This window comes from Allobosea sp. 01N443 (assembly GCF_056399325.1).
Genome location: NZ_JBFTRC010000001.1, coordinates 112,098 through 168,076 on the forward strand (window position 1 = coordinate 112,098; position 55,979 = coordinate 168,076).

Below are 55,979 nucleotides of genomic sequence, written 5' to 3' on the forward strand. Positions count from 1 at the left end.
TCCGCGAGCTGCATCGAACCCGAAAGCGACGCCGCAAAGGCGCGCAGGTTCGGGATTTCCTTGATCAGGCCGTCCTTGAACTCAGGGGCGCTCATCACTTGCTTCCTCAGCGGATGAACGGCTTTCCTTGGCTTCCAGCTGCGCCAGCAGAACCAGGAATTTGTCGGGGATGGGTGCGTTGATCAGATCGTCGTAATGCGCCTTGAGCGACCGGCCGATCGACTCCTGAACCCTGGGGTCCAGAATGGCTTCGAAATCCGTCTCTTCGCCCCCGTTCGGCTCTGGCATCTCGATCTTCATAGCACTCATCATACCCTCGCGCCGACGCCGCTCCGCTCTTGCTGCAGGGGCGGCCGGATTGCCCTGTTCAACCGTCTTCCACATCCCGGCCGATCATGATCCGCCGGGAGCATCATTGACACGTATGCTGCCAGATAACGGTCTAGTTTCAGAAAAGTTCCGGGCAAATCGTAAAATAAATTGCTTGTCAGAAACACGTTGCGGGTGCTCACTTTCGGCAGGTTGAAGAAGGACCAATCAATGTCGATTGCGAAGGAAATTGCCCCGCATCTGCCCTATCTGCGCCGCTTCGCGCGAGCTCTGAACGGCACGCAGGCGAGTGGCGATGCCTATGTCGTTGAAATGCTGGAAGCGCTCGTCGTCGATCCAAATTCCTTTCCGCGGGACGTCGATGCCCGCACCGGACTGTACAGGACTTTCCTGAAGCTCTGGTCGTCGGTCGGCATCAACAACCAGTCTTCGGGCGGTGTGGAGCGCTCGTCGGCCGAGCGCAATCTCAGTGCGCTGACGCCGCGTCCACGGCAGGCCTTCCTGCTGCGCACCGTCGAGGGCTTTTCGCTCGATGAGGTCGCGGTGATCATGGAGGTCTCGGCGGCGGAGGTGGCAAATCTCGTCCAGGTCGCGGGACAGGAAATCGCCGATCAGGTCGCCACCGACGTGCTGATCATCGAAGACGAGCCCATCATCGCGCTCGATATCGAAACGATGGTCGAAGAGCTGGGACATACGGTGACCGGTGTCGCCCGGACCCATCGCGAGGCGATTGCATCTGTCGCGAAAAAGCGGCCGGGCCTGGTGCTGGCCGACATCCAGCTTGCTGACGGCAGTTCCGGCCTCGAAGCCGTCAATGAGATCCTGAGCGCGATCGACGTCCCGGTGATCTTCATAACGGCCTATCCGGAACGCCTGCTGACCGGAGACCGGCCCGAGCCTGCCTTCCTGATCACCAAGCCATTCCAGCCGGAAGCGGTGAAGGCGGCGATCAGTCAGGCGCTGTTCTTTGACCGGCGCGCCGGTCGCAAGGCCGCCTGATACAGCTCAGTATGACAGCGGGGTCCGTGGCGTCATGGCGCAACGGACCCTTTTTCGTGCGTCTTACCAGCCCAGAAAACAGACGACCAGAAGTGCCGGAAACGGCAAGGCGACGATCATCGGCGCAATCCATTTCATGACATCTCTCCTGGCGCGTGGCCGCCTCACGACCGCCGCCCCTTGGTTATTGCAATCAGGCCGGTGATGGCCGCTCCGGCGAGCGCAGCGAAGAAAACGATCCTTGCGGCCATTGTCGCCAGCCCCGGCACACCGCCAAAAGCCAGCATCGCCGCAACAAGCGCTGCGATCAGGAATGTCACGGCCCACCCGGACATCGAGAAACCTCAGAATTCAACATGCATCGTTGAAGCAACGGTTCTGCCGCCGCAAAAGTTCCGCCTTGGTGGCCCGGGGCGGACGAGTGGTGAAGGGAACAAGTTTTACACACCCCGCGTTGCCTCAGGTGCGTTCCGAAATTTGAAGGAAGCCGAGAACGACAAGGATGATTCTGCTCGATATCTTTCCGGTTACGACGGACGCATCCATTTTATTTGGCAGTTACGTGGAAACCAGCGCGCTGATCACTCTGGCTGTCCTTCTCGTCGTTGCACCGCTTGCGCCTCTCCCTGCTGAAATCGTGACGGGGCCTGATTGAAGGAGGGAATGCTGCGATGACGTCCAGGGGCATGGGGCTGGTAGTGCGGGTGTGCTGCATTGGCGCGGTGGCCGCCATGTTGCCCCTTGGCACGCCTTCCAAGGCCGAGCCGGCCCCACGAACTCAGACGGAGCGCTCTGCGCCCATTGGCGTGCCGCCACCGCGCCCTCGGGATTTGGCTATACCTTCGCCTGCGCTGCCCTCCGTGTCGGCTCCCGCGGAACAGTCGCCCGCGAAGCCGGTCGAACCGCAGTCACCCGTCACCTCTACTCCTACTCCGCCCGGAGACGGCGCCTGCATGCGGGCATTGGCAGCCATCGCGGGCAATCGCATTCGTCAACCCGATGCGAAGCAGTACCGGGCAACGGACCCGGCCTGCCGGGTGCAGGAGCCGGTCGTCGTGGAGGCGCTTGCCTACCGTGCGAGCGACGGGCCGGGGACGGTTGTCTTCGCGCCGCCGGTCACGATCAGCTGTGCCATGGCGACGACGGTTTCGCAGTGGCTTGACGATACCGTCCAGCCCCTCGCCCGAGGGCATTTTGGGCGGGATCTCTCGCGTCTTCAGGTTGGAGGTGGCTATGAGTGCCGTCGGCGCAACCGCTCGACGGCCGGCCCGGTCAGTGAGCATGCGACGGGTCAGGCGCTCGATATCTTCGCTTTTGTCATGGGCGAGGAACGGTCGGGCGGTGTTCGTGTCATGGTCGAGAAGCCGGCAGGATTGGCTCAGGACCGTTTTTTGAAGTCGGTGAGGCAATCGGCGTGCGGGGCTTTCGCGACCAGCCTAGGCCCGGGCTCGGACGCCGCCCATGCCAATCATCTGCATGTCGATATTCAGCCGCGCCGCTCAGCCGCGGCGCGCTTCTGCCAATGACGGTGTGTGCCGTCGCTCAAGCGACGTTGTCGGAGATTTCGTCGAGTTCGACGCGGGTGAGCCGCCAGGGGTCGCTTGGGCGAAACAGGGCCACAGGAACCCGGCCGGTCTCGGCCTGCGCGCGGCGGATCGCGAGAATATCGAGCGCCGTGGTTTGGTCGAATCCCGACGCAATCAAATCCTCAAGTTCCCAAAAGGGAGGGAGCCGATCCGGCTCGCTGCCTGTCKGGATCAGCGTCGCTTGCAGAGGAGGGCTAATACGAGTGAACATCTCACGTTTCCGTCCAGGGGCGGAATTGGAACGCAACGCTCCTGCCTAGGTTCCAGACTGATTGGGAACTGTGGAGCTATTGCGGCATTTTTTGGTAACCATGTTGTCAGGAGATTCGTCATGATCCATCGGCCTGCCAAAATTGTCGCCGCAACCGCGTTCTGCGTTGCCGCTTTGAGCGCTCTTAMAACCACGGCTGCGAACGCACAGAGCGGGGCCCCGGCAGGTCGGCTGAGTTGCCATGTCGGCGGCGCACTCAACCTTATCGTGACATCGCAGAAGCCCATGGAGTGCCGCTTTACGCCGCGCCGCGGGCCCGTGCAGCGCTATACCGGCGTTGTGCGCGGTTTCGGGCTCGATGTCGGCTCGTTCAAGCGCAGCAGCATGGGCTGGCGTGTCTTTGGTCCCTATGCGCGAGCCCCTCTGGGGGCGTTGGCGGGCACTTATGTTGGCGCAAGCGCCGGCGCTTCGGCGGGGACGGGAGGATCGGTGAACATGCTCATCGGCGGCGTCGAGAAGGATGTCACGCTGCAGCCTCTCTCACTGCAGACCCTGCGCGGCTTCAATGTCGCCGTCGGCGTTACCGGTCTCGAGCTTACGCTCGCGCCGTCGTCTTCTCCGTCGCGTGGGCGCCGCTGATGTCTCGCAACTTGCTCAAGACGGAGAGGCTTCTGCAAAGGGTTACGCTTCGATAACCTTCTTGCCGCATGTTTAGCTCAATTTGGAGCTTTCCGTCGCGGTGCGTCCCGCGTGCCGGAACAACGCCATGCTTCGCCGCGTTCTTCACCCAGAGGCGAAAGTTCCATGGCAGGTCGAGAAAGGACGCGGGATTGATGAGCCAGATCCGCATCCTGATCGTCGAGGACGACCCGTTCATCGCGATGGATATCGAGTATGCCGTGATGGACAAGCTCGGCGAGGATGCCGAGCTCATCATTGTCGGTTCCGTCGAGGAGGCTCGGCGCGCCATCGGCTCGCCGGTTTCCTGCGCATTGCTGGACATCGACGTTGTCGGCGGCAAGACGTTCGACGTTGCCAAGAGCCTGCTCAGCAAGGGGACGCCGATCGCGTTCGTGTCCGGTGCGACACCGGGCGATGTGCCGGACGCGTTGCGCCAGGTGCGTTTTCTGCGCAAGCCATTCTCGACGCGCGAGATTGCAAGCTTCGTATCTCGGGCGTTGAAGGCGAACTGACGGCACCCGGCGGCTCCGTTCCGGGCAGCTCCCGCGGTCGGTTCARCTCACGTTGCGCTCAGTCTCTCTTAGGGAATATCAACGTGACCCGGGTTCCAGGGCGCTCTGTGCCCGGGGTGCGGGCGGCGACATCCATGGTTGCCCGCATGCTGCGTAGCAGGCTCGCAATGACCGTCTGACCCAGCCCCTTGGCCTCGGCCTGGGGCGGCATTCCAACGCCGTCATCTTCGATCGTCAGGACGAGTGTCGGGGCTTCGGTGCCGTCACCTCTGCCGAAGCGAATGACGACCCGCCCGGTCATGTTCCCGGGAAAGGCATGTTTGATCGCGTTGGTGACGAGCTCGTTGACGATCACCACGAAGGAGACCGCGTCGCGCCCGGGCAGCCGGATCGAATCCATATCGAGATCTATCGAGATGGGGCGGCCCTCCGCCGCCTTGCCGATCTCGTCCAGCAGGTCCTCCATATAGGGCCGGGCGTCGATCTCGTCGGTCTCGATGTCGAGACGCAGCCGGCGCTGTCCGGCGGCGATCGCCTGGATGCGCGATTGCGCCTGGGCGAGGGCCGCCTTCACCGCTGGCTCGCGCGTCTGCCGGCTCTGAACATTGAGCAGCGCGGAAACCATGGCGAGGTTGTTGCCAACGCGGTGGTTGACGTCACGCAGAAGCGCCTCGATGCGCAATCGCTCCGCTTCGAGCTGCTGCGTGCGCTCACTGACGATCTGTTCGAGTTCCGCATTGGTCATCGCGAGCGCTGCAGAGCGGCGCTGGCGCGTACGGACCTGCAGCCATGCCGCGAATGCGAGCCCTGCCAGCGCCACCACGATTCCGATGCTTGCCCAGAGCCGGCGGCGCTCCTCACGGCTGCTTAAGGCGACCAGCTTGATATTCTCGGCGAGCTGGATCTGCTGGATTGTCCCGCGGAGTTCGTCCATCGCCGCAATGCCGTGCCCGTCGCGGATTTGCGCCAGCGCCTCAGCCTGCCGGCCTTCGCGAGCAAGCGCTATCGCTGCCTCGAGTTCCTCGAATTTGCGGGCCATCTGGGCGCGCACCAAGGCCACCCGCTCGCTCTGCTGCTTGTCGTCGGAGACGAGGCGCTCAAGCGCTTCGAGGTCGGACGGAGCGGCCGCGCGGCCAGAGGTATAGGGGGCAAGGTAAGGTGTCGTACCAGTCAGCATATAGCCGCGCTGCCCGGTTTCAGCATCCCGCATGTGCCCGAGCAGGCGTTCGGCCTGTTCGCGAATCTCGACCGAATGAGCCACCTCGCGCGATGTTTCGATCGCTTGCGAATTGATCCAGGCCGCCAGGATGATCGCAACCCCGACGACGGTGATAGCAGCAATGGTCGTGGTCGCGGAGCGCAGCCGCCGGGCCAGCGTCGGCAATGGCGATAGAAAGATCGGGCCTTGCGGCCTTGCTTGGGCGGACATGGGCACCGTGATAGCCGACCGAAGTCACAATCCCTATGTAAAAAGACAGGATCGTCCATCCTCAGGGCCGCGCTACGCCTATGAGGACGCCGCGACGGGGCTCCGAAGCGAGGTTCTCAGCTCTCTCCCTCGGCGCCATCGTCCCCCTTGAAAAGCTGACGTCCGAGGATCGCGCCCAGGATCACCACGCCGCCGACGAGAACGGTGCTCCACTTCTTGCGGGAGCTCAGCAGCGAGGCCGCGACCGGAGCGGCGGCCAGGGCGGTTGCAGCGAAGGGCGGGGGCGGCCGGCGACGGCTGTTGATGAGAGCCGCGATCGCGAAGACCAGCAGACCGGCAATAACCAGCCCGCCGGCGATGATCAGGCTCGCCTGGACCTTGCCATAATGCAGCTCCAGCACCGCATGCAGGGCGCCGAGCGCGAAGCCGACGGCGCAGATCATCAGCAGGACCGCCAACCCGTACAGGCCGTAGACGACGATATTGCGCTTCACCCTGCCGCGGATTTCCGACGCCAGCAGTGCTCCCAGCCCCCCGATCATGATCTCAGCGTGCCGAAAGGAAGCCGACGAACAGACCGACCGCTGCGGCCACGCCAAGCGCGCGCAACGGGCGTTCCTGAATTTCCGCGACGATCAGGCGCTGCAATTCGGTCGCCTGCTCCTTGGCGACGTCGACCATCTTGTCGGTATCGACCCCGACGGCCCTGAGCTTTTCGCTCACCGTCGCCGCGAGGTCTTCGGCGCTGCGAGACAGGCTCTCCTCGACATTCTCGGCTTCGCCGCGAACGCGGCGCCCGGCTGTAGTCGCGCGCTTGGCGATGTCGTCGGCGCCGGCTGCGATCTCATCCCCGGCGCTCTTGACGGAGGTCTCCGCCTGACGCTTCGCGGAAGTGGCGGTCTTGGCCATGTCTGTCGTTCCCTATGTCTGGAAAACCGGTTCCGTCGAGAAATCGACGCGTCATGGTGGCAACGCGCCATCCTCGCTCCGGTTCCGCGAACTGCTCGGTGATCAGCCCGGCCGTTAAGCCGGTTTGGTCTCCTCGCCAGCGTCGTCAAGCTGCGTCTTGCGATACCGCGCGAACGCCTCTTGCGCCACCATGGCAACGAGGAGGATCGGAGTCGAGAGCACTGCGCCTGCCGGCCCCCAGAGCCAGAGCCAGAAGATGAAGCCGATGAAGACCAGGAAGGGCGACACCGTCAGCGTGCGGCCAACGAAGACGGGGGTGATCGCGTTCCCCTCGAGAAGGTGGAGTATGAAATAGGTGGCCGCCGGCCAGGCCGCGCTGAGGAGCGAAGGCGCATCGAGCAGGGCGCCGGCAAACAGCATCACTGTGACGATGATCGGGCCAATGAAGGCGAGATAGTTGAGGAGGAAGGCGAGCGCACCCCAGAATACCGGAAAGGGGAGTCCAGCGAGCCAGGCGATCGCCATCGAGGCCAGGCCCATGCCGAGATTGATCAGCGTGACGAGGCCGAAATAGCGGGCGACCCGCACTTCGATCTCCTCGAAGAAGGATCCGGCGGACCGGCGTGCGCCATGGCCGAGGCAGAGCCTGAGGACGCGCGCCTTGAAAATCCGGCGGGTCGCCAGCCAGAAATACACTGTCGCCACGAAGATCAGCAGCCCGCCGGCGGCAGTGGAGGAGCCGAGCGCGATATCGAAAAGCGGATTGCCTTGCGAGACGTTCAGTTCCACGCCGCTCTTGCCAGAGAGGCTGGCTGCCATCTTCTTGAATTCGTCCATGAAGATAAGGACGCCGGCCAGTTTCGAGCGCAGCGCGGCCAGCATGGCCGGGAACTGATCGCTCCAGGTCGCGATCGGCACTGCCAGCACCGTCAGGGAACCGATCAGGAGCAACACGCCGACAAGGACCACGATAAAGGCAGCCAGGAGCTGCGGCACGCCATGGCGCACCAGCCAGTCGACGACCGGGCCGAGCACGAGGCCGAAGATCACCCCCGCGGTGACAGGCAGGGCAATGACCTTGGTGACGGAGAGTGCCGCAGTGGCCAGGATCACGAAAATGCCGACGATGGCATAACGCAGGATCAGGTCATGCTCGTAAGGCGTGACGGTGCTGCCGCTCTCCTCCTCAACGACCTCAGGCTCCACCATATAGCGCGGAAAAGGCCTCCAGGCCGACGTGTTGAGCATGATGCGTTACCCCCGCGCGCGCCGAGGCACGACGGAACGATAACGTCAGTGCGGCCGCTCTGGTTCCCGCCCGGTCTGGCTCGCGGTCAGTGCGCCTCGTCCCAATTGCCGGCCGCGCGCGCATCGACCTGGAGCGGCACTCGCAGCTGTACCGCCGGGTGCGGCGCCTCAACCATCACCTTGGTGATCACCGGCAAGGTTGCCTCGACCTGCGCGTCTGGCACTTCGAAAACGAGTTCGTCATGCACCTGCAGCAGCATGCGGGCATCGAGCCTGGCCTCAGTCAGGGCTCCTTCCATCCGGATCATGGCACGGCGGATGATGTCGGCCGCCGAGCCCTGGATCGGTGCGTTGATCGCCTGACGCTCGACAAAGGCGCGCTCGGACGGGTTCTTCGAGGCGACGGCCGGGAAATGGCAGACGCGGCCGAAGATCGTGGTGACATGACCGTTCGCCCTGACCGCCGTCTTGGTCTGATCCATATAGTCGCGGATGCCGGGGAAGCGCTCGAAATACTTGCGGATATAGGCGCCCGCTTCCTCGCGCCCGATGCCGAGCTGATTGGCGAGGCCGAAGGCCGAGATGCCATAGATGATGCCGAAATTGATCGCCTTGGCGCGCCTGCGCACCTCGCTCGGCATGCCCGCGACCGGCACGCCAAACATTTCCGACGCAGTCATGGCGTGGATGTCGATGCCGTCGGCAAAGGCCTGCCGGAGCTGCGGTATGTCCGCGATATGGGCGAGAAGGCGCAGCTCGATCTGGCTGTAGTCGGCCGAGATCAGTTTGTGACCCTTCTCCGGAATGAAGGCCGTGCGGATCTTGCGACCTGCTTCGGTGCGGATCGGGATGTTCTGGAGATTGGGCTCAGAGGAGGAGAGCCGCCCCGTCGTCGTCGCGGCCAGGGCATAGGACGTGTGCACCCGGTTGGTCGCCGGGTTCACGTAGGCCGGCAGTGAATCGGTATAGGTCGACTTCAGCTTGGCGAGCTGGCGCCATTCCAGGATCTTCGACGGCAGCGGGTGGYCCTGCTCTGCGAGATCTTCGAGCACGCCGGCGCCGGTCGCCCATTGTCCGGTCGCGGTCTTCTTGGCGCCAGCGAGCCCCATCTTGCCGAACAGGATGTCACCGAGCTGCTTGGGACTGCCGATCGTGAACTTCTCGCCGGCGATCTCGTAGATCTCATCCTCGAGCCGCGCGAGCCCCTGCGCGAAGTCGCCCGAGAGCCGCGACAGGATCTGCCGGTCGATGGCGATGCCGCGGCTTTCCATGCGCGCGAGAACGGCAACCAGGGGCCGCTCGAGCGTCTCATAGACGGTGGTCTTGCTTTCGGCTGTCAGGCGGGGCCGGAGCGCGCGCCAGAGCCGCAAGGTGACGTCGGCATCCTCTGTCGCATAGGCGGTCGCCTTTTCCAGATCGATCTTGTCGAAGGTCACCTGTGCCTTGCCGGTGCCCGCGACCTGCGAATAGGGGATGGTCTCGTGGCCAAGATGCAGCTCCGAGAGCTTGTCCATGCCGTGGCTGTTATTGCCGGCATCGAGCGCATAGGAGATCAGCATCGTGTCCTCGATCGGGGACACGGCGAGTCCGTGACGCTGCAGGACGAGCAGGTCGTATTTCAGGTTCTGGCCGATCTTCAGCACGCCGCTATCGGCAAGCAGCGGTTTCAGCGCCGCGACTGCGTCGGCGACGGGAATCTGGCCCTCCAGCATACCACCGCCGAACAGGTCGGTGCCGCCACGATGCTGCAACGGGATATAGCAGGCGCGGCCTGGCGCGACGGCGAGCGAGATGCCGATGAGATCGGCCTGCATCGCATCAAGCGAGTTCGTCTCGGTGTCGAGCGCGACCTGGCCGGCCTCATAGGACCACGCGATCCAGCGCTGGAGATCGGCGAGCGTGCGCACGCATTCATAGGTCGAGCGGTCGATCGGCAGCTTCGCGACCTCGTCGCGCCGCTGTGCCACGAGATCGGCCGGCTTCATCCAGCCATCTGTCGCGGAGGCTGCCGCGATGGGCGCTTGCGCCGAGCCTGGAGCCGCGACCGTTCCGTTGGTCGTGGCGGCGATCGCGTCACCGGCCGGTCCGTCCGTGCCGGCATAGAGCGCCTTGAGCTCGGCTGCACGCGATCCGCCGGGTGCGAGCGCCGGGTCGGGGTCGACTGCCGCGACATCGACCTCGTAGGCCTCGGCAACGCGCTTGGTGATGGTGGTGAACTCCATCGCCTTGAGGAAGGCGACCAGCCTGGCCGGATCGGGCTGGTTCAGTGTCAGGTCGGCAAGCGGTGTCTCGACCGCGACATCGTCGACCAGGGTGACGAGCTTGTGCGAGATCCGGACCTTCTCGACCACCTCGGGATTGGTCAGCGTCTCCCGGCGCTTCGGCTGCTTGATCTCGCCGGCGCGCGCCAGCAACGTCTCCAGATCGCCGAACTCGCCGATGAGCTGGGCAGCGGTCTTGATGCCGATCCCGGGCGCGCCCGGCACATTGTCGGTGGCATCGCCGGCAAGCGCCTGCACGTCGACGACCTTGTCGGGCGTCACGCCAAAATACTCGACCACCTCGGGCTCGCCGATCTTGCGCTCGGCACGAAAGCCCTTGCCCTTCGATGCGTCGCCGGAGGCAGGGTCGTACATGGCGACGCCCGGCCGCACGAGTTGCATCAGGTCCTTGTCGGCCGAGACGATCAGCACGTCGGCCCCAGCCTCGCGCGCCTGCCTGGCATAGGTCGCGATCAGGTCGTCGGCCTCGTAGACATCCTGCTCGACCGGGATCAGGCCGAAGGCACGGACCGCCTCTCGCATCAGCGGGAACTGCGGAATCAGGTCGGCCGGGGGCTCGGAGCGATTGCCCTTATAGGCCGGGTAGAGAGCCTTGCGGAACGAGTTCTCCGTCTTGTCGAAGACGATGGCGAGGTGGGTCGGCTTCACGCCGAGCACGCCCTCGCGCACGAACTGGAAGAGCTTGGTCGCAAACAGCCTCACTGCGCCGGAGGGCAGTCCATCCGAGCGCGAAAGATACTTCCGGTCCTGATTGATCGACTGGAAATAGGCGCGGAAGATGAAGTTCGAGCCGTCGACGAGAAAGAGATGGTCGCCGGGCTTGAGGTCTGGTGCGGTCGTGCTCATGGCGCGGACCTTATGCGGGCGGCGCGGCCGGGTCCATTGCATCCGGGGCGCGATTCGCAGCAAGCTGCGCCAAAACACGTCAGGAGCGAAACGTCATGAGTCCCTACGTCACCATGCCTCTGGTTTTCGAGGGGGTTCCCGAGGATCAGATGCAGGGGCGCGCCGAGGCCTTCCTTGCCCGCATGCGCAAGCGCCGCACGGTGCGCGACTATTCGCAGCGGCCGGTTCCGCGCGAACTGATCGAGACGGCGGTTCGGGCCGCCGGAACCGCTCCGTCCGGTGCGAACCAGCAGCCCTGGACCTTCGTCTGCATCTCCGATCCGGAGCGCAAGAAGCTGATCCGAGAGGGGGCGGAAGAGGAGGAGCGTGCCTTCTATGCCGGTCGGGCCGGCGAGGAATGGCTCGGTGCGCTTGCCCATCTCGGCACCGACGACAGCAAGCCCTTCCTCGAAGAGGCACCCTGGCTGATCGCAATCTTTGCGCAACGCTGGGGTTATGATGCGCAGGGCCGCAAGGTGAAGCACTATTACGTACCGGAATCGGTCGGCATCGCGACCGGCTTCCTGATTGCGGCGCTGCACGATGCCGGGCTCGCGACCCTGACCCATACGCCGGCGCCGATGAATTTCCTGAACGAGATCTGCGGGCGGCCGGACAATGAGAAGGCGTTGATCCTGCTCGTCGTCGGCTATCCCGCCGATGACTGCCTCGTTCCGGCGATCGGCAAGAAGCCGCTGGAGGAGATCGCGAGTTTCCTTTGACTGGGTCGGAGCCTGATGCTCGCCGCTGCGGCGAGCATCAGGCTCCTGAACACGAGCCTCGATTGGCGAGGGGCGCGCATGGTCGGAGCGGACTTGGCCATGACGGACCCTATCTGGGCTCAGGGGCCCCGCCGGCTTACGCGGTGATCGCGTCGATCTCAGCCAGTTCATCGGCATTGAGCGTCCAGCTCGCGGCCTTCACATTGGCTTCGATCTGCTCGGGCCTGGTGGCGCCCGCGATGACGCTGGAAACGACGGGCTGAGCCGCCAGCCAGGAGAAGGCCAACTCGACCATCGTCTTGCCGTGCTTCTCGCAGAAGGCGGAGAGCTTCTCGGTCTTCTGCCAGTTCGCCTCGGTCAGGACCTCGTTGGCGCGCTGGGCCTCACGCGTCATGCGCGCGCCGTCCGGCATCGGCTGATTGCGCTTGTATTTGCCGGTGAGCATGCCGTTCGCGAGCGGGAAATACGGCAGGAGCCCCATGCCAAAATGGCGGGCAGCCGGAATCAGCTCCTTTTCCGCGCCGCGCACCAACAGGCTGTACTCGTCCTGGCAGGAGGCAAAGCCCTCGATGCCATGGTTGCGCGCCGTCCAGTAGGCATCGGCGACCTGCCAGCTCGGCAGGTTCGAGCAGCCGATATAGCGCACCTTGCCCTGGCGGATCAGGTCCTCGAGCGTGCGCAGCGTTTCCTCGATGGGGGTCAGCGGGTCCGGCCGGTGGATCTGGTAGAGGTCGATCCAGTCCGTCTTCAGCCGCTTCAGCGAAGCCTCTACGGCCTCCACGATATAGCGCCGCGAGCCGCCCTTCTTGATGCCCTCGGCATCCATGTCCATGCCGAACTTGGTCGCCAGCACGATGTCCTTGCGGCGTGCGCCCAGGAGTTCGCCGAGAGCCGTCTCCGAGCCGCCGCGCGCGCCATAGATGTCGGCGGTGTCGAACAGGGTGATGCCGCACTCGATCGCCTTGTCGACGACCTTGCGGGCCGCCTCGAGATCGATCCGGCCGCCGAAATTGTTGCAGCCGAGGCCGACGAGCGAAACGCGCAGGCCGGTACGGCCGAGATTGCGGGTAAGCATGATGTGATCCTCCCAGAGTGTGCGGCAGAGGATCAGAGCCAAGGCGACGTGGCAATCGCCGCTATCGTCATTCGCGGGCTGCGCGAGGCGCAGGTTCGCAGAAGCCCGCAGATGCCAGGTCGTTCACAACGAAAAATGGCCGGGCGAGGGGCCCGGCCATCCTGCAGTAGCCGTTACGCCACCGCTTCCTTCTGCTTCTGCGAGCGCTTGCGCTCGTTGGGGTCGAGCACGCCCTTGCGCAGGCGGATCGACTTCGGCGTCACTTCGACCAGCTCGTCGTCGTCGATCCAGGCGAGCGAACGCTCCAGCGTCATCCGGATCGGCGGCGTCAGGCGCACGGCCTCGTCCTTCGAGGTGGTGCGGATGTTGGTGAGCTTCTTGCCCTTGAGCACGTTCACCTCGAGATCGTTCTCGCGGGTGTGCTCGCCGACGATCATGCCCTGATAGACCTTCCAGCCGGGCTCGATCATCATCGGGCCGCGATCCTCGAGGTTCCACAGTGCATAGGCCACGGCCTCGCCGGTTTCCATCGCGATCAGCACGCCGTTGCGGCGCCCGCCGATCTCGCCCTTGTAGGGCAGGTAGGCATGAAACAGCCGGTTCATGATGGCGGTGCCGCGCGTGTCGGTGAGCAGCTCGCCCTGGTAGCCGATCAGGCCGCGGGTCGGAGCGTGGAAGACCAGACGCAGGCGATTGCCGCCCGAAGGCCGCATCTCAAGCATATCGGCCTTGCGCTCCGACATCTTCTGCACGACGACGCCGGAATGCTCCTCGTCGACGTCGATCACGACCTCTTCGATCGGMTCGAGCAGCTGGCCGTCCTCGCCGCGCTTCAGCACGACGCGGGGGCGCGAGACGCCGAGCTCGAAGCCCTCGCGCCGCATCTGCTCGATCAGGATGGCAAGCTGCAATTCGCCGCGGCCGGAGACGATGTAGCTGTCCTTGTCGGCGGCTTCCTCGACCTTGAGCGCGACATTGCCCTCGGCCTCCTTCAGGAGCCGGTCGCGGATGACGCGGGTGGTGACCTTGTCGCCCTCGGTGCCGGCCAGCGGGGAATCGTTGACCATGAAGGTCATCGACACGGTCGGCGGATCGATCGGCTGCGCCTTGATCGCGGTCTCGACCGACGGGTCGCAGAAGGTGTCGGCGACCGAACCCTTCACCAGGCCGGCGATCGAGACGATGTCGCCGGGAATGGCTTCTTCGATCGGCGTGCGCTCGAGCCCGCGGAAGGCCAGGATCTTGCTGATACGGCCGGTCTCGACGACGGTACCGTCGCCCGACAGCACCTTGATGGTCTGGTTCGGCTTGGCCGTGCCGGAGACGACGCGGCCGGTGATGATGCGGCCGAGATAGGGGTTGGCCTCGAGCAGCGTGCCGAGCATCCGGAACGGGCCTTCCTCGATGCGGGGCTCGGGCACATGGCTGAGGATCAGGTCGTACATCGGGGCAAGGCCCTGGTCCTGCGGACCGGCCGGATCATGCGCCATCCAGCCCTGCTTGCCCGAACCGTAGAGGATCGGGAAATCGAGCTGCTCGTCATTGGCGTCGAGCGCGGCGAAGAGATCGAAGACCTCGTTGATGACTTCCTGGACGCGAGCGTCGGGCTTGTCGACCTTGTTGATCGCCACGATCGGGCGCAGGCCAAGCTTCAGTGCCTTGGAGACGACGAACTTGGTCTGGGGCATCGGGCCTTCGGCCGCGTCGACCAGCACGATGGCGGAGTCGACCATGTTCAGGATGCGCTCGACCTCGCCGCCGAAATCGGCGTGGCCCGGAGTGTCGACGATGTTGATGCGCGTATCCTTCCAGACCACGGAAGTGGCCTTGGCCAGGATGGTGATGCCGCGCTCTTTCTCGAGCTCGTTGGAATCCATCACGCGCTCGATCACGCGCTGGTTTTCGCGATAGGTACCCGACTGCTGGAGCAGCTTGTCGACCAGAGTCGTCTTGCCATGATCGACGTGGGCGATGATGGCGATATTTCGCATGGACATGCGTGGGGTACCTTTTCAGGACCGCGAGCCGGCGCGGAAAGCCCGGCCGGCGCAGTTCACTTTCGTATGGGATTCTGGAATTCGTTGCGCTGCACATAAACGCTAGAGGGCGTTTGGGCAACCTTGATCGACAGCTGCCCGGCAACAGGGGCAGCGCTGGCGCATGAAACTCAGCGGGCGGTGGTCTGCAATTGCCGCCAGACCCAATAGGAATAGCTGAAGGTTGCGGCCATCAGGGCGGCCAGCCCGAGCAGCGTGGCCGTGGCCAGGACGAGGGGTGCCGCGGCGCCCAGCGCGAGGCCGAAGAGGGCAAGGCCGAGGCAGACGGAGCCCCAGCCATAGAGCCTGTGGGTCCTCTGCCAGACCCGCTCGTCCGAAAGCGTCCATGGCGTCCTGACGCCAAATAGCTGCATCGAGCGCGTCTTGGCTGCGACATTGCCGGTGACGACCAGGAAGAGGCCGAGCATCGCGGTCACCAGGCGTGGAACATCGGCCGCATACCCAAGTGCGTGCGCAATCAGAAGCGCGTGGCACGCCGCGATCATGAGCATAACGGCGCTCCATGTTGCGGTGTAGGCCTTGCCGGAGCGGGCAAGATTGTCGGCGCGGGGCTCCATGCGCGGCAGCAGCGCGAACAGTGCCGTGACGAACCCCGCGATGACGGGCAGGCTGAGGAACGCCACCCAGGGCCCGGCGAAGCCGTCTGGCTGGCCGTCGATCCCGAAATGAATGGCGATCCGGGCATCGGGCGACACATGCATCAACGCATAGGTCGAAGCGACGAGCATGCTGCCGAGGACGGCAAGGCTCAGGGTCATGGTGGAGCGGATCATGATTGAGCGTCCTTTGGTTTGGCCGCGCGAGGCCTCGGTTCGAGAGCGAGCCCGAAATGGTCGAGGAACAGACACATTGCCTCTTCGAGCACGGACAGGTTCAGGCGGTAGGTGATGGTGGTGCCGAGCTTGTCGCTCTGGATCAGGTCCGCCTCGCGCAAGACGGCGAAATGGCCGGACAAGGTGGGTTTGGCGAGGTTGAAACGGGCCGCGATCTCTCCGGCTGTCATGTCCCGTTCGCGCAGCAGCCGCAGGATTTCACGGCGTGTCGGGTCGGAGAGCGCTTTGAAGACCATGTTCATCTTCGTTATTTAGGAAATTACCGAAATAAAAGCAAACTGCCATGCTCATGCATGCCCCAAGTGGCGGGGCTGGAAGCTGCCGGATCACGCGGCCGGCGTGCCCTCGGCGTCGAGAAGGGTCTGCCTGCGCTCGGCTACGGCGCGCCCGACCTGATCCATGGCGAGCCGGTATGCGGCGAGGCCGCTGGCGTCGACATCGCCGCTCGAAAAATTCGAGAGCACCTCGGCCAGGATCGCATCGGCCGTGCGTTCGAAATTCTGGAGGGCGGTCTCGTCCTGTTCGGAGCGGATGGCGGAGAGCATCGCGACAAGCCGGTCTAGCCCCGCCATGGCTTTGCGTCGGCGGAGCGTGCTGTCATGGCTGAGCAGGCCGGCGAAACCGGTGCCTAGCAGCGAAAGCGCCATCACGCCCAGATAGAACCAGTCGCCATAGCGCTCGAAGAAGGTTTCCTGCTCGCCGTCGATGAAGGCTGCCGCGCCGGGATGAACCGGCAGCGGTGTGTCCTTGTCGGTCGAGGGTGTCTCCAGTCCCTGGATCGACGGGAGCTCGGCCGCCAGCGTCAGCCTGAGGGCCAGCAGGTCCTTGACGAGATCCCCGACGACGGCGTCGTCGAGGCTTTGGGCCGCAACCAGCCGTGAGGTCACGGAGATCGTCGTCAGGCTCTCGGAGGGGCGCGGCGGGTCTCCGCCGAGCGCGCCGCGCACGATCTCTCCGGTTTCGATCGATCTGTGCCGCGCGGTGATCGCATCCGCCGCGCTGATCGGAATGAGGACCGGGTCGTCGCCCCAGGCCAATTTGAGCTTGCTCAGGCCGTCATTGTTAATGCGCGAACCGACGGCGTTGATCGAAAAGAACGCATCGATCCTGCGTTCGCGCGCGGCGGGTACGATCTCTTCGGAGTTCAGCCCGACGATCTCGACCTCCTCCGGCTTGACCTCGTATTGCGCCAGCACGCGCTTGACCAGCGCGATATTGCCTGCCGGATTACGCACCACGCCGATCCTGCGCCCGCGCAGATCGGCGATACGCCCGATTGCGGTTTCCTTGTTGGTGATCAGGAAGGGGAAGGTGCGGCGGGTGATCAGGGCGGTGTCGGCATTCTCCGGCAGCGCGATATCGGGACGGATGATGGCGAGATCGGCCTGGCCGCTGTCGACGCGCTTGGCGCTCTCCTCGGAGCCCTCCGTGAGGATCAGGCGAAGCCGGATCGAGGATTTTTCGCGGCTGAGCCCCTGTACGAAGCCTGCGGCCATGCGCGCATCCTCCGATCCGAGCGGGCCGACGGCGAGTCTGAGCGTCCGGGGTTGGTTCAGGACGTAGAAGACCGACGCGGCGATACCGAAGATCGCCAGCAGGCCCGCCAGAGCCATGAAACCGCGCCGCCCCATGCCGGACCAATCCTGACCGCTTTGCCGTCGCCCCCGCGACGCGCTTGGCTTCGCTCGTGATCATGTCGCAAGTGGGGCGCGCCGCAAGAGGGCATGGCGCACGGGGACATGGAGGTTGCCGGGCCCGCGGCAGATGTCCTATTGCCGGGGAATGTCGCAAAGCTCCGATGCCTTCACCGTCAAGATTTGCGGTCTCTCCACGCGTGAGACGATGGCGGCGGCGCTCGCCGCCGGTGCCGACATGGTCGGGCTGGTCTTCCACCCGAAGAGTCCGCGCTTCATCGATATGGCTCGCGCGATGGCGCTCGCCGAGATGGCGCGCGGCCGCGCCGAGATCGTGGCCCTGATCGTGGATTTCGATGTGGCGCGGGCAAGGGAACTCGTGGACGCGCTCAGGCCGGACTGGCTTCAGCTGCATGGCCGCGAGACGCCGGAGCAGGCGCTGGCGCTCAAGGCCGCGACCGGTCTTCGCGTGATGAAGGCGCTGGGTGTCGCTGCCCCGTCCGATCTTGCCGCCATGTCCTCTTATGTCGCGGTGACGGACCGCATCCTGCTCGATGCCAAGCCGCCGAAGGATGCGGCCTATCCCGGTGGCCACGGCCGGCCCTTCGACTGGACGATCCTCTCCGGCCTCGACCCGGCTTTGCGCTTCATGCTATCGGGCGGCCTCGATCCGGCGAATGTTGCCGATGCCATCCGCATTGCCCGGCCTGCCGGGGTAGATGTGTCGTCCGGCGTCGAAAGCGCGCCCGGCGTCAAGGATATCCGCCGGATCAGGGATTTCATCGCCGCCGCACGTCAGGCGGCGCAGGATTTGAAGAAGGCAGGCCCGACATGAACGCGCCCCGCAATCCGAATACTTATCGTTCCGGGCCCGACGAGAACGGCCGGTTCGGCATGTTCGGTGGTCGTTTCGTTGCCGAAACGTTGATGCCCCTGATCCTGGAACTGGAACAGGCCTATGATGCCGCCAAGGCCGATCCGGCCTATCACGCCGAGATGGCTGGTGGCCTCAAGCACTATGTCGGCCGGCCGTCGCCGCTCTATCTGGCCGAGCGCCTGACGGATCATTTCGGGGGCGCAAAGATCTATCTCAAGCGTGAAGAGCTGAATCACACCGGCTCGCATAAGGTCAATAATGTGCTCGGCCAGATCCTGCTGGCGCGGCGCATGGGCAAGAAGCGCATCATCGCCGAGACCGGCGCCGGTCAGCACGGCGTCGCCACCGCAACGCTTTGCGCGCGCTACGGCCTCGAATGCATCGTCTATATGGGCGCGGTCGACGTCGCCCGTCAGGCGCCGAACGTCTTTCGCATGCAGATGCTGGGCGCCACCGTGGTGCCGGTCGAATCCGGAACCAAGACGCTCAAGGACGCGATGAACGAGGCCCTGCGCGACTGGGTGACCAATGTCGCGACGACCTTCTACTGCATCGGCACGGTGGCCGGCCCGCATCCCTATCCCGCCATGGTCCGCGACTTCCAGTCGATCATCGGCAGGGAAACGCGCGAGCAGATGCAGGAGCTCGAGGGGCGCCTGCCGGATTCGCTGATCGCCTGCATCGGCGGCGGCTCGAACGCCATGGGGCTGTTCCACCCCTTCCTCGACGATCCCACGGTCGAAATCTATGGCGTCGAGGCGGCCGGGCACGGCATCCCGAGCGGCCTGCATGCCGCCTCGCTGACGGGCGGGCGTCCCGGCGTGCTGCATGGCAACCGCACCTATCTGCTGATGGATGATGACGGGCAGATCAAGGATGCGCACTCGATCTCGGCCGGTCTCGACTATCCMGGCATCGGCCCTGAGCATTCCTGGCTCAACGATGTCGGCCGGGTCAAATATCTGTCCGCCACTGACGAGGAGGCGCTGGAGGCCTTCCAGCTCATCTCCAAGCTCGAAGGCATCATTCCTGCCTTGGAATCGGCACATGCGCTTGCTCGTGTAGCCGAGCTTGCGCCGCAAAAGCCGAAGGACCACCTGATGGTGGTCAATCTTTCCGGTCGTGGCGACAAGGATATTCCGCAAGTGGCGGAGATTCTGGCGGGACGGTGATGCCGGCCCCGTCCGATAGTCTGAGGATAAAACGATGAAGAAGACGATTCTGCTCGCCGCCATGCTGGTTCTGTCTGGCCCCGTCATGGCCCAGACCGCGAACACGGTGGCTCCCGCCGAGGGAATCGTCATCCGGACCGAGGGCGAGGTCAGGGTCAGGCCCGATATCGCGATCCTGCAGGCCGGCATTGTCAGCGAGGGCAAGACGGCCGCCGAGGCTCTCGCCCAGAACACGCCGGCGCTGGCCAGGCTGGTCGAAGCCGTCAAGGCGGCGGGCATCGCCCCAGCCGATCTGATGACCTCGCAGGTCTCGCTGATGCCGCGCATGACGCAGCCTTCCATGTCTCCCGGTCCGAAGCCGCCGCGCGCCGCCACGATCGACGGCTACGAGGCCCGCACCGGCTTGACCGTCACCGTGCGCGATCTCGCCAAGGCCGGTCCGCTGATCGACGCGCTGGCAAAGGCCGGCGTGAACGAGATGTCCGGCATAAGCTTCGGGCTTGCGGACGAGAGCAGGGCCAAGGATGCCGCGCGCCTGAAGGCGGCGGAGGCGGCGCGTGCGCGGGCCGAACTCCATGCCACGGCACTCGGCGTCAAGGTCGGCGAGCTGGTCTCGATCGTCGAGGCTGAAGCCGAAGTCCCAGGCCGCGCCGCGGGCGATGTTCGTGCCTTCCGCATGGCGGCTGGTGCTGCACCGATTTCGGTCGAACCCGGCGAGATCACGGTGACGAGTTCGCTGCGTACGGTTTGGCGCATCGCGCCCTGAGCCCTCGCCAGCCCGCCCCCTTCATGCTAACCGCACGCTCATGACAGAGACCGGCCAGACCCGCATCCAGTCCCGCTTCGCCGCTTGCGCTGCCCAAGGTCGGGCAGCGCTGGTGACCTTCGTCACCGCTGGCGACCCGGATTTCGAGACCGCAAGCGCGATCCTCAATGCCCTGCCTGAGGCAGGCGCGGATGTGATCGAGCTCGGCGTGCCCTTCACCGATCCGATGGCCGACGGCGTCCCGATCCAGCTCGCGGGCCAGCGGGCCTTGAAGGCGGGGCAGACGCTGAAGAAGACGCTGGCCATGGTCGAGTCCTTCCGCAAGGCCGGCCATGACACGCCGATCGTGCTGATGGGATACTACAATCCGATCTGGGCCTATGGCGTCGAGCGCTTCCTGCAGGATGCGCGTCGGATCGGCGTCGACGGGCTCATCGTTGTCGACCTACCGCCGGAAGAGGATGTGGAGCTCTGCCTGCCGGCTCTTGAGGCCGGTATCAGCTTCATCCGTCTGGCCACGCCGACGACCGACGACAAGCGCCTGCCGAAGGTGCTCAGCAACACCTCTGGCTTCGTCTATTATGTCTCGATGACGGGCGTAACCGGTGGCGCGATCGTGAGCTACGACGCGGTCGGCGATGCGGTGGCCCGGATCAAGCGCCACACCGATCTGCCGGTCGCTGTCGGCTTTGGCGTGAAAACGGCGGCCGATGCCGCAGCCATCGCGAAGGGCGCCGACGGGGTCGTCGTCGGCTCCGCGCTCGTCGAGCGGGTTCGCCTCTCGCTGGATGCGGACGGCAAGGCCACGGACAAGACGGTTTCGGCGGTCACCTCGCTGGTTGCGGAACTGGCTGCCGGCATCCGCACGGTCTCCAAGGCGGCCTGACCCGGCCGCTCCAGTCACACGTTTCAAGGATGATCCGATGAACTGGATTTCCGAAGTCGTTCGCCCGCGCATCAAGACCCTGTTCAAGCGCGAGAGCCCCGAGAACCTCTGGATCAAGTGCCCTGATTCCGGGCAGATGGTCTTCCACAAGGACGTAGAGGCCAATGGCTTCGTCATTCCGGGCTCCGACCATCATATGCGCGTCACCGCGCAGGATCGGCTGCGCCTGACTTTCGACGAGGGCAAATGGGTCGATGTCCCGCTGCCGGAGGTCGCGGTCGATCCGCTGAAGTTCCGTGACGAGAAGCGCTATGTCGACCGCCTCAAGGACGCGCGCGCCAAGACCGGCGCGGCCGATGCGTTCAAGGTCGGCTTCGGCCGCGTCCAGGGCCTGCCCCTGACGATTGCCGTGCAGGACTTCCACTTCATGGGCGGCTCGCTCGGCATGGCGGCGGGCGAAGCCTTCATCAAGGGCGCCGAGACTGCGCTCGAGAAGAAGACACCCTATGTCGTGTTCGCCGCCTCCGGCGGTGCGCGCATGCAGGAGGGCATCCTCTCGCTGATGCAGCTTCCGCGGACGACGGTCGCGATCAGGCGTCTGCGCGCGGCTGGGCTGCCCTATTTCGTGGTTCTGACCAACCCGACCACCGGCGGCGTCACGGCTTCCTACGCGATGCTGGGTGACGTCCACATCRCCGAGCCGGGCGCCCTGATCGGTTTCGCGGGCCCGCGCGTCATCGAGCAGACCATCCGCGAGAAGCTGCCCGAGGGCTTCCAGCGCGCCGAATATCTCAAGGATCACGGCATGGTGGACATGGTTGTCCATCGCCATGAGATTCCGGCGACGCTGGCGCGGCTGGGCCGCCTGCTGACCAAGCAGTCCGAGCCGGCAGCTGATGCCAAGCAACCGGTCGGGCCGGTCCCCGAAGCGGCCTGACACGGATAACGGACGGCCGGAGGCCGAGCGCATCATGGGGTCTTCCGACACGCTGCTGGCGCGCTTCCTGGCGCTGCATCCCAAGCTGATCGATCTCTCGCTCGGCCGCATCCTGACCTTGCTGGAGCGGCTCGGCGACCCGCACAAGCGCCTGCCGCCGGTGATCCATGTCGCCGGCACCAATGGCAAGGGTTCGACCATCGCCTTCATGCGGGCGATTCTCGAGGCGGCGGGTCTCAGCGTCCATGTCTACACTTCGCCGCATCTGGTGCGCTTTCATGAGCGCATCCGGCTCGGTCAGCCGGGCGGCGGTCGTTTCGTCGACGAGGCCGTGCTGGTCGAGGCACTGGAGCGCTGCGAACGGGCCAATGCCGGCGACCAGATCACCTTCTTCGAGATCACCACTTCGGCCGCCATGCTTCTCTTCTCCGAGCACAAGGCCGACGTTCTGCTGCTCGAGGTCGGTCTCGGCGGTCGCTTCGACACCACGAATGTCGTCGCCCATCCCGCCTGCACGGTGGTGACGCCGGTCTCGATGGACCATGCCGAGTATCTCGGCGATACCGTCACCAAGATCGCGGGCGAGAAGGCCGGCATCTTCAAGCGCGGCGCCCCGGCCGTGATTGCGCCACAGGAACCGGAGCCGACGGCCGTGCTCGAAGCCGCGGCCGAACGCGTGGGCGCCTCGAAAATTCTGATCGGCGCGCAGGACTTCAACATTCACGAGGCGGGTGGACGGCTGGTCTACGAGGATGGCGACGGCCTGCTCGATCTGCCGTTGCCGCGCCTCACCGGGCGTCATCAGCACGTCAATGCCGGTACGGCCATAGCGGCCTTGCGCGCAGCCGGATATGGCGGCCTGCCGGCCCGCGCCTTCGAGCAGGGCATGCTCAATGCCGAATGGCCGGCACGGCTGCAAAGGCTGGCGCGCGGCCAACTCGCCGAACTCGTGCCTGCTGGCGCCGAGCTATGGCTCGATGGCGGCCACAATCCCGATGGCGGCCGCGTTCTTGCGCAGGCGATGGCCGACCTGGAGGAGAAGAACCCGGCTCCGCTCGTCATGATCGCGGGATTGCTCTCGACCAAGGACGCAACGGCGACGCTCGGGCATTTCAAGGGGCTCGCGCATGCGCTCTTTGCCGTGCCGATCCACAACCAGCTTGCTGCTCGCCCGGCCGAGGAGGTTGCGGCTCTCGCGCGGGTCGCCGGGTTGAATGCCGAGGTCGCGGGCTCGGTCGAGCAGGCGTTGCGCGAGATTGCAGTGCGGACCTGGCGGGGGCCGCCGCGCATCCTGATCTGCGGCTCGCTCTATCTGGCCGGCGAAGTGCTTTCGGCCAACGGTACGCCACCGGTGTAGTACCGGCACGGATGGGGAGAGTGCGATGCAGGCCCGGCAATTCGGAGCAAATGGCCCGTCGCTCCCCGTCATCGGCCAGGGCACCTGGAACATCGAACTCGCCGATCAGGCCGGCGCGGTGGCGGCATTGCGTCGCGGGCTCGACCTTGGCCTGCGCCATCTCGACACGGCAGAGATGTATGGCTCTGGCCGCTCGGAGGAGATTGTCGGAGAAGCCATCGCCGGGCGACGAGACGAGGTCTTCCTCGTTTCCAAGGTGCTGCCGTACAACGCCTCTCGTGCGGGGACGCGCAGGGCCTGCGAGGAATCGCTGAGGCGGCTGCGCACCGACAGGCTCGACTGCTTCCTGCTGCATTGGCGCGGCTCATACGCGCTGGAGGAGACTTTCGCAGCCTTCGAGGACCTGAAGCGCCAGGGCAAGCTTCTGTCCTGGGGCGTCAGCAATTTCGACGTCGATGATCTCGACGAGGCGCTGGCGATTGCCGGCGAGGGCATCATCGCCTGCAACCAGGTCCTTTATCATCTCGGCGAACGTGCCATCGAGCATATGGTCATCCCGTGGTGCGAGCGTCACGGCGTTGCGGTGACCGCCTACAGCCCATTTGGTCAGGATGATTTTCCCTTAGCCGCAAGTGCCGGCGGCCGCGTGCTCACCGATGTTGCGATCACGCATGGAGCAACACCGCGTCAGGTCGCGCTTGCCTTCCTGACCCGCCAATCCCCGGTCTTCGCGATCCCGAAGGCCGCCAGGGCCCAACATGTCGAGGACAATGCCGGTGCGCTGAGGCTGCACCTGAGCGACAGCGAGATCGCGCGGATCGACGCTGCTTTTCCACGTGGACCCAAGCCCCGTTCCCTGCCGATGTTGTAGGGGACGCCTGCAGGTCAAGCCGGCCGCGCGGAAACCAAGTTGCGGCTTTCTGCTTTACAACTGGGGGCTGAAGGGCGTTTCCTAGAGTAAAGGCGGCGGAGCATCGCATCCGACAACGCCGAATTCTTGCAACGGTTGCGTCTTCAGGAGTGGTGTGATGCGTCGCGTCCTCGGCGTCCTCGCCGTATTGTTTCTTTCGCTTGCCGGCTTGGCTTCGGCCCAGGCCGGCGTTCAGGTCCGGGTCGACCTGGCTGCCCAGCGCATGCAGGTGACGACCACTGACGGAGAGATCTACAATTGGGCGATCTCATCAGGCCGCAAGGGATTCCGCTCGCCCAACGGCGTCTATAGCCCGACGCGGCTGGAGCGGAGCTGGTACTCGCGCAAATATGGCGGGGCGATGCCCTATTCCGTGTTCTTCCGTGGTGGCTATGCCATCCACGGCACGACAGCGGTAGGTGCACTCGGCCGGCCGGCATCGCATGGCTGCATCCGGCTGCATCCTGCCCATGCCGCCAAGCTGTTTGCGCTGGTCAAGAAGCACGGTGCCGGCCAGACGCGTATTGCGCTGAATGGTGCCAGTTCGGACGGGCTGTCGCAATTTGCCAGGGCAGGCGGTGCCAAGAGCAAGCTCGCGAAGGCGCCTCAAAAGAGCAAGGTCGCCATTGCGCAGTCGAAGTCCAAGCAGCGTGCGGCCGCGATCGCGCATCAGCGTGGCGTGCCGAACTGGGATGCGGCGCGTGATCAGCTCTTCATGCGGCCGACCCTGCCGCCCAACGCCTATGGCTACCAGCCCTACCGGGCCGGGCCGACCTGGAGATAAGGGCTCAGATCGCCTCCACGGCGATCCGCATCCAGCCGCTGAGCGTCTCGCCCGGCTGAAGCCGGGTGAGCGGAGAGGTCGCGCGCGCTGCAGCCTCGCTCGGCGAACCGATGGCGTGGCTTTGCGGCTCGACGCAGAGGAAGTCGGCACCAGGAGGCGCCCATACGACCGGGCAGCGCAGCGTTTCGCTTGCCGTGACGGTGATGGCGACGCCGCGCGACGGTGTTTCCATGCGCGCAGCGCCATCCCAACCGAGGAAACTCCAGGCCGTTTCTGCCCGAGTTGCGAAGAGCGGGCTGGCGGCATAGGGGCCGCCATCTGCGAGCGGTTGCGAGCCGGTCGCGCGGAAGCCGTTGCCGAGGATCAATGCGCCGTCGGAGCGCATTCTGAGGCGCGTATCCGCAGCCGCGGGAAACCAGGGATGGAGCCCGAAACCAAAGGGTAGGGCCACATCCGCCTCGTTTATGATCGCAAGGGTGATGGTCATACCGGAATCGTCGAGGCTGATCTCCTGCCGCGCGCGGTAGCGGTAGGGATCTTCACCGGCGCTGCGCCGATGTTCCAGGACGGTATGGCCGTGGTCATACCGCAGGACCTCCCAGTCCGACTGCCAGCCGAAACCATGAATGCTGCCTGTTCCCGCAGGATCGTTGGCCGGCACCCGAAAGCGCTGMTCGCCATCGTCGATGACGCAATCGAAGGCGCGATTGGCAAAGGGCAGCATGGCCCAGCTGCCGAAGCGATTGGGGGCCGCGATCGAGGGAACCGCCCCCGCCGGCGCCCGCAGAAGCGAACGCAACTGCCCGTCAGGCGCGCGCCATTCGAGCGCGGTCACCATCGCACCGACCTCGGGCGCGATCGCGGCGGAGAGAGGCCCGGACTGCAGGGTAAGCATCGTGATGTCCTTACTTGATCAGCGGGCGTAGCATCGCCTGCATCGAGCGCATGCGCGGCAGGAACTGCGCCACCATCTCCTCGGCCGAGGTCCGCTGCACCTGTCCGGAAATATTGAAGGCGGCAACGGTCTCGCCACGCGCATTGGCGAGGGGGRGCGCCATCGAGATCAGGCCAAGTTCCAGTTCCTGATCGACCACGCTGTAACCCCGTTCGCGCGCCGCCGCCAAGGCGGCCATGATCCGTTCCGGCTCCGTTACGGTATGAGGCGTCAGCGCTCGCGGCCGGCCGGACAGAATCCGTTCGCGGGCCTCGTCCGGTGGCAGCGCTGCGAGCAGGACGCGCCCCATCGAGGTGCAGAAGGCGGGCAGACGCGAGCCGACGGAAAGGCCGACGGACATGATCCGCCTCTGCGCCGAACGCGCGATATAGACGATCTCGTGTCCGTCGAGCAGTGAGGCCGAGGAGGATTCATGGGTTTCCTCGGACAGCCGCTCCAGGAAGGGCTGGACGAGCTGGGGCAGGGCGCTGGAGGCCAGCCAGGCATGGCCGAGCCTGAGCACGCGCGGCGTCAGCCGGAAGAACTTGCCGTCGAATTCGGCGTAGCCGATCCTTGTGAGCGTCAGAAGGCAGCGCCGGGCCGCCGCGCGGGACAATTCGGTGGCGCGCGCCACGTCTGCGATGGTGAGCTTCTCATGCGCCGCGTCGAAGCATTCGATCACGGCCAGCCCCTTTTCCAAGGCGGCCATATGGTCGCGATCCGACGCTGCCGTGTCCAATCTTGACCCCTGTTGACGCAATGGGTATTGTTCGAAAATCAAAACGATGTGCGATTAACGCACAAAATGAGGAGATGTCAAGGTGGCTGAGTTCGTCTCCCTCGCCGAGGGAATCGAGGCGGTGGTGCGTGACGGCTGCTCCATCGCGATGGAAGGCTTCACTCATCTCATCCCGCATGCTGCCGGGCATGAGGTGATCCGTCAGGGCCGCACGCGACTGACGCTGATCCGCATGACGCCCGACCTGATCTACGATCAGATGATCGGGATGGGCTGCGCCGAAAAGCTGGTCTTCTCCTGGGGCGGCAACCCTGGCGTCGGCTCGCTGCATCGCCTGCGCGATGCGGTCGAGAATGGCTGGCCGCACAAGCTTGAGCTTGAAGAGCACAGCCACGCCGCCATGGCCAATGCCTATGAGGCCGGCGCCGCCAACCTGCCCTTCGCAGTGTTTCGCGGCTACAAGGGCGTCGACCTGCCCAAGGTCAATCCCCGGATCAAATCCGTTACCTGCCCCTATACCGGGGAAGTCCTGGCGACGGTTCCCGCCATTCGGCCCGACGCCGCTGTCGTTCATGCGCTGAAGGCGGACCGCGAGGGCAATGTCTTGCTCGAGGGCATCGTCGGCGTGCAGAAGGAGGTCGTGCTGGCGGCCAGGCGTTCGCTGGTTACCGTCGAGGAGATCGTCGAGGACTTTGGCCCACGCAATGCCAATGCCGTTATCCTGCCGTCCTGGGTGGTGACCGCCATCGCCAAGGTGCCGGGCGGCGCCTACCCGTCCTACGCCCAGGGTTATTACAAGCGCGCCAATGATTTCTACATTGCCTGGGACAAGATCTCCCGGGAGCGTGACACATTCATGGCCTGGATGAAGGCAAATGTCCTGGAGCAGGGGCCGGAGGTGTTTGCCCACCATGCCGGCCTTGCTCGGCAGGCCGCGTGAGGATCAGCGCCATGAGTCATACTCCCATCAGCCACACGCCCACCGAGATGATGAGCATCGCGGCCGCCCGCCTGCTGACCAATGACGGCGTCTGCTTCGTCGGCATCGGCGCGCCCTCGGCCGCGTGCAACCTGGCGCGCCTGACACATGCCCCGAAGATCACGCTGATCTACGAATCCGGTACGCTCTCGACCCGCCCCTCCGTGCTGCCGCTCTCGATCGGCGACGGGGAGCTCTGTGATACCGCGCTGACCACGGTCGGCGTGCCCGAGATGTTTCGCTACTGGCTGCAGGGCGGCCGGATCACTATCGGCTTCCTGGGCGGCGCGCAGATCGATCGCTTTGCCAATCTGAACACCACGGTCGTCGGGGACTATGCCGCGCCCAAGGTGAGGCTTCCCGGCGGCGGCGGCGCGCCGGAGATCGCCAGCAATTGTGGCGAGATCTTCATCACGATGGCCATGGGCTCGCGGGCCTTCGTCGAGACGCTGCCCTTCATCACATCCTTCGGCCACGGCAAGGGCAATGGCGACCGGGCGCGGCTCGGCCTCAAGACGAAGGGGCCGACCAAGGTGATCACCGATCTTTGCGTCATGGAACCCGATGCCGAGACCGCCGAGCTGACTGTGACTGCGCTGCATCCCGGCGTGACGCGGGATCAGGTTCAGGCCGGTTGCGGCTGGACCTTGCGTTTCGCTGGCGAACTCGTCGAAACTCCGGCGCCGACCGCGCAGGAGATCGAGATCCTGCGCGATCTGCACGCCCGGACCAAGCGAGCGCATGGAGTAGCGGCATGAGCCTGATCTATCCACGCGATGGCCTGAAGGCCCATCCGCTCAACGCGTCGCCGGCCTATACGAGCACGCTGAAGCGCGCGCCCTCGCAGCCCCTGATCCTGCTGCCGCATACGCTGTCGGAGATCAGCGGTCCGGCGTTCGGCCATAGCGCCGTGCAAGCCGGCGATTCAGACCTGACCCTGCAGCATGAGGGTGAGCCGCTCGGCGAGCGGATCATCGTGACGGGCCGGGTGCTTGACGAGGATGGCAGGCCGGTGCCGCATACCCTGGTCGAGATCTGGCAAGCCAACGCGGCCGGGCGCTACGTTCATCTGCGCGATCAGCATCCCGCGCCGCTCGACCCGAACTTCACGGGGGCCGGCCGCGCCATKACCGATGCGGAGGGGCGCTATCGCTTCGTCACCATCAAGCCCGGCGCCTATCCCTGGCGCAACCATCACAATGCCTGGCGCCCGGCGCATATCCATTTCTCGCTGTTTGGGCCGAGCTTCCTCTCGCGCGTGATCACCCAGATGTATTTCCCGGGCGATCCGCTTTTCGCCTACGACCCGATCTTCCAGTCGATCCCGGACGCGAAGGCACGGGAGCGCCTGATCTCGCGCTTCAACATCGACACGACCGAACCGGAATGGGCGCTGGGATACCAGTTCGACATCGTTCTGCGCGGTCGCGACGCGACGCCGCTCGAGGAGCCGCATGATGACTGAGCGCAAGCCCGCCCTGGGCCTCACCCCCTCGCAGACGGTCGGCCCCTTCTACGCTTACGCGCTGACGCCCCGTGCCTATGGCGGTTCGGAGCTGGCCAATGAGCGGATCGCGACCGATGGCGTCTCGGGCGAGCGCATCACCATTCGTGGCCATGTCCTCGATGGCGATGGCGAGCCGGTGCCGGACGCCATGATCGAGGTCTGGCAGGCCGATGCGGATGGGCATCACAATGCCGGGGGCAATGCCGGCTTCACAGGTTTCGGCCGGGCGGAAACGTCGCCGGAAGGCTTTTTCCACTTCGAGACGGTGCGGCCGGGCGCGGTGGAGGGGCTAAACGGTACGAGGCAGGCGCCGCATCTCGCCGTCTCGGTCTTCGCGCGCGGGCTCCTGCTCCGGCTGGTGACCCGCATCTATTTCTCGGACGACCCTGCCAATGCGTCCGATGCAGTGCTCGCGCTGGTCCCGCATGAGCGGCGTGAAACGCTGATCGCGCAACGTGGCCCGGACGGCGTCTTCCATTTCGACATCCGGCTGCAGGGCGAAGGCGAGACGGTGTTCTTCGACGTCTGAGCCCGTGCGGCATGCGCGGGCTTGACCCCGGCTTGCGGGCCAAGGAGATAGTCGGGTCAACGCTTTGCTTTGCCCGCGCCTGATGCGGCAAGGCAGGGCCATGACCGATGCCGTGCCRGAGCCCGCCATGCCGAAACCCTTGATCGCGCTCGACTGGGGCACCACCCGTGCCCGCGCCTTCCTCATTGGCGAGGACGGCCGCGTGATGGACCGGCGGATTGCGGATCAGGGCATCCAATCCGTGCCGGCCGGAGGTTTCCCGGCCGCTTTCGAGGCGATCGCCGGTGATTTCCGCCGCAGGCGGCCGGATGCCGCGATCGTGCTCGCAGGGATGGTCGGCAGCCGCAATGRCTGGGTCGAGGCGCCTTACGTTGCTTGCCCTGCCTCAACCGAGGCGCTGGCAGATGCCGGCATCGCGGTGACGCTGGAGGACGGAACGCGCGCAACCGTGCTCCCCGGCCTCTCCTGGGACGATGGCGCATTCGATGTCATGCGCGGCGAGGAAACGCTAATCGTCGGACTCGGTCTCACCGATGGCATCGCCTGCCTGCCCGGCACCCATTCGAAATGGGCTGAGTTGCGGGACGACAGGATCACGCGCTTTGCCAGCTTCATGACCGGAGAGATCTATGGCCTGCTGCGTCAGCATTCGATTCTGGCGCGCCTTGCCGAAGAGCCGTCGGGGGACGACGCAAGCATCGGGATCCAGCGTGGTTTTGCAGCGGCAGCACGGCCTGCCGGGCTGCTCAACGCAGCCTTTGCAGCGCGTACCGAGGTGCTGGCGGGGCGGATGAACGGTGGCGCGGTCGGGCCCTATCTCTCGGCGCTGCTGGTTGGTCAGGAGATTGCCGGCGCGCAGGCGCTGTTTGGGCGCCCGACCACGGTCCATCTCGTGGCCGATGGAGCGCTGGCTGCGAGCTATGGAGCGGCGTTCGAGGCCGCGGGCCTGCCTTTCCGGATCACGCCGCCGGAAGATGCCTTCATTGCGGGTGTGAAACGCCTGGCTGCGAGGCTGCTGGCGTGATCACCGTCTTCGGGTCCCTGAATGTCGATCTTGTCACGCCGGTCGAGCGCCTGCCGGGAGCAGGCGAGACGGTGATGGGCCCGGGCTATGCGCTGCATCCCGGCGGCAAGGGGGCCAACCAGGCGCTTGCCGCCCGCCGGGCGGGCGCCGAGGTGGTGCTCGCCGGCGCTGTCGGGCGCGATGCCTTTGCCGAGATCGCCCTGTCCCTGCTGGCCGCCGACGGTGTCGATCTCGCGCTGGTCGAGCGGGTCGAGGCACCGACGGGGGCCGCCTTCATCGCCGTCGATGCCGCCGGCTCCAATCAGATTGTGGTGGCGGCCGGCGCGAATGCCCAGGCCAGGGCCGATGGCTTGCACGACCTGTCGCTTGGCCAGCGCAACATCCTGCTTCTGCAGCGCGAGGTTCCGGAGACGGAGTGCATCATCGCGGCCCGTCTGGCGAAGCAGGCCGGCGGGCGCGTCATCCTGAACCTGGCGCCGGCCGGATCGCCCGCTCCCGAATTGCTCGATTGCCTGGATATGCTGATCGTCAACGAGCACGAGGCGCTGGTACTTGCCCGCGCATTGGGCTGGGCTGAACGCGAGCCCGACGCCTTCGCGCAGCGCCTCGACGCCGAACACGGCATCGCCTGCGTCGTCACGCTCGGTGGCGAGGGCGTCGTCGGTTGGCATGGCGGCGTTCGGCGCCGCCTCGAAGCGCCGAAGGTCGAGGTTGTCGACACGGTCGCGGCCGGAGACAGCTTCGTCGGGGCCTTTGCGGCGGCGCTCGATGCCGGCTATGGTTTTTCAAGCGCGCTTCAGCGCGGGCTCGCAGCCGGCTCGCTCGCCTGCACGGTGTCCGGTGCGCAACCAAGCGTGCCACGCCGGCCGGAGATCGAGGCACTGGCCGGTGCCAGCTTCCTCTGAGATGTCACCAATTTGGATGACGATACGTTAAGTCTGTTTGGATTCATCGGGTCGGAGCTTGGCCGAACCCGCCAATCCGCCCGTTCCCGTTCATTCTTCGGCAGTGTCCCAGGTGCAGCATCCCCGGAACGTGGCGGAGACTGAAAGCAGATGGCGCAACGGCCCATCATCTGGGCACTCGGAGTAGCCTTTACCGTCGGTTACGGCGCGATGTCATACGGCACGCGTCTGGCAGGCTATGTCGAGGATGATGACACGCCCCGCGCGGCGGCTGTCGCGACCGGCGCGCGACCGCCCGCGTCACCGCCTCCAGTCGCCCGATCGAGCGAGCCTCCGATGGTCACCGTGGCGGCCGATTCTCGCGGTCACTACATGGTCCATCCGACCATCGACAATTACCGCGTCAGGATGCTGGTCGATACCGGTGCGAGTTTCATCGCGTTGACGGAGAGCGATGCCCTGGGGCTCGGCATCCGCCCCGCATCCTCCGACTACAAGGTCACGCTGCGAACGGCCAACGGCGTCGTACGGGGCGCCCGGGTGAACCTGCGCGAAGTCAGACTCGGTGCTATTATCGTGCGCAATGTCGAGGCCATGGTGTTGCCCGCTGGGGCGCTGTCCGTCAGCCTGCTTGGAACCTCTTTTCTAAGCAAGCTCAAGGGCTACGAGGTCCAGACCGGTCGCATGATCCTGCGCGGTTAGGCGGTCTCCGGCGTTTCCTAATCGGCCGCGATCCGCTATGCCAAGTGTCCGTCAAGACGGCGTCGCTGCCGTGTCACGGTCAGGCTGCATTCATGTGGCTTGATGCTTCGTTCGCCCTGCATGTTCCCTTGCAATGGATGCCTTGATGTTCCCGAAGCCACTGCCTGAGCTGTTCCCGAATACCTTCGAGTATGAATCCCTGCCGATGGTGAAGCCGACGGGGTTCCGCGAGTATGATGCGCGCTGGTTCTTCGGCAAGGAACTAAACCTGATGGGCGTGCAGGCCGTCGGCATGGGCCTCGGCACGCTGATCAAGCGCATGGGCATCAAGCCCGAGATCGTCACCGGCCATGATTTCCGGGGCTACTCGTCGTCGATCAAGATGGCGCTGGTCACCGGCCTGATGGCGGCGGGCTGCAAGGTCCATGATATCGGCCTCGCCATGTCGCCGATGGCGTATTTCGCCCAGTTCGCGCTCGACGTTCCCTGCGTTGCGATGGTCACGGCCTCGCATAACGACAATGGCTGGACCGGCGTGAAGATGGGCGCGCAGCGCCCCGTCACCTTCGGCCCCGACGAAATGGGCCAGCTGCGCGACATCGTGCTCGCGGCCGATTTCGAGCTGTCGGGTGGCGGCTCCTATGTCTTCGTTCCCGATTTCCCGTCCGTCTACATCAAGGACCTGACCAACCGGCCGAAGATCACGCGCAAGCTCAAGGTCATCGCGGCTTGCGGCAACGGCACGGCTGGCGCCTTCGCCCCGCAGATCCTGGAGGCGATCGGCTGCGAGGTCATCCCGATGGATGCCGAGCTCGACCACTCCTTCCCGCGTTACAATCCCAACCCCGAAGACATGAAGATGCTGCATGCCATGGCGGATGCCGTGAAGCAGCATGGCGCTGATGTTGCGCTCGGCTTCGACGGCGACGGCGACCGCTGTGGCGTGGTCGACAATCACGGCGAGGAGATCTTCGCCGACAAGATCGGCGTGATGCTGGCGCGCGACCTCGGCAGGCTGCATCCGGGAGCGCAGTTCGTCGTCGACGTGAAATCGACCGGTCTCTTCATCACCGACCCCGAGCTGCAGAAGCTCGGTGTGAAGACCGATTACTGGAAGACCGGCCATTCCTACATCAAGCGCCGCGTCCGCGATCTCAATGCGCTGGCGGGGTTCGAGAAGTCGGGCCATTTCTTCTTCAACGCGCCGGTCGGGCGCGGCTATGACGATGGTGTCGTCACGGCGCTGGCCGTCATCGACATGCTCGACCGCAACCCGGACAAGTCGATGGCGGAACTCTATGCCGCCGTTCCCAAGACCTGGGGCACGCCGACCATGGCAGCCAAATGCGCCGACGAGATCAAATACGAGGTCAGTGACCGCGTGACGAAGCGGATCGAGGCCATGCACACCAAGGGCGAAACCATCGCCGGCCAGAAGATCCGCGACGTGATCACCGTCAACGGCGTCCGCGTCGTCAACGAGGATGGCACCTGGGGACTGGTCCGCGCCTCCTCAAACAAGCCGGAGCTCGTCGTCGTCTGCGAAAGCCCGGTCTCTGAAGCACGCATGCGCGAGATGTTTGCCGCCATCGACGGCGTGCTGCGCGAGAACCCGGAAGTGGGCGCCTATAATCAGACGATCTGAGATTATCTGGGCCCGGTCCCCGGTCAGGGGGCCGGGCACATCGGCACGCCGACCCGCTCGACCTGCTCGATCTTGTTCTTGCCGCCGGGCTTACCCAGCCGCGGGCGCATGAAAAGGTCAGTGCTGTTGATCGCGATCGGCCCGGTCAAGACGTAACCGATGGTTGGAGTGAAGGTGTACGACGTTCTCGCCAGAATGAAGGATGTATTGGGTGTGCGAAGGGCCGATGGCAACGTGAAGCCGTCGCCCGGCTTTAGCGCTTTCGCACCATTGCTCGCATCGCTCCAACAGACCTTCGCAACCCCCGCTCCATCGGTAACGATACTGGCAACAATCATTTGGGGCGCGGCATCGTTGAACGGCTTCATGATCAACCTGGCCGCTTTGAAGATATCGGTCATGTCAGCCGTAGCAATGGAGTCGACCTGCGACGTAAGGTCGGCCAGAGCCCTGTTGAGCGATGTCACCTTCCGGTCGATCATGACGCCCTTGGCCACTTCGGCTATGCCGAAATAGATTAGCAGCATGATTGGAAGAACGAAGGCGAACTCGATCAGGGCGGCCCCTTGCTGATCGCGCCAAACCCGTTGGCTTAGAAGCAGCAACGCTGCCCGGTTTTGCTGTATCGAGAAGTATCTCTTCATGAACCGGGGCTCGTTGCTGGAACGATGAAGGGCTCCGCACGGAATGCGGTCGTCGCGATGATAGCGCGTGTGTTAGGCTTGACCGTTACGAGTGCGCTATTCCAGTCGGCAAGAAGAACTGGATATTTTAGTAGCGCGCGAACCACCACGATTTGCTTGGGTTTAGGTTGATTGAAACCCCATCCGCTCGTATCGATCGAATTTTCGTTTGATACGGCATCTTTCTTGATGGGACTAATTGTTTTATCGTCTCCTTCAGAGAAAGTTACGAAGTTTTGAATGTCGATAATTAGGTTATCGCAATTGACCAGTGCGCCTGCGTTACTACAGATATCTTTCTTGAATTGTTCGGCGTTCTTGCCGGGGTTGCCATCTTTATATTTTGTGACCGCCTCTCCGGTCAGCAGGCTGCGAGCTGTTTGCGTAACCGCTTCCTCGAGAACCTGACTAGTCAAGAATACCAACGCCGTTTCGATGATGGCGAACATCATCAGGAGGAACGGGGCTGCGATCAGCCCGAACTCCACGGCAGATGCGCCCGCCTGATCATCGTCAAAACGTCKGAGCGCGCGCCAGAACTGCCGGCTGCGCCGCGCGGCCGGCGGGTAGCTCAGCTTGGTATCTAGAGCCATCATGCTCGAACAACCCGATGTCGCAGCGGTCACGCGTCAGAAACGGCGGGACCAGCATGGCTTCGCGCGGGTGGAAGCGGGGATGCCCACCAGCCGAAGCGCATCCTAACCGAAGAGGATTTCCGATCTGTTAGGAGGAACGGTGCCTCGACGCGGCCCGCGTTAGTAAGCGGTTCATCTTGTTCGCGCGGCTTGGGGCGCTCACTTATCGCTGCCGCCTGCCATCGCGTTGCGGCGCGTCGTTTGTCCGCCGATCTCGCCGAAATAGCGATTGGCGTCGCCGAGTTGGATCGCGGGCTGGCAGGTCGGTGTGCAGGAATAGCTCTCGCGTTCCATCCCGCGCTGTACCGTGAGGATCGAATCCGCGGCCGCGCTCACGCGCACGAGCGATTCCGCCAAGAGGCCACCGCCGGCATCGAGCGCGATCAGGTTGGTGACGCCGAAGCTCTTGCCGGTGACCACCATCACCCCGTTCTTCTGGATCGAGACATCGGCGATGCTCGGATTGCCGATGATGACTGTCTGCGCCCTCTCCGGCAGCCGAACGAGCTTGGCGTGATCGACGGTGACGACCACGGTCTCCGGCCGGGGCGGTTCGGGAGCGGCTCGGACCGTCGTCGCTGCTGCCAGCAGAAGCAGGCCAGATGCTGCCATCGCCATCGCCAGCGCCCTGCGGCGACTGCGGACGGAGCTTGCGCCGCTCAGGACAGTCGACATGGCATGGGCCCCAAGGTTTCCAACGGCGGGAGGAAAGCCGAAAATGATGAATCAAACCCTAATGCCACTCCGGGGCGGCGTTTATCCGCTGGTTCGGCATCACTGCGGGCGATCTCAAGAAGCTCAAGATTGAAGTATTGAGTGGCATATATATCTCTATAGCGTCAAACTAATCTCCCAATAGTGCGTATTGTATTAGTTGTTACGAAGATATTTTTGAAACAGAAACCTATTCTCGGCTCTTGTAATTCATAAATTCGGCGTTAACCATCGAAATAACGGTCGCGAAATTGGGCGAATTCTTCGGTTCTCTTAACTGATCGGCAAGGGGCGCAGGGTAGTGTCCTCCTTGTCGCTGACCGAAGCCGCTAGAGCGAAGGCAGCAGTCAAACCGTGGTGCAAAAGGAGTTCCATCATGAAGAATCTGTTCGCTCGCTTTGCCAAGGACGAGTCCGGCGCAACCGCCATCGAATACGGCCTGATCGCTGCCCTGATCGCCGTCGCTGCCATCGGCGCCATGGGCCTGGTCGGCACCGAACTGAAGACGCTGTTTGGGACGATCAAGGACTCGCTCGCGGGTACTGCTGCGTCCTAAGCGACGCGACGCTCGACCCTCAGGTTGGCCGTGGCCTTTCTGAACGCCTCGGATCCATCCGGGGCGTTTTCCTTTGGGGTGGGCACGCTGCTTCCAGCGCGCCTCCCCTATCCGTTTTCAGTAAGCCTTTGGTGAGGCCTCCGTGGCATGCTCACTCACATTGCGCTCTTCCGGATCGGACCGATGTCGCTCCCTCTCCTTGTCATGCTCGTCGTCTTCCCAGCCGCCATGGCGTTTGCGGCTGCAAGTGACCTCGTTTCGATGACGATCTCCAATTGGCTCTGCCTCGCCCTGGTCGCGCTCTTTGCAGTCTGCGCCCTTGTGCTCGGCTTGTCCTGGGCGGAAGTTGGCTGGCATCTCGCCGCCGGCAGCCTGGTGCTCGTCATTTGCTTCGGCCTGTTCGCTGCTGGCTGGATCGGTGGCGGAGACGCCAAACTGGCGGCTGCGACCACTCTCTGGTTCGGCTTCGATCACCTGATGGCCTATCTCCTGATCGCTGCCGTCTTCGGTGGAGTTCTTACGCTCATCATTCTGCAACTGCGGGCCCGCCCCCTGCCGGTCGTCGCCGAGAACTGGTCCTGGGCGCGGCGCCTTCATGCCGCCAATCAGGGTGTCCCCTACGGTATCGCGCTCGCCTTTGCGGCGCTCTTCATTCTGCCCGAGACCGCGATTTGGTGCTCCGCCGTCGCGGGTTGAGAAATGCCGAAGTCGGGCAAATCCCGGCAAAAAAGATACGCTCTGTTAACCACAAGTTGACGATTCCGATGGCACGATCCTGACCAGAGCCAATCCAGATTGGCTGGGGATCGTTGTCCATGAGTCCTGCCCGCATCATCATCCTTGTCGTCGCGCTCGTCGCGGGACTTGGCGCGGCGTTGTTGATCCAGCGCCCCAATGCGCCTGCGCCCGTGACCCGCTACGAGGCGGCGCCGACGGTCCCCGTGCTCGTCGCGGCCGCCGATATCCCGCTCGGTAACACGCTCGCAGCCAATGACCTGAAATGGATCGACTGGCCGGCCGCCAATGTCCCGGCCGGTGTCATCCGCAGGGACGAGGCGCCAGAGGCCGAAACCGAGATCACCGGCCAGCTCGCGCGCTTTGCCATGGTGGGCGGCGAGCCGATCCGCCGCGACAAGCTGATCAGGACCGATGGAACGGGATTCCTTTCGGCCGTCCTGCCCACTGGTATGCGCGCCATCGCGATCAGCACCGACAGCCGCGGCGCCAACACCGCAGGCGGTTTCATCCTGCCGAACGACCGGGTCGACATCATTCGCACCTACAAGGAAGACAACGGTCCCAACGCCAGCGAGAATTTCGTCAGCGAGACCATCTTGATCAATGTCCGCGTTCTGGCGATCGGCCAGAACATTCAGGAACGCAACGGCGARAAGGTCGTCATCGGYGAGACTGCGACGCTCGAACTCGACCCGCGGCAGGTCGAGAACGTGGCTCACGCGCAGAAGACCGGCACGCTCTCGCTGGCGCTCCGCAGTCTCAAGGACGCGGGCGAACTCGGACGTCCCGACACCGAAGGCGGCCTGACCCTCGTGCGTTACGGCGTCACCAGCAGAAACGTGAAGCCATGATCGTCATCCGTCTTCCCCGATCTGCTGTGGTTCCAGCCCTTGGGCTGCTGCTCGGCACTTCGGCCATGGCCCAGTCCTCCGGTCCGGCTCCGGTGTTGAATGTCAGCGCGAGTGAGCACACCATCGCCAGAAAGCTCGATCTCTCGATCGGACGCTCGCTGATCGTCGAGCTGCCGCGAGACGCCAAGGAGGTGTTTGTCGCCAATCCGAAGGTCGCCAACGCGGTGGTCCGTTCGGCGCGCAAGCTCTTCATCATCGGCATCGCCGACGGATCGACCTCGATGTTCGTGATCGACGCCGAAGGCCGCCAGATCTCGGCTCTCGAGATCGAGGTCGGGCGCGATCTCAATGTGCTGCGCCAGACCCTGCGCGCCGCAATGCCCAAGGCGCAGATCGAGGTGAGGCCGGCGGGGAACACGATCCTCCTCACCGGCAATGTCGCCAACGCATCAGAAGCGACCCAGGCCGTAGATATCGCCAATGCCTTCGTCGGCACGTCCGGCGGCTTCTTTTCCGGGGGCAGGGGCACCGTCATCAATTCGATGACGATTCGCGGCCGCGACCAGGTCATGGTCAAGGTCGTGGTGTCAGAGGTCTCGCGCAAGGCGATCAAGCAGCTCGGTATCAACTCTTCCGGCGAATGGAAGCTCGGCAACTTCTCGGTCATGCCCTCGATCGAGAACCCCTTGCCGCTTCAGCCGCAGGCACTGGCTGCAACCGCGATTACGGCCGGTATCGGCAATTCGACGAACTTCACCTTGCGTGCTCTGGAGCGGGCGGGCCTCGCGCGAGTCCTGGCCGAACCGACGGTTACGGCAATCTCCGGCGAAAGCGCGAAGTTCACCGCGGGCGGTGAGGTCCCGGTACCCAATGGCTATACCTGCGATGGTGCAGGTGTGTGCACGCTTGGCATCACATATAGGCCCGTCGGCGTTGCTCTCAATTTCACGCCGATTGTTCTCTCCGACGGCAAGATCAGCATGCGCATCGCCACAGAGGTCACGGAGCTCGACTTCGAGAACCAGCTGCGCCTCAGCAATACGAGTAACGTCACCCGAGGCAGCAACACCCGGGAAGCCGTCAACGCTCCCGCCTTCCGCGTGCGCAAGTCGGACACCACCGTCGAGCTGCCTTCAGGCGGCACGCTGGCGACCGCAGGCCTCATCCAGCGGGTCTCGAAACAGTCGATCAACGGCTTCCCCGGCCTGATAAACCTGCCTGTCATCGGCGTCCTCTTCCGCTCGCGCGACTACCAGCGCGAGGAGACGGAGCTGATGATCACGGCGACCCCCTATATCGCCAAGCCGATGGAGCCGAACCAGGTCCAGCGCCCGGATGACGGCTTCGTCGATGCCCATGACGCACAGGCCGTCCTGCTCGGCCGGCTCAACAAGATCTACGGCACCAGCAGCGGGCCGTTGCCGCAGGCCTACAAGGGTCGGGTCGGCTTCATCGCCGACTGAATTGCTTCTGTGAACCTGCGAGGGATGGCTGCGCCATGACAGTTCGAGTACAGCACGGGTCACACCGCTGGCAGGTCGCCGCTGTCCTGGCCGCCGGGCTTGGGCTCGGTGCCTGCGCGACGAAGACCGACGTCACCGGCTCGATCAGTGCCAGCGATCTGCGCGAGCGGCATCCGATCGTCCTGCGTGACGCCCCTCGTTCGCTCGATGTCTTCATCGTGCGGGCCGGTGCTGGTCTCGACAGTCGCCAGGCCGAGGATGTCGCCAGCTTTGCCGCAGAATACCGGCGCAGCGGGCGCGGCGGGCTCGTTGCCCAAGTGCCGACCGGCGGCGGCCGGGAAATGGCAACGCATGACACTCTCGAATCTGTGCGCAGGGCCCTGGCGCGTGGCGGTGTGTCGCCTGCCTCGCTCTCGGTCAGGACCTATCCGATCGCAGACCCGAACCTCGCCTCGCCCATCCGCCTGTCATTCGCGTCACTGCAGGCGGGCCTACCGCATTCCTGCGGGCAATGGACCCAGGATGCAGGTGTGTCCGACTGGAAGTTCGATGGCTCGAACGAAACCATGTGGAATTTTGGCTGCTCCAGCCAGGCGACGTTGGCAGCGCAGGTCGCCGACCCGATCGATCTTGTCCGCAGCCGTACGGAGGGCAGGGCCGACATCGTCAAGCGCATGAACGCCATCGGCAAGCTGCGTGAGGGCAAGGATCCCTCGACCCAGTACCGGCAGGAGACGCCGCAGATCAACTCGACGGTCGGAGGCCGCTGATGGATCCGACGCAGAATTTTGAAACCCAGGCGGCGGGCGCTGCGGGAGACGAGGTCATCGCGCCGCTGCCTCGCATCACGCTGCAGGCCTTCTGCGAAACGCCGGCCATCGCCGCCGCCATGCAGACTGCGAGCACCGATCGCCGCATGGATAAGACGCATTCGCGCGTCCAGATGGGGGGACCGGCAGCCGCAGTCGAGGCATTCCGGACCGCTCCCACGCCCAACGTCATTGTGCTGGAAACGGTGTCCGACGGCACCACGCTCGTCAGTCATCTCGATGCCCTGGCCCAGAGCTGCGATGCCGGCACGAAGGTCGTCGTCATCGGCCATGTCAACGACGTCCAGCTCTATCGCGATCTGATCCGACGCGGCGTCAGCGACTATCTGATCGCTCCGCTCGAACCGCTCGATATCCTGCGGACCTTGTCCGAGCTCTATGTTGCGCCCGGGGCTCGCAATCTCGGCCGAATCGTCGCGGTGATCGGCGCCAAGGGTGGGGTCGGCGCCTCGACCGTGGCCCATAATGTCGCCTGGGCCATGGCGCGCAATCTCGATGCCTCGACCGTGATCGTCGACCTCGACATCGCCTTCGGCACGGCGGGGCTCGATTTCAACCAGGATCCGCCGCAGGGCATCGCGGAGGCGGTGTTCGCGCCTGAGCGGCTTGATGCCAACATGCTTGATCGGCTGCTCTCGCGCTGCAGCGACAATCTCGCCTTGCTGGCGGCGCCGGCGATCCTGGACCGGACACTCGACCTGCCGGAGGATGCCTTCGAGCAGCTCTTCGATCTGTTGCGCGCGAGTGTTCCTTGCGTGGTTCTCGATGTGCCGCATCTCTGGAGCGGCTGGGTCAAGCGCTGCCTGATCGGCGCCGACGAGGTCATGGTTGTCGCGGGGCCCGAACTCGCCTCGCTGCGAAACGCCAAGAACCTGATCGATCTGGCCCGAGCCAGCCGCCCGAATGATTCGCCGCCACGTCTGGTGCTCAATCAGGTCGGCTTGCCCAAGCGGCCCGAGATCGATGCGGGGGAATTCGCCAAGGCCTTGGGTGTCGAGGTGCTCGCCGCGATTCCCTTTGATGCGCAGGTCTTCGGCACGGCCGCCAATAACGGGCAGATGATTGCGGAGGTCCAGGCCGGCGGCAAGATCAACGAGGCCTTCATTCAGATTGCGAGCACGCTGACCGGCCGTGGCGAGGCCAGGCGCGGAAAGCGTAGCCTGCTGGAGCCGCTAGTCGCCAAGCTCAAGCGTCGCAGGGCTTGAGCCGTGGAGCCGTTTTTCGCCGCTGCCTGCTCGCTCGGACCGGCCGGCTGGCCGTTTCCCGGCGCGAAAGGGGGATGACATGTTCGGAAAGCGATCCACGAACGCTGCGACGGCGCCAGCCCTGAATCCAAGGGCCGCCGCCCTGACTTCAGCTGCCCGCCTGCCCGAATTGAATGCGCCTCCGCCCGACATGCGCCGTCAGGTACCGGTAGCCCCCGTGGCTCCGGTCGAGACACCGAAGTCCGATGACTATTACCAGATGAAGAGCATGATCTTCGGGGCGCTGATCGAGGCTATCGACCTCTCTCAGCTCGCGAAGCTCGACGGGGAATCGGCGCGGGAGGAAATCCGCGACATCATCAACGAGATCATCTCGCTCAAGAATGTCGTGCTTTCCATTGCCGAGCAGGAAGAACTGCTCGACGACATCTGCAACGACGTGCTCGGTTATGGCCCCCTGGAGCCGCTGTTGGCCCGCGACGATATCGCCGACATCATGGTCAATGGTGCCTCACGCACCTTCATCGAGACCGGCGGCAAGATCCAGCTGACAAACATCCGCTTTCGCGACAACGCGCAGCTGATGAACATCTGCCAGCGCATCGTCAGCCAGGTGGGCCGGCGGGTCGACGAATCCTCGCCGATCTGCGACGCACGCCTTGCCGACGGTTCGCGTGTCAATGTCATCGCGCCGCCGCTGGCGATCGACGGGCCGGCGCTCACCATCCGCAAATTCAAGAAGGACAAGTTGACGCTGGATCAGCTCGTCCGCTTTGGCGCGATCTCGCCGCCGGGTGCCGAAATCCTCAAGATCATCGGCAAGGTGCGCTGCAACATCGTGATCTCCGGCGGTACCGGCTCCGGCAAGACCACGCTCCTGAACTGCCTGACCAATTATATCGAGCTGGACGAGCGGGTCATCACCTGCGAGGACGCCGCCGAATTGCAGCTCCAGCAGCCGCATGTCGTGCGGCTCGAGACGCGCCCGCCCAACCTTGAGGGCACCGGCGCGGTCACGATGCGTGATCTCGTCAAGAACTGCCTGCGCATGCGGCCCGAACGGATCATCGTCGGCGAGGTGCGTGGCCCGGAAGCCTTCGACCTGCTGCAGGCGATGAACACGGGCCATGACGGTTCAATGGGGACGCTACACGCCAATACGCCACGCGAATGCCTTAGCCGCATCGAGTCCATGATCACCATGGGCGGGTTCAGCCTGCCCTCCAAGACATTGCGGGAGATGATCTGCTCCTCGGTCGATGTCGTCATCCAGGCCCAGCGCATGCGCGACGGCTCGCGCCGGATCACCCATATCACCGAGGTGATGGGGATGGAGGGTGACGTCATCATCACCCAGGACCTGATGAATTACGAGGTGCTCGGCGAGGATGCTTCAGGCAAGCTGATCGGTCGTCACCGCTCGACCGGCATTGGCCGCCCGCGCTTCTGGGAGCGCGCTCGCTATTTCGGTGAAGAGCAGCGGCTTGCCACGGCGATTGACCAACTCGCGGTCCAGGATGAAGCCAATGCGGCGTGATCGCGGCTATGGACGGAACTGAGCCATGGACCTGAGTGTCATCGCGGTTGTCGTCTTGGCGACCCTGGCGGCGGGAGGCGTGGTCTACGCGCTGTTCTATCCGCTGTTGACCGGCGAGAATCGAGCGGAGAAGCGCCGCAGGGGGTTTACTGGGCCGGTCGCCGCAAAAACGGTCGATCGCGAGGTCCAGGCGCGGCAGAAGCGCGGCCAGATCGCCCAGAGCCTCAAGGACATAGAAAGCCGCGAGAACGCCCGCAACAAGCTCACGCTTGAGGCCCTGATGCTGCAGGCTGGGCTGAGCTGGGACCGTCGCAAATTCTACATCGTCAGCGCGGTTTCGGCGGTCGCGACCGGCATCCTGCTCTTCCTTGCGACAGCCAATTCACTGCTCCTCCTGGTCGGCCTGTTCATTGGCGGCTTCGGCCTGCCGCGCTGGTTTCTGTCGCGGACTCGGACGAAGCGGCTGAAGAAGTTCGGCAACGAATTTCCGAATGCGCTCGACATCATCGTGCGCGGCATCAAATCCGGCTTGCCGCTCAACGACTGCCTGCGGATCATTGCCGCGGAAGCCGTCGAACCGGTCCGAACGGAGTTTCGTCTCATCATCGAAAGCCAGGGGCTGGGCCTGCCGCTGACGGAGGCCGCGGCAAAACTCTACGAGCGCATGCCCTGTGCCGAGGCCAACTTCTTCGGAATCGTGCTGGCGATCCAGCAGAAGACTGGCGGCAACCTTGCGGAGACCCTCGGCAATCTGTCGAAAGTCATTCGCGAACGCCGGAAGATGCGCGACAAGATTCAGGCGGTATCGATGGAGGCGAAGGCATCGGCTGCGATCATTGGAGCTTTGCCGCCGGTTGTCGCCCTGCTCGTCTATCTGACGAGCCCCAAATATATCGAACTGCTCTGGCTGACCCAGACCGGAAAGGTTGCGCTCGTCGCCGGTGGTGTCTGGATGCTGATCGGCATCATGGTGATGCGCAAGATGATCAACTTCAACATCTGAGGATGCGCGGATGATTGCCCTGATTGCGGACAAGCTAGCCGACAGCCAGTTCCTGGTCGCGCTRCTCGCCGCCGTCGCCGCAGCCGCGACGGTGTTGACTCTTGCGATGCCGCTGGTCGAGGGCAACGACCTCAACAAGCGCATGAAAAATGTGGCGATCGAACGCGACAAGATTCGCGCCCGCGAACGCGATCGACTCAACCGACAGCAGGATAAGGTCTCGCTGCGCCAGGAACCAAAAGTGTTCATGCGGCGCATCGTCGATCAGTTTAAGCTGGGCGACTGGCTCGGGACCGAAACGGCGAAGAAGCAGCTCGCAATGGCGGGCTATCGTGGTCCGCAGGCCGAGATTGCTTTCCTGTTTTTCCGGTTGGTGACGCCGATCGGTCTCTTCCTGTTCACGCTCTTCTACGTCTTCTTCATCAAGGATTTTGGTCAGCCGCCTTTGATCCGGTTCGGCATGGCGATCGGCGGCGCCTATCTGGGCATCAAGGCACCGGAGATATTCCTTTCGAACCAGATCTCGAAGCGCCAGGCTTCGATGCAGCAGGCCTTTCCCGATGCGCTCGACCTGCTGCTGATCTGTGTCGAGGCGGGCATGTCGATCGAGCATGCCTTCCGCAAGGTCTCGACCGAGATTGGCGGCCAGTCTGTGCCCCTGGCCGAGGAGTTTGCGCTCTGCACGGCCGAACTGTCCTACCTGGCGGAACGACGCCAAGCCTATGAGAACCTTGCCGTCCGCACCGGACTCGAGGGCGTCAAGTCAGTTTCGACGGCACTGGTTCAGGCCGAGCGCTATGGCACGCCGCTGGGCACTGCGCTGCGTACGCTGGCGCAGGAAAGCCGCGACCAGCGCATGATGGCAGCGGAGAAGAAGGCTGCCGCTTTGCCACCAAAGCTGACCGTACCGATGATCCTGTTCTTTCTGCCGGTGCTCTTCGTCGTTATCATGACGCCGGCAATCATCCAGGTGATGAAGCTGAAGTAACCTCGTGGGCTCGACCGGCGAGCCGCCACGCACATATTGGCGCTGAGCAAGGGCAAGGGGGCGCGCAGCGGATGCAGCCGATCCCTCCCGACGGCTCATATGCTCGTGGGTTGAAGGCCTCGCCGAGGTGACCGGCGGCCCTAACCCTGTGGGACGGGCCGATCCGCTTGCTCAGGCTGCGCTGATGCCGCTGTCTTTGCCTTGCTGCTGCCCTTGAGCATGTTCCAGCTATTGGGCTGGCTGACGCTGCGCTTGAGATAGGCGATGGTTGCGGCTGCTTCGGCCGGGCTCTGGTCCTGCTGCGCCAGCGTTTCCGCTTCGCCAAACCTCCCCTGCAGGCCGAGCACCAGCACGAGATTCTGCCGGATGCGCGCGTCGGCCCGGTTGGAGTTCGACGCCTCGCGCAGCACGCGCTCGGCCTCGGGCAGGCGCTTTGACAGCGCGAGCGACAGACCGAGATTGGACATCACCGTGGGCTCGCCGGGAGCGAGCTTGAGGGCGGTCTCATAGATCTGCTGGGCGCGGGCGTGTTCGCCAAGCTGGTCGGCGACGGTGCCTTGTGCCGACAGGATGCGCCAGTCCGGACGCTCCGGCGAATGGGCGCGCGAGAGCACCTCGTCTGCTTCCTTGTAGCGGCCATTATCGGCCAGCGAACGACCATAGGCGCCGAGCATCTCGCGATCGTCGTTGTGTATGAGGACAGCGTTCTGCAGAACGGCGAGGGCCTGGGCATTCTGGTCGAGCGCCCGCAGCGCGCGGGCATAGTAGAAGGCGGAGTTCCGGTCCTTCTGGTTCGCGTCGTAGCGCTTGCCCCATTGGTCGGCCTCGGTGCGCCATTCGGCAGGTCCGCGTGGCTGGGTCGGGGCGGATCGCCCGATGGAGCCGGTGATGTCGCCGATCCCGCCGCGACTTTGGCAGCCGGCCAGGGCGAGCGAGGCGAGGCAGACGGCTGCCAACAGCCGGACGCGGGGGGCTGCAGACGAAGGATACAAAACTGCGGAGAAGCAGCGGGACATGGGCCAGAGTGCCTTGCCACGAGAGAGAACTGGTCGTTCTGGTGGTAAAACGTTAACCCTAATGCTTCCTTAACTGGCTCCGCCGCTCACTCCTTCGAACAGGTTCCTTCAGCCGTGCACAGCCTGCTCCTTGCCTCTGCGCCCTCCGCCGTCCCGGTTCATCTCGTCTCGAAGGCGGGCTGGCCGGCACTCATCGAGCGCCTCGCGCCCGAGGCCGCGCGCTTTGCGAAGGCCCATGGCTTCGCCGCGCGTCCCGGGCAGCATGTCGTGCTGCCGGATGGGCTGGGCGCTGTCAGCGCGGTGCTCCTTGGTGTCGAGGGGGCATCGGCGCGCCGACGCGACCCATTTGCTCCCGGCCGGCTCGCCGCGGTCCTGCCGGAGGGCGATTATCGTCTGGAGGGCGAGATCGGTGATTTCGGCCTTGCGGCGCTGGGTTGGCTGCTCCAGTCCTATCGTTTCGAGCGCTACCGCAAGCCGCAGCCGGTCCGCGCTCGGTTGGTATTGCCCGAGGGCGTGGATGGTGTGGAGCTGAGCGCGCTCGCCGAGGCGGTCGCCTTTGCCCGCGATCTCGTCAATACGCCGGCAAGCGACATGGGGCCCGCTGAGATCGAGGCCGCGATCCGTCAGCTCGGGCAGGATTTTGGTGCGAGCGTCACCAGCCAGGTCGGGGACGATCTGCTCGAGCACAACTTTCCGATGATCCATGCCGTGGGCCGGGCGTCGCCGCGCGCTCCGCGCCTGATCGACCTTGTCTGGGGCAATCCGGCCGATCCCAAGGTGACGCTCGTCGGCAAGGGGGTGGCGTTCGATACGGGCGGGCTCAACCTCAAGACAGATGCCGGCATGCTGCTGATGAAGAAGGACATGGGCGGTGCCGCGGCCGCGGCTGCCGCTGCGCGCATGATCATGCAGGCGAAGCTTCCGGTACGGCTGCGCCTCCTTGTGCCCGCCGTCGAGAATGCCGTTTCCGGTGCATCGTTCCGCCCGGGCGATGTGCTCCGGAGCCGCAAGGGGCTGACGGTCGAAATCGGCAACACCGACGCCGAAGGCCGGCTCATCCTGGCCGATGCGTTGGCCTTGGCGGATGAGGAAGCCCCGGAGCTGCTGATCGACTATGCGACGCTGACCGGTGCCGCCCGCGTTGCGCTCGGTCCCGAGCTGCCACCCTTCTACACCCATGATGAAGGGCTCGCGGTCGAAATCTCCCGGTTGGGGCAGGCGGTAAACGACCCGGTCTGGCGCATGCCGCTCTGGCCGCCCTATGACGGGCTGCTCGATTCCAAGATCGCCGACGTCAACCACGTCTCCGGGGGCTCGTTTGCCGGCTCCGTCACGGCTGCGCTCTTCCTCAATCGTTTCGTCGAGAAGACACAGTCCTACGCGCATTTCGATATCTATGCCTGGAACCCATCGTCGAAGCCCGGCCGCCCCGAGGGCGGCGAATGCCAAGCCGCGCGTTTGACCTATGCATTGGTCAAGCAGCTCTATCCGAAGGTCCAGGGATGAAGCCCGGCGATCTCCGCGCGGCATGCCATCGATAGTCGGCGGTTAAGTCTGTTCGACGAGAGCGATTGCAGCCGCAGCTTGGCGCGATAATGATACGGACCCGTAACGATCGGGGTTCGTATCAGTCATGGCGTTGGAGATCAGGCCTTCGCAGGCGCTCAGGCTCTGGCGGCAGGTGCATCTCGATCTGGTGCATGACGGTCAGGCGGACCTCTCGGCCCGCCAGACCGCGATCCTGCTGACGATCTATCTCGAGTTGCCACCGCATACCGTGCGCGGCCTTGCTCAGCAGCTCGGCGTCACCAAGCCCGTGATTACCCGCGCGCTCGACACGATGGGCAAGCTCGGCCTCGTCACGCGCAGGCGCGACGAGTTCGACCGGCGCAATGTCGTGATCCAGCGGACCGTGGCGGGGGCCCTCGCTGTCGAACGGCTTGCCGACCTGGTGGTGCAACGGGCGCGTGATCTCGGGCCGGGCTGAGCAAAGGCGTCTTCGCTCATGAGCAGGCTCCGGCTATGGTGCCCGCATGAACACGATTCTCGACCGTCGCCTGACCCCGGCCCGCCCTGACCTCGCCGCCCGGCATCTGATCGGCCAGGTCGAGGCGCGCGCCTTTGCCGATCCCGTCACCATGCGCGTCGTTGCCCCTTCCGCACCGGTTCGGCGTGAGCCGCGTCCCGATGCCCCGCTCGATACCGAGGCACTCGCGGGCGAGGTCGTGCAGGTTTACGAGCAGCATGAGGGCTGGGCCTGGGGCCAGCTCGGCGCTGATGGCTATGTCGGCTATTTGCCGGACGATGCGCTGCGTGCCGATGTGCCCGCGCCGACGCACTGCGTTCGTGCATTGCGGACCTTCGTCTATCCCGGAGCCTCGATCAAACTGCCGCCGCTTGCCGCGCTGTCTCTGGGTGCCGGCCTGGCCGTTGCTGGCGAGAGCGGCAATTTTCTCGTACTCGCGGATGGCGGCCATGTCTGGCGCACGCATCTCGCGGAATTCAGCGAGGGCGAGACCGATTTCGTCGCCGTTGCCGAGCGCTTCGAGCATGTCCCCTATCTCTGGGGCGGCAAGACAAGCCTCGGTCTCGATTGCTCCGGCCTTACTCAGTTGGCTCTGGCTGCGGCCAGGATCGCCTCGCCGCGTGATTCCGACATGCTGGAAGCGGCGATAGGCGAGCCAATCGCCTTCGACGAGAGCCTCCTCGGCCTGAAGCGCGGGGACCTCGTGTTCTGGAAGGGGCATGTCGGCATCATGACCGATGCCGAGACGCTGCTGCACGCCAATGGCTATACGATGACGGTCCATCGCGAGCCGTTGCGCACCGCTCGCGACCGGATCCTAGACAAGAGCTTCGGCGCCATCACCAGCATCCGGCGGATTGCTGGCGCTTAGATCATCGGAGCGGAAATCGTATCCGGTCCGATGATCTAAGTCTTTGTGTTCGCATCGGTTTTACCGAAAATCGCAATCCACTTTTCGGGCTGATGCTTTAATCCAGCGCTTTCAGCCGATAGAGTGCGTCAAGCGCAGCGCGTGGCGTCATCTCGTCGAGATCGAGCGCGGCGAGCGCTTCGCGCAATACGTCCGGGCCAGGTTCGGCCGCCGCAACTGGTGCAGGAGGCCGGGCCGGCGCCGCAAAGAGCGGCAGATCATCGACGAGCGAGGCGACAGGCTTCTCGCGCTCCGTCTTCTCCAGCTCTCCGAGAATGGCGCGGGCCCGCTCGACCACGGCCGGCGGCAGGCCGGCAAGCTTGGCGACCTGGATGCCATAGGAGCGATCGGCAGCGCCGGGCACGACCTCGTGCAGGAAGACGACCTCGCCATTCCACTCTGTCACGCGCACAGTGGCATTGGTGACGCGGGCCAGCCGGTCTCCAAGCGCTGTCAGCTCGTGATAATGAGTCGCGAACAACGACCGGCAGCGATTGATCTCGTGCAGGTTCTCGATGGCGGCCCAGGCGATCGACAGGCCGTCGAAGGTCGCCGTGCCGCGGCCGATCTCGTCGAGAATGACGAGCGCGCGCGGCCCGGCCTGATTCAGGATCGCGGCGGTCTCGACCATTTCGACCATGAAGGTCGAGCGCCCCCTGGCGAGATCGTCGGCGGCGCCGACGCGTGAGAACAGCCGGTCGACAATGCCGATATGGGCGCTGGCGGCGGGCACATAGGAGCCCATCTGCGCCAGCACGGCGATCAGTGCGTTCTGCCGCAGGAAAGTCGATTTACCCGCCATGTTCGGGCCGGTGATGAGGCAGATGCGTCCGCCGGTGCCGGCTCCGCCAAGAGCCGAGAGCTCGCTGTCATTGGCGACGAAGGGTTTTCCGTCGCGCTTCAGTGCGGCTTCGACAACCGGGTGGCGCCCCCCCTTGATGGTGAAATCGGCGCCGTCATCGACGAGGGGCCTCGTCCAGTTTTCGTTGGCCGCGAGTGCCGCAAGGGCTGCGGCAACATCGATCTCGGCGAGAGCGAGCGCCGCCGCCTTCACGGGCTCGGCTTCGTCGAGAACGGCGGCATTGAGCGAGGCGAAGACCGAGAGTTCGAGCTTCAGCGCGCGGTCGGCGGCTGAGGCGATCTTCGATTCGAGCTCGCCGAGCTCGACCGAGGAGAAGCGCATCGCGTCCGACATGGTCTGACGGTGGACGAAGGTGGCGCGCCAGGGCTCCCTCAGGAAGTCCTCGCCGGCGGCCTGCGGCACCTCGACGAAATAGCCGAGCATGGAATTATGCTTGATCCGCAGGGTGCGGCAGCCGGTTTCGGCCGCATAGCGCGCCTGGAGCTGGGCAATGACCTTTCGCGAATCGACCTGGAGCAGCCTGAGTTCGTCGAGGGCCGGGTCATAGCCGTCGCGCACGAAGCGTCCGTCGCGGCGGTTGAGCGGCAGATCGTCGGCCAGCGCCTCGGTCAACCGGGCGGGCAGGGCCGGGTCGGTTGCGGCCAGCGTTCGGGCGGCCTGGGTCAGGGCTTCCGGCAGAGTGTCTTGGTCGGCGAGCGACTGCGCGATCGCCCGTGCCGCACTCAGGCCTGCGCCCAGCGCCGCCAGGTCGCGCGGACCGCCGCGATCGAGCGAGAGCCGGGCGAGGGCGCGGGCGATATCCGGCACGTGGTCGAGCTCTCCGCGCAGGGTCTCGCGCAGGGGCGCATCGTTCAGCAGCGCCTCGACGGCGTCGTGCCGCATGGCGATCGCCGCCGGCTCGGTCAACGGCCCGGCAAGACGCTCCGCCAGCAGCCGCGCTCCGCCGGGGGTCACCGTCCGGTCGATGCTGGAGAGAAGGCTGCCGGTTCGCTCGCCCGAAAGCGTGCGCGTCAGCTCGAGATTGGCGCGTGTCGCAGCGTCGATCAGCATGGTCGCGCTGCCGGAATCGCGTACGGGTGGCGACAGGGGTGGGCGCGCGCCGAACTGGGTCCGCTCGACATAGGCCAGCGCTGCGCCTGCGGCTGCAATCTCGGCGCGGCTGAAGGCGCCGAAGGCATCCAGAGTGGCTACGCCGAAGAACTCCTTGAGTCGGCGCTCGGCCGAAGCCGCATCGAGGCCCTCGCGAGCCAGTGGGGTCACCGGCACTGTGAGTTCGCGCCAGAATTCCTTCAGCTCGGGGTCGTCGTGGATCGCCTCCGGGCAAACGATCTCGCGCGGCTCAAGCCGGGCGAACTCGACGGCGAGCCGCTCCGGCGGGGCCTCCATGACCGAGAAACGTCCTGTCGAGATGTCGACCGACGCGAGGCCGTAGAGCGCGCTCGAATCGCTGAGCTTGCGGCGTGCAACCGCGACCAGAAGGCTGGCGCGGCCGGGTTCCAGCAATCGCTCTTCGGTGATGGTGCCGGGCGTCACCAGTCGCACGACGTCACGCTGGACCACGGATTTGCCGCCGCGCTTCTTGGCTTCAGCGGGGTCTTCGGTCTGCTCGCAGACGGCGACACGGTGTCCGGCGGCGATCAGGCGCTGGAGATAGTCATCGGCGCGGTCGACCGGCACACCGCACATCGGGATGTCCTCGCCGAGATGCTTGCCGCGCTTGGTCAGCACGATGCCGAGCGTGCGCGAGGCGATCTCGGCGTCCCGGAAGAACAGCTCGTAGAAATCGCCCATCCGGTAGAACAGCAGGCAATCGGGATTGGCCGCTTTGATCTCGACATATTGCGCCATCATCGGCGTGACGCGGCCGGCGTCGACCGCGGCCGCAGCCTTCGGGACTGAACTCGCTGCTTCGGTAAGGCTCGGGGATTCTGGAATGTCGCGGCGCATGGCTGGCGGACGCTATCAAAAACCACGCGCGCCGCCATCCGTTAGCGAGACTTTCAACAATTGAAAGCACGGTCATTTCATCATTCCGGCCCAAGGCCCGTTCATGCTGCTTCTGATCAGTCTCGTCGAAAGCCTTTCGTTCCTGCTGCTTGCGGCGTTGATCCTGACCATTGCGGCCCCGTTGATCGAGGGGCGGCCCTGGCTGCGCCAATGCTGTGTCGGAGTCCTGTTTTCGATCGGCGGCCTACTCAGCATGGCGCATCCCTTTGTGCTCCAGCCCGGCATCGCCATTGATTCCCGCAATGTCTTCGCCATTCTGGCCGGGCCGGTTGGAGGGCCCCTGGCCGCCGCTGTCACTGCTGTTTCGCTTGCCGCCATGCGTTACGCCAATGGCGGGGCCGGTATGCAGACCGGGGTTGCGGGAATCGTGCTGCACGCCCTTGCCGGTGTCGCCTACGCCGCCTGGCTGGGTCGGCGCAGGCGCCCGCTGGCGTTCCGCGATCTTGCGGCGCTGAGCCTGGTCGGGGCCGGTTGCCTGCTCGCCTCGGCGGTCTTCATGCCGAGCTGGGTTGTCGCCGAGCGGTTTCTCCGCGAGGCCGTGCCGGCCATGATTGCCGTCAGTGCTGCGGGCACGATGCTCGTTGGCCTCGTCATCAATAATGATCGTGAGCGGCGCGAGAATTCCTACAGGCTACGGACATTGATCCAGCGGGCGCCGGGCACGCTCTATCAACGCATCCTTCATCCCGCGGGTGGGACGAGCTATCGGTTCGCCTCCTTCTCCATAGACAAGTCGCTTGGCATTGCCAGGGAAGAGGTCGAGCGCGACCCGGAGATCTGGCTCGGCAGGATGCTGCCCGAGGACCGGGAGCGGTTCGAGCAGCTGCGGGCGGCGCCGGAAGGGGCCGCCACGCTCTGGCGTTTTGAGGCGCGCTACCGCGGCGCGGGCGGATCGATCGTCTGGCTGCGCAGCGAATCGACGCGGCGCAAGATGGCGGATGGCTCTGTGGTCTGGGACGGCATCCTGCTCGACATTACCGACGAGAAGACTCTGGAAGCGCGCCAGCAGACCCTGGAGGAACAACGCAAGGCAGCCTTGACCGAACTTGCCGGTGACCTCGAGGTCACCGTGGGGCAGGCCTTGCGGCAGGTTGGCGCTTCGGTGCGCGATATGCACCAGGCTGCGAGCCAGATGGCTGAGAACGCCAATAGCACGGCACTGCGCGCCGTCGATGTGACGCACCAGGCCGAGAATGCCTCCCAGCGCGTCGGCAGCGTCGMGGTCGCCGCCGAGGAGATCGATGCCTCGATCCGCGAGCTGACGCGCCAGACCTTGCACGCCGACGACACCGCGCGCGAGGCGGCAAGCTATGTCCGCTCCACGCGCCGCGATGTTTCCGGTCTCACCGAGGCTGCCGACAAGGTCAGCTCCGTGCTCGCCTTCATCGAGGACATCGCCTCCCGGACCAATCTGCTCGCGCTCAATGCCACGATCGAGGCGGCGCGTGCCGGGGCGGCAGGGCGCGGGTTTGCCGTCGTTGCCGGGGAGGTGAAGAACCTTGCGGAGCAGACGCAGAAGGCGACGCGCGACATCGCCGACACGCTGCAGGATATCCGCTCTGCCGCCTCCACCGCTTCAGATGCGATCGCGCGGATCGAAGGCACGATGAGCGCGATCGAGCAGACCTCCAGCGCCATTGCCGAGGTCGTCGGTCGGCAGGCCGGGATCGTCTCCGGCATCGCCTCGGACGCGGTGCTTGTCGCCGGCAGCACCAATGCGGTCAGTGAGAGTGTCGGCAGCGTCGGCGGCGAGGCCCGGATGACCGGCGAGAGCGCCATTCAGGTGGTGGAGGCTGCGCGCCAGGTCAGCGAGCAGACGGTTGCGCTCGATCGCTATGTCGGTGATTTCGTCCGCAGCGTTCGGGGCAGGCTCTGAAGTCGGCGACCGCCCTTCATTCTTGCGTCATCGTCATCAGCCCTGATCCGCAATCGCGCCTTGTGGAGCGGCTGCCGGCTGACCTAATGTCGGTACCCTTCAGGAAACGCTCACAAAAAGAACAGTCGCATGAACGATAGCCCGCCGACCAAACGCGCCCGCCCGACCTTCACCGATCAGGAGGCGTTGCTGTTCCACTCGCAGGGGCGGCCGGGCAAGCTCGAGATCGTGCCGACCAAGCCGATGGCGACCCAGCGAGACCTCTCGCTGGCCTATTCGCCGGGCGTTGCGGTGCCGGTGCTGGCGATCGCGGAAGATCCGTCGCGGGCCTATGACTACACCACCCGTTCGAATCTCGTGGCGGTGATCACCAACGGAACGGCGATCCTCGGTCTCGGCAATCTTGGCGCGCTTGCCTCCAAGCCGGTGATGGAAGGCAAGGCGGTGCTGTTCAAGCGCTTCGCCGATGTCGACTCGATCGATCTCGAGGTCGACACCGAAGACGCCGACGCCTTCATCAATGCGGTGCGCTATCTCGGACCGTCTTTCGGCGGCATCAATCTCGAGGACATCAAGGCGCCGGAATGCTTCATCATCGAAGAGCGCCTGCGCGAATTGATGGATATTCCGGTCTTTCATGACGACCAGCACGGCACTGCGATCATCGCCGCCGCCGGCCTGATCAATGCGCTCGATCTGACTGGCCGCGACGTCAAGACGACCAGGCTCGTCGTCAATGGCGCGGGCGCTGCCGCCATCGCCTGCACCGAGTTGCTCAAGGCGATGGGCTTCAAGCCCGACAACGTCATCCTCTGCGACACCAAGGGCGTGATCTATCAGGGCCGCACGGAGGGCATGAACCAGTGGAAGTCGGCGCATGCAGCCATCACCGACCGGCGCACGCTCGCCCAGGCGATGGAGGGCGCCGACGCCTTCTTCGGCCTCAGCCAGAAGGGTGCGGTGACGTCGGACATGGTTCGCTCCATGGCTCCGAACCCGATCATCTTCGCCATGGCCAATCCCGACCCGGAGATCACGCCGGAAGAGGTCGCAGCAGTGCGTGACGACGCCATCATGGCGACGGGTCGCTCGGATTATCCGAACCAGGTCAACAACGTCCTCGGCTTTCCCTTCATCTTCCGTGGCGCACTCGATGTCCGCGCCACCACGATCAACATGGAGATGAAGATCGCCGCTGCCGAGGCTCTTGCCTCGCTCGCACGCGAGGATGTGCCGGACGAGGTGGCAGCCGCCTACCAGGGTGCGCGCCCGCGCTACGGCAAGGACTATATCATCCCGGTCCCGTTCGATCCGCGTCTGATCCATGTCGTGCCGATGGCTGTCGCCAAGGCCGCGATGGAAACAGGCGTTGCCGGCAAACCGATTGTCGATACCGGCGCCTACAAGGCGCAGCTCTCGGCGCGGCGCGATCCGGTCGCGGGCACGCTGAACCGCATCTTTGAGCGGGTTCGCCGCTACCCCAAGCGCGTCGTCTTCGCCGAGGGCGAGGAGGAGCAGGTCATTCGCGCCGCGACCTCCTTCGTCAATCAAGGACTGGGCCACGCCATTCTGGTCGGCCGCGAGGACCGGATCAGCGAAACCGCGACCTTCCTCGGTGTCGACCTTGAAGCCAAGGGCATCGAGATCCAGAACGCGCGGCTCTCGCATCGAAACACCGCCTATGCCCAGTATGTCTATGAGCGCCTGCAGCGGCATGGCTACCTGTTCCGCGACTGCCAGCGCCTGATCAACCAGGATCGCAACCATTTCGCTGCTGCGATGGTGGCGCTCGGCGATGCCGACGCGATGGTGACGGGCGTCACCCGCAACTACTCGATCGCCCTGGAGGAGGTCCGGCGTGTCATCGACGACAAGCCGGGGCACCGGCTGATCGGCGTCTCCGTCGTGATCTCTCGCGGCCGCACGGTGCTTGTCGCCGACACGGCGATCACGGAGATGCCTTCGGCGCGGGAACTGTCTGAAATCGCCATCGAGGCAGCAGGTGTGGCGCGGCGTCTCGGCTATGAGCC

At 64.8% G+C, this 55,979-nt stretch carries 57 protein-coding genes (2 of these 57 cut by a window edge); 36 read left to right on the forward strand and 21 right to left on the reverse strand.

The window, feature by feature from the left end:
* Positions 1-95 carry the beginning of a sigma-70 family RNA polymerase sigma factor gene (locus tag AC1DRP_RS00550; protein ID WP_043234959.1) on the reverse strand. Its footprint begins 466 nt before the window's first position, so the window shows 95 of its 561 coding nt (coding positions 1-95); its start codon is at positions 93-95; its stop codon lies beyond the left edge, outside the window.
* Positions 82-300: a NepR family anti-sigma factor gene (locus AC1DRP_RS00555; RefSeq protein ID WP_441504955.1), complete on the reverse strand. Its 219-nt coding sequence runs from the start codon at positions 298-300 to the stop codon at positions 82-84. Before AC1DRP_RS00555 ends, AC1DRP_RS00550 begins: the two co-directional genes overlap by 14 nt.
* 240 nt (positions 301-540) lie before the next feature.
* Between AC1DRP_RS00555 and AC1DRP_RS00560 the strand changes: the two genes are divergently transcribed.
* Positions 541-1,332, forward strand: a complete 792-nt coding sequence (locus AC1DRP_RS00560; RefSeq protein ID WP_441490582.1) for a response regulator — start codon at positions 541-543, stop codon at positions 1,330-1,332.
* Positions 1,333-1,496: 164 nt separating this feature from the next.
* Here the strand turns inward: AC1DRP_RS00560 and AC1DRP_RS00565 are convergent, their stop codons facing one another.
* The gene (locus AC1DRP_RS00565; protein ID WP_441504954.1) at positions 1,497-1,667 is read right to left on the reverse strand and encodes a DUF1328 domain-containing protein; all 171 of its coding nucleotides are present in this window, start codon (positions 1,665-1,667) and stop codon (positions 1,497-1,499) included.
* A 167-nt stretch (positions 1,668-1,834) separates the two neighbouring features.
* On the opposite strand from AC1DRP_RS00565, the gene AC1DRP_RS00570 reads away from it, so the two are divergent.
* Positions 1,835-1,987, forward strand: coding sequence for a hypothetical protein (locus AC1DRP_RS00570; protein WP_476767520.1), 153 nt, complete (start codon positions 1,835-1,837; stop codon positions 1,985-1,987).
* Between the two features lie 298 nt (positions 1,988-2,285).
* Entirely contained in the window at positions 2,286-2,858 is a 573-nt protein-coding gene (locus AC1DRP_RS00575) for an extensin-like domain-containing protein (protein ID WP_476767521.1), read from the forward strand.
* Positions 2,859-2,874: 16 nt separating this feature from the next.
* Here the strand turns inward: AC1DRP_RS00575 and AC1DRP_RS00580 are convergent, their stop codons facing one another.
* The gene (locus AC1DRP_RS00580; protein WP_476767522.1) at positions 2,875-3,129 is read right to left on the reverse strand and encodes a hypothetical protein; all 255 of its coding nucleotides are present in this window, start codon (positions 3,127-3,129) and stop codon (positions 2,875-2,877) included.
* Between the two features lie 120 nt (positions 3,130-3,249).
* Between AC1DRP_RS00580 and AC1DRP_RS00585 the strand changes: the two genes are divergently transcribed.
* Together AC1DRP_RS00585 and AC1DRP_RS00590 are read left to right on the forward strand one after the other, a co-directional pair.
* Entirely contained in the window at positions 3,250-3,768 is a 519-nt protein-coding gene (locus tag AC1DRP_RS00585) for a DUF992 domain-containing protein (RefSeq protein ID WP_476767523.1), read from the forward strand.
* A gap of 194 nt (positions 3,769-3,962) precedes the next feature.
* Entirely contained in the window at positions 3,963-4,322 is a 360-nt protein-coding gene (locus tag AC1DRP_RS00590; protein ID WP_069878378.1) for a response regulator, read from the forward strand.
* A 58-nt stretch (positions 4,323-4,380) separates the two neighbouring features.
* Here AC1DRP_RS00590 and AC1DRP_RS00595 read toward each other — a convergent pair whose 3' ends face one another.
* The 5 genes from AC1DRP_RS00595 to polA form a co-directional block, all read right to left on the reverse strand.
* Positions 4,381-5,751 carry a sensor histidine kinase gene (locus AC1DRP_RS00595; protein ID WP_476767524.1) on the reverse strand — a complete coding sequence of 457 codons (1,371 nt, stop codon included), beginning with the start codon at positions 5,749-5,751 and terminating at the stop codon, positions 4,381-4,383.
* A gap of 116 nt (positions 5,752-5,867) precedes the next feature.
* On the reverse strand, positions 5,868-6,293 hold the full coding sequence (locus AC1DRP_RS00600; protein ID WP_476767525.1) for a hypothetical protein: 426 nt from the start codon (positions 6,291-6,293) through the stop codon (positions 5,868-5,870).
* A 4-nt stretch (positions 6,294-6,297) separates the two neighbouring features.
* On the reverse strand, positions 6,298-6,660 hold the full coding sequence (locus AC1DRP_RS00605) for a glycine zipper domain-containing protein (protein ID WP_441490589.1): 363 nt from the start codon (positions 6,658-6,660) through the stop codon (positions 6,298-6,300).
* A gap of 114 nt (positions 6,661-6,774) precedes the next feature.
* Positions 6,775-7,908 carry an AI-2E family transporter gene (locus AC1DRP_RS00610; RefSeq protein WP_476767526.1) on the reverse strand — a complete coding sequence of 378 codons (1,134 nt, stop codon included), beginning with the start codon at positions 7,906-7,908 and terminating at the stop codon, positions 6,775-6,777.
* An 86-nt stretch (positions 7,909-7,994) separates the two neighbouring features.
* On the reverse strand, positions 7,995-11,036 hold the full coding sequence (polA, locus tag AC1DRP_RS00615; protein ID WP_476767527.1) for a DNA polymerase I: 3,042 nt from the start codon (positions 11,034-11,036) through the stop codon (positions 7,995-7,997).
* Between the two features lie 95 nt (positions 11,037-11,131).
* Here polA and AC1DRP_RS00620 point away from each other — a divergent pair, with 95 nt between their 5' ends.
* The gene (locus AC1DRP_RS00620; protein WP_476767528.1) at positions 11,132-11,797 is read left to right on the forward strand and encodes a nitroreductase family protein; all 666 of its coding nucleotides are present in this window, start codon (positions 11,132-11,134) and stop codon (positions 11,795-11,797) included.
* Between the two features lie 136 nt (positions 11,798-11,933).
* Here AC1DRP_RS00620 and AC1DRP_RS00625 read toward each other — a convergent pair whose 3' ends face one another.
* From AC1DRP_RS00625 to AC1DRP_RS00645, 5 genes are all read right to left on the reverse strand, one after another.
* Positions 11,934-12,872, reverse strand: coding sequence for an aldo/keto reductase (locus AC1DRP_RS00625; RefSeq protein ID WP_476767529.1), 939 nt, complete (start codon positions 12,870-12,872; stop codon positions 11,934-11,936).
* A 173-nt stretch (positions 12,873-13,045) separates the two neighbouring features.
* Positions 13,046-14,869: a translational GTPase TypA gene (gene typA, locus AC1DRP_RS00630; RefSeq protein WP_476767530.1), complete on the reverse strand. Its 1,824-nt coding sequence runs from the start codon at positions 14,867-14,869 to the stop codon at positions 13,046-13,048.
* 170 nt (positions 14,870-15,039) lie between these two features.
* A complete protein-coding gene (locus AC1DRP_RS00635) occupies positions 15,040-15,702 on the reverse strand; it encodes an SdpI family protein (RefSeq protein ID WP_441490595.1) in 663 nt (220 codons plus the stop codon).
* Entirely contained in the window at positions 15,699-15,998 is a 300-nt protein-coding gene (locus tag AC1DRP_RS00640; protein WP_441490596.1) for an autorepressor SdpR family transcription factor, read from the reverse strand. Before AC1DRP_RS00640 ends, AC1DRP_RS00635 begins: the two co-directional genes overlap by 4 nt.
* A gap of 90 nt (positions 15,999-16,088) precedes the next feature.
* Positions 16,089-17,393 carry a TAXI family TRAP transporter solute-binding subunit gene (locus AC1DRP_RS00645; RefSeq protein ID WP_476767531.1) on the reverse strand — a complete coding sequence of 435 codons (1,305 nt, stop codon included), beginning with the start codon at positions 17,391-17,393 and terminating at the stop codon, positions 16,089-16,091.
* Between the two features lie 151 nt (positions 17,394-17,544).
* Between AC1DRP_RS00645 and AC1DRP_RS00650 the strand changes: the two genes are divergently transcribed.
* The 8 genes from AC1DRP_RS00650 (at position 17,545) to AC1DRP_RS00685 (ending at position 25,085) form a co-directional block, all read left to right on the forward strand.
* Positions 17,545-18,231, forward strand: a complete 687-nt coding sequence (locus AC1DRP_RS00650) for a phosphoribosylanthranilate isomerase (protein WP_441490598.1) — start codon at positions 17,545-17,547, stop codon at positions 18,229-18,231.
* Positions 18,228-19,445, forward strand: a complete 1,218-nt coding sequence (gene trpB / locus AC1DRP_RS00655; protein ID WP_441490599.1) for a tryptophan synthase subunit beta — start codon at positions 18,228-18,230, stop codon at positions 19,443-19,445. Before AC1DRP_RS00650 ends, trpB begins: the two co-directional genes overlap by 4 nt.
* A 34-nt stretch (positions 19,446-19,479) precedes the next feature.
* A complete protein-coding gene (locus AC1DRP_RS00660; protein WP_476767532.1) occupies positions 19,480-20,211 on the forward strand; it encodes an SIMPL domain-containing protein in 732 nt (243 codons plus the stop codon).
* Positions 20,212-20,251: 40 nt separating this feature from the next.
* Positions 20,252-21,097 carry a tryptophan synthase subunit alpha gene (gene trpA / locus AC1DRP_RS00665; RefSeq protein WP_441490601.1) on the forward strand — a complete coding sequence of 282 codons (846 nt, stop codon included), beginning with the start codon at positions 20,252-20,254 and terminating at the stop codon, positions 21,095-21,097.
* A gap of 37 nt (positions 21,098-21,134) precedes the next feature.
* Entirely contained in the window at positions 21,135-22,034 is a 900-nt protein-coding gene (accD, locus tag AC1DRP_RS00670) for an acetyl-CoA carboxylase, carboxyltransferase subunit beta (RefSeq protein WP_476767533.1), read from the forward strand.
* Positions 22,035-22,068: 34 nt separating this feature from the next.
* Entirely contained in the window at positions 22,069-23,391 is a 1,323-nt protein-coding gene (locus tag AC1DRP_RS00675) for a bifunctional folylpolyglutamate synthase/dihydrofolate synthase (protein ID WP_441490603.1), read from the forward strand.
* Between the two features lie 25 nt (positions 23,392-23,416).
* Positions 23,417-24,262 carry an aldo/keto reductase gene (locus AC1DRP_RS00680; protein ID WP_476767534.1) on the forward strand — a complete coding sequence of 282 codons (846 nt, stop codon included), beginning with the start codon at positions 23,417-23,419 and terminating at the stop codon, positions 24,260-24,262.
* Between the two features lie 157 nt (positions 24,263-24,419).
* Positions 24,420-25,085, forward strand: a complete 666-nt coding sequence (locus tag AC1DRP_RS00685; RefSeq protein WP_476767535.1) for a L,D-transpeptidase — start codon at positions 24,420-24,422, stop codon at positions 25,083-25,085.
* A 4-nt stretch (positions 25,086-25,089) separates the two neighbouring features.
* Here the strand turns inward: AC1DRP_RS00685 and AC1DRP_RS00690 are convergent, their stop codons facing one another.
* Positions 25,090-25,980, reverse strand: a complete 891-nt coding sequence (locus AC1DRP_RS00690) for an aldose epimerase family protein (RefSeq protein WP_476767536.1) — start codon at positions 25,978-25,980, stop codon at positions 25,090-25,092.
* Positions 25,981-25,990: 10 nt separating this feature from the next.
* Positions 25,991-26,728, reverse strand: a complete 738-nt coding sequence (locus AC1DRP_RS00695; RefSeq protein WP_476767537.1) for an IclR family transcriptional regulator domain-containing protein — start codon at positions 26,726-26,728, stop codon at positions 25,991-25,993.
* A 112-nt stretch (positions 26,729-26,840) separates the two neighbouring features.
* On the opposite strand from AC1DRP_RS00695, the gene AC1DRP_RS00700 reads away from it, so the two are divergent.
* From AC1DRP_RS00700 to AC1DRP_RS00735, 8 genes are all read left to right on the forward strand, one after another.
* Positions 26,841-27,698 carry a CoA transferase subunit A gene (locus AC1DRP_RS00700; protein ID WP_476767538.1) on the forward strand — a complete coding sequence of 286 codons (858 nt, stop codon included), beginning with the start codon at positions 26,841-26,843 and terminating at the stop codon, positions 27,696-27,698.
* Positions 27,699-27,709: 11 nt separating this feature from the next.
* Positions 27,710-28,495, forward strand: coding sequence for a CoA-transferase subunit beta (locus AC1DRP_RS00705; protein ID WP_476767539.1), 786 nt, complete (start codon positions 27,710-27,712; stop codon positions 28,493-28,495).
* Entirely contained in the window at positions 28,492-29,202 is a 711-nt protein-coding gene (pcaH, locus tag AC1DRP_RS00710; RefSeq protein ID WP_476767540.1) for a protocatechuate 3,4-dioxygenase subunit beta, read from the forward strand. Before AC1DRP_RS00705 ends, pcaH begins: the two co-directional genes overlap by 4 nt.
* On the forward strand, positions 29,195-29,773 hold the full coding sequence (pcaG, locus tag AC1DRP_RS00715) for a protocatechuate 3,4-dioxygenase subunit alpha (RefSeq protein ID WP_441504933.1): 579 nt from the start codon (positions 29,195-29,197) through the stop codon (positions 29,771-29,773). Before pcaH ends, pcaG begins: the two co-directional genes overlap by 8 nt.
* Positions 29,774-29,900: 127 nt before the next feature.
* Positions 29,901-30,797: a 2-dehydro-3-deoxygalactonokinase gene (locus tag AC1DRP_RS00720; RefSeq protein ID WP_476767541.1), complete on the forward strand. Its 897-nt coding sequence runs from the start codon at positions 29,901-29,903 to the stop codon at positions 30,795-30,797.
* Complete coding sequence (locus tag AC1DRP_RS00725) at positions 30,794-31,702, forward strand: ribokinase (protein ID WP_476767542.1); 909 nt, start codon at positions 30,794-30,796, stop codon at positions 31,700-31,702. Before AC1DRP_RS00720 ends, AC1DRP_RS00725 begins: the two co-directional genes overlap by 4 nt.
* A 150-nt stretch (positions 31,703-31,852) precedes the next feature.
* The gene (locus tag AC1DRP_RS00730) at positions 31,853-32,404 is read left to right on the forward strand and encodes a retropepsin-like aspartic protease family protein (RefSeq protein ID WP_476767543.1); all 552 of its coding nucleotides are present in this window, start codon (positions 31,853-31,855) and stop codon (positions 32,402-32,404) included.
* A 145-nt stretch (positions 32,405-32,549) separates the two neighbouring features.
* Complete coding sequence (locus tag AC1DRP_RS00735) at positions 32,550-34,049, forward strand: phosphomannomutase/phosphoglucomutase (RefSeq protein ID WP_476767544.1); 1,500 nt, start codon at positions 32,550-32,552, stop codon at positions 34,047-34,049.
* Between the two features lie 23 nt (positions 34,050-34,072).
* Here the strand turns inward: AC1DRP_RS00735 and AC1DRP_RS00740 are convergent, their stop codons facing one another.
* The 3 genes from AC1DRP_RS00740 to AC1DRP_RS00750 all read right to left on the reverse strand — a co-directional run bounded on the left by AC1DRP_RS00740 (position 34,073) and on the right by AC1DRP_RS00750 (position 36,042).
* A complete protein-coding gene (locus AC1DRP_RS00740; protein WP_476767545.1) occupies positions 34,073-34,693 on the reverse strand; it encodes a TadE/TadG family type IV pilus assembly protein in 621 nt (206 codons plus the stop codon).
* Positions 34,690-35,328, reverse strand: coding sequence for a TadE/TadG family type IV pilus assembly protein (locus AC1DRP_RS00745; RefSeq protein WP_476767546.1), 639 nt, complete (start codon positions 35,326-35,328; stop codon positions 34,690-34,692). Before AC1DRP_RS00745 ends, AC1DRP_RS00740 begins: the two co-directional genes overlap by 4 nt.
* A 198-nt stretch (positions 35,329-35,526) precedes the next feature.
* Positions 35,527-36,042 (reverse strand): pilus assembly protein N-terminal domain-containing protein, encoded by a 516-nt coding sequence (locus tag AC1DRP_RS00750; protein WP_476767547.1) that lies wholly within the window; start codon positions 36,040-36,042, stop codon positions 35,527-35,529.
* Between the two features lie 415 nt (positions 36,043-36,457).
* On the opposite strand from AC1DRP_RS00750, the gene AC1DRP_RS00755 reads away from it, so the two are divergent.
* From AC1DRP_RS00755 to AC1DRP_RS00795, 9 genes are all read left to right on the forward strand, one after another.
* Positions 36,458-36,637, forward strand: a complete 180-nt coding sequence (locus AC1DRP_RS00755; protein WP_476767548.1) for a Flp family type IVb pilin — start codon at positions 36,458-36,460, stop codon at positions 36,635-36,637.
* A gap of 183 nt (positions 36,638-36,820) precedes the next feature.
* Complete coding sequence (locus AC1DRP_RS00760; protein WP_476767549.1) at positions 36,821-37,333, forward strand: A24 family peptidase; 513 nt, start codon at positions 36,821-36,823, stop codon at positions 37,331-37,333.
* Between the two features lie 119 nt (positions 37,334-37,452).
* Positions 37,453-38,226 carry a Flp pilus assembly protein CpaB gene (gene cpaB / locus AC1DRP_RS00765; protein WP_476767550.1) on the forward strand — a complete coding sequence of 258 codons (774 nt, stop codon included), beginning with the start codon at positions 37,453-37,455 and terminating at the stop codon, positions 38,224-38,226.
* The gene (locus AC1DRP_RS00770) at positions 38,223-39,689 is read left to right on the forward strand and encodes a type II and III secretion system protein family protein (protein ID WP_476767551.1); all 1,467 of its coding nucleotides are present in this window, start codon (positions 38,223-38,225) and stop codon (positions 39,687-39,689) included. The genes cpaB and AC1DRP_RS00770 overlap by 4 nt, the downstream gene beginning before the upstream one ends.
* Before the next feature lie 35 nt (positions 39,690-39,724).
* Positions 39,725-40,459 carry a CpaD family pilus assembly protein gene (locus tag AC1DRP_RS00775; protein WP_476767552.1) on the forward strand — a complete coding sequence of 245 codons (735 nt, stop codon included), beginning with the start codon at positions 39,725-39,727 and terminating at the stop codon, positions 40,457-40,459.
* Positions 40,459-41,724 (forward strand): CpaE/TadZ family protein, encoded by a 1,266-nt coding sequence (locus tag AC1DRP_RS00780; RefSeq protein WP_476767553.1) that lies wholly within the window; start codon positions 40,459-40,461, stop codon positions 41,722-41,724. The genes AC1DRP_RS00775 and AC1DRP_RS00780 overlap by 1 nt, the downstream gene beginning before the upstream one ends.
* A gap of 79 nt (positions 41,725-41,803) precedes the next feature.
* Complete coding sequence (locus tag AC1DRP_RS00785) at positions 41,804-43,261, forward strand: CpaF family protein (protein WP_476767554.1); 1,458 nt, start codon at positions 41,804-41,806, stop codon at positions 43,259-43,261.
* A 25-nt stretch (positions 43,262-43,286) separates the two neighbouring features.
* Positions 43,287-44,264: a type II secretion system F family protein gene (locus AC1DRP_RS00790; RefSeq protein ID WP_476767555.1), complete on the forward strand. Its 978-nt coding sequence runs from the start codon at positions 43,287-43,289 to the stop codon at positions 44,262-44,264.
* 10 nt (positions 44,265-44,274) lie between these two features.
* Positions 44,275-45,252 carry a type II secretion system F family protein gene (locus tag AC1DRP_RS00795; RefSeq protein ID WP_476767556.1) on the forward strand — a complete coding sequence of 326 codons (978 nt, stop codon included), beginning with the start codon at positions 44,275-44,277 and terminating at the stop codon, positions 45,250-45,252.
* 140 nt (positions 45,253-45,392) lie between these two features.
* On the opposite strand, the gene AC1DRP_RS00800 is transcribed toward AC1DRP_RS00795, so the two are convergent.
* Positions 45,393-46,208, reverse strand: coding sequence for a tetratricopeptide repeat protein (locus AC1DRP_RS00800; protein WP_476767557.1), 816 nt, complete (start codon positions 46,206-46,208; stop codon positions 45,393-45,395).
* 174 nt (positions 46,209-46,382) lie between these two features.
* Between AC1DRP_RS00800 and AC1DRP_RS00805 the strand changes: the two genes are divergently transcribed.
* The 3 genes from AC1DRP_RS00805 (at position 46,383) to AC1DRP_RS00815 (ending at position 49,165) form a co-directional block, all read left to right on the forward strand.
* Positions 46,383-47,774, forward strand: a complete 1,392-nt coding sequence (locus AC1DRP_RS00805) for a leucyl aminopeptidase family protein (protein WP_476767558.1) — start codon at positions 46,383-46,385, stop codon at positions 47,772-47,774.
* A gap of 127 nt (positions 47,775-47,901) precedes the next feature.
* Positions 47,902-48,255, forward strand: a complete 354-nt coding sequence (locus AC1DRP_RS00810; protein WP_069878324.1) for a MarR family transcriptional regulator — start codon at positions 47,902-47,904, stop codon at positions 48,253-48,255.
* A 46-nt stretch (positions 48,256-48,301) separates the two neighbouring features.
* Positions 48,302-49,165 (forward strand): C40 family peptidase, encoded by an 864-nt coding sequence (locus AC1DRP_RS00815; protein WP_441504914.1) that lies wholly within the window; start codon positions 48,302-48,304, stop codon positions 49,163-49,165.
* A 97-nt stretch (positions 49,166-49,262) separates the two neighbouring features.
* Here AC1DRP_RS00815 and mutS read toward each other — a convergent pair whose 3' ends face one another.
* Positions 49,263-52,013, reverse strand: a complete 2,751-nt coding sequence (gene mutS, locus AC1DRP_RS00820; protein ID WP_476767559.1) for a DNA mismatch repair protein MutS — start codon at positions 52,011-52,013, stop codon at positions 49,263-49,265.
* 103 nt (positions 52,014-52,116) lie between these two features.
* Here mutS and AC1DRP_RS00825 point away from each other — a divergent pair, with 103 nt between their 5' ends.
* On the forward strand, positions 52,117-53,949 hold the full coding sequence (locus tag AC1DRP_RS00825; RefSeq protein ID WP_476767560.1) for a methyl-accepting chemotaxis protein: 1,833 nt from the start codon (positions 52,117-52,119) through the stop codon (positions 53,947-53,949).
* 129 nt (positions 53,950-54,078) lie between these two features.
* Positions 54,079-55,979 carry the 5' portion of an NADP-dependent malic enzyme gene (locus AC1DRP_RS00830; RefSeq protein ID WP_441504911.1) on the forward strand. Its footprint extends 385 nt past the window's final position, so the window shows 1,901 of its 2,286 coding nt (coding positions 1-1,901); the start codon lies at positions 54,079-54,081; its stop codon lies off the right edge, out of view.

What these genes read in the sequence shown, in the direction of transcription:
- AC1DRP_RS00815 (WP_441504914.1), top strand. Translation starts at nt 48,302, where the DNA reads ATGAACACGATTCTCGACCGTCGCCTGACCCCGGCCCGCCCTGACCTC.
- AC1DRP_RS00770 (WP_476767551.1), top strand. Translation starts at nt 38,223, where the DNA reads ATGATCGTCATCCGTCTTCCCCGATCTGCTGTGGTTCCAGCCCTTGGG.
- AC1DRP_RS00560 (WP_441490582.1), top strand. Translation starts at nt 541, where the DNA reads ATGTCGATTGCGAAGGAAATTGCCCCGCATCTGCCCTATCTGCGCCGC.
- AC1DRP_RS00730 (WP_476767543.1), top strand. Translation starts at nt 31,853, where the DNA reads ATGGCGCAACGGCCCATCATCTGGGCACTCGGAGTAGCCTTTACCGTC.
- AC1DRP_RS00780 (WP_476767553.1), top strand. Translation starts at nt 40,459, where the DNA reads ATGGATCCGACGCAGAATTTTGAAACCCAGGCGGCGGGCGCTGCGGGA.
- AC1DRP_RS00735 (WP_476767544.1), top strand. Translation starts at nt 32,550, where the DNA reads ATGTTCCCGAAGCCACTGCCTGAGCTGTTCCCGAATACCTTCGAGTAT.
- AC1DRP_RS00760 (WP_476767549.1), top strand. Translation starts at nt 36,821, where the DNA reads ATGTCGCTCCCTCTCCTTGTCATGCTCGTCGTCTTCCCAGCCGCCATG.
- AC1DRP_RS00685 (WP_476767535.1), top strand. Translation starts at nt 24,420, where the DNA reads ATGCGTCGCGTCCTCGGCGTCCTCGCCGTATTGTTTCTTTCGCTTGCC.
- AC1DRP_RS00570 (WP_476767520.1), top strand. Translation starts at nt 1,835, where the DNA reads ATGATTCTGCTCGATATCTTTCCGGTTACGACGGACGCATCCATTTTA.
- AC1DRP_RS00625 (WP_476767529.1), bottom strand. Translation starts at nt 12,872, where the DNA reads ATGCTTACCCGCAATCTCGGCCGTACCGGCCTGCGCGTTTCGCTCGTC.
- AC1DRP_RS00565 (WP_441504954.1), bottom strand. Translation starts at nt 1,667, where the DNA reads ATGTCCGGGTGGGCCGTGACATTCCTGATCGCAGCGCTTGTTGCGGCG.
- AC1DRP_RS00595 (WP_476767524.1), bottom strand. Translation starts at nt 5,751, where the DNA reads ATGTCCGCCCAAGCAAGGCCGCAAGGCCCGATCTTTCTATCGCCATTG.
- AC1DRP_RS00610 (WP_476767526.1), bottom strand. Translation starts at nt 7,908, where the DNA reads ATGCTCAACACGTCGGCCTGGAGGCCTTTTCCGCGCTATATGGTGGAG.
- AC1DRP_RS00740 (WP_476767545.1), bottom strand. Translation starts at nt 34,693, where the DNA reads ATGAAGAGATACTTCTCGATACAGCAAAACCGGGCAGCGTTGCTGCTT.
- mutS (WP_476767559.1), bottom strand. Translation starts at nt 52,013, where the DNA reads ATGCGCCGCGACATTCCAGAATCCCCGAGCCTTACCGAAGCAGCGAGT.
- AC1DRP_RS00645 (WP_476767531.1), bottom strand. Translation starts at nt 17,393, where the DNA reads ATGGGGCGGCGCGGTTTCATGGCTCTGGCGGGCCTGCTGGCGATCTTC.
- AC1DRP_RS00775 (WP_476767552.1), top strand. Translation starts at nt 39,725, where the DNA reads ATGACAGTTCGAGTACAGCACGGGTCACACCGCTGGCAGGTCGCCGCT.
- AC1DRP_RS00675 (WP_441490603.1), top strand. Translation starts at nt 22,069, where the DNA reads ATGGGGTCTTCCGACACGCTGCTGGCGCGCTTCCTGGCGCTGCATCCC.
- AC1DRP_RS00680 (WP_476767534.1), top strand. Translation starts at nt 23,417, where the DNA reads ATGCAGGCCCGGCAATTCGGAGCAAATGGCCCGTCGCTCCCCGTCATC.
- AC1DRP_RS00705 (WP_476767539.1), top strand. Translation starts at nt 27,710, where the DNA reads ATGAGTCATACTCCCATCAGCCACACGCCCACCGAGATGATGAGCATC.
- AC1DRP_RS00790 (WP_476767555.1), top strand. Translation starts at nt 43,287, where the DNA reads ATGGACCTGAGTGTCATCGCGGTTGTCGTCTTGGCGACCCTGGCGGCG.
- AC1DRP_RS00660 (WP_476767532.1), top strand. Translation starts at nt 19,480, where the DNA reads ATGAAGAAGACGATTCTGCTCGCCGCCATGCTGGTTCTGTCTGGCCCC.
- AC1DRP_RS00810 (WP_069878324.1), top strand. Translation starts at nt 47,902, where the DNA reads ATGGCGTTGGAGATCAGGCCTTCGCAGGCGCTCAGGCTCTGGCGGCAG.
- AC1DRP_RS00620 (WP_476767528.1), top strand. Translation starts at nt 11,132, where the DNA reads ATGAGTCCCTACGTCACCATGCCTCTGGTTTTCGAGGGGGTTCCCGAG.
- AC1DRP_RS00640 (WP_441490596.1), bottom strand. Translation starts at nt 15,998, where the DNA reads ATGGTCTTCAAAGCGCTCTCCGACCCGACACGCCGTGAAATCCTGCGG.
- AC1DRP_RS00650 (WP_441490598.1), top strand. Translation starts at nt 17,545, where the DNA reads ATGTCGCAAAGCTCCGATGCCTTCACCGTCAAGATTTGCGGTCTCTCC.
- AC1DRP_RS00750 (WP_476767547.1), bottom strand. Translation starts at nt 36,042, where the DNA reads ATGTCGACTGTCCTGAGCGGCGCAAGCTCCGTCCGCAGTCGCCGCAGG.
- AC1DRP_RS00785 (WP_476767554.1), top strand. Translation starts at nt 41,804, where the DNA reads ATGTTCGGAAAGCGATCCACGAACGCTGCGACGGCGCCAGCCCTGAAT.
- AC1DRP_RS00555 (WP_441504955.1), bottom strand. Translation starts at nt 300, where the DNA reads ATGAAGATCGAGATGCCAGAGCCGAACGGGGGCGAAGAGACGGATTTC.
- AC1DRP_RS00575 (WP_476767521.1), top strand. Translation starts at nt 2,286, where the DNA reads ATGCGGGCATTGGCAGCCATCGCGGGCAATCGCATTCGTCAACCCGAT.
- AC1DRP_RS00600 (WP_476767525.1), bottom strand. Translation starts at nt 6,293, where the DNA reads ATGATCGGGGGGCTGGGAGCACTGCTGGCGTCGGAAATCCGCGGCAGG.
- AC1DRP_RS00605 (WP_441490589.1), bottom strand. Translation starts at nt 6,660, where the DNA reads ATGGCCAAGACCGCCACTTCCGCGAAGCGTCAGGCGGAGACCTCCGTC.
- AC1DRP_RS00590 (WP_069878378.1), top strand. Translation starts at nt 3,963, where the DNA reads ATGAGCCAGATCCGCATCCTGATCGTCGAGGACGACCCGTTCATCGCG.
- pcaG (WP_441504933.1), top strand. Translation starts at nt 29,195, where the DNA reads ATGACTGAGCGCAAGCCCGCCCTGGGCCTCACCCCCTCGCAGACGGTC.
- AC1DRP_RS00635 (WP_441490595.1), bottom strand. Translation starts at nt 15,702, where the DNA reads ATGATCCGCTCCACCATGACCCTGAGCCTTGCCGTCCTCGGCAGCATG.
- AC1DRP_RS00755 (WP_476767548.1), top strand. Translation starts at nt 36,458, where the DNA reads ATGAAGAATCTGTTCGCTCGCTTTGCCAAGGACGAGTCCGGCGCAACC.
- trpA (WP_441490601.1), top strand. Translation starts at nt 20,252, where the DNA reads ATGACAGAGACCGGCCAGACCCGCATCCAGTCCCGCTTCGCCGCTTGC.